Origin of the sequence: Nocardioides sp. NPDC058538 (assembly GCF_042719275.1) — a bacterium.
Taxonomy (GTDB): domain Bacteria; phylum Actinomycetota; class Actinomycetes; order Propionibacteriales; family Nocardioidaceae; genus Nocardioides.
Genome location: NZ_JBHXNY010000020.1, coordinates 63330 through 115566, shown reverse-complemented (window position 1 = coordinate 115566; position 52237 = coordinate 63330). Strand labels below are relative to the sequence as shown.

The following is a 52237-nucleotide window of genomic DNA, read 5'->3' as shown; positions in this document are numbered from 1 at the left end:
GCGACGTTCTTGATCGTGACCCATGACATCAACTCGACGCGTACGGTCCCGGACAACATCGGTCTGCTCTACCACAAGCACTTGGCCATGTACGGTCCCCGTGAGATGTTGTTGAGTTCTGAGGAGCCGGTGGTGCGGCAGTTCCTCAATGCTCAGACGATCGGCCCGATCGGTATGTCGGAGGAGAAGGACGCCGATGAGTTGGCTGCGGAGAAGGACATGGGTCTGCCGCCGTTGCCGCCGATTCCGATGCAGCTGGAGCCGTCCAACGGCATTCCGCGCAAGTACCAGCGTCCGCCGGGCGCCTGGTGCCGGGAGAACGGTGTCACCCCGCCGCCGGAATCCTTCCAGCCCGAGGTCGTGCACGCCGCATCTGGCGGCGGAACCACCCAACCGGAACCTTGAAGATTGACTCACCATCAACTCAAGGCCAGGGGTTCGAATCCCCTCAGGTTGACCACCTGAAAACCCGCTTCTGACCAGCCACAACACGGCTGGTGAGAGCCGGGTTTCCTGCTTGTCGTTCGCCGGTCTCCTCGTCATGCGCCCCCTGGTGCCCTCCGGAGCCTTGGTTCAGTACGATCCTGGCGATTCCCCTTCGCTCATTCGAGCGACACGTGGCAAGCAAAGGAGCGGGTGCGCAGATGATCAGTACGCCGGGAGACGTCGGTCGTGGACTCCAGCACCTGGGACACCCACGGGTTTGGGGTGCGGTGATCGGTGCGGTCGGCGGCAGCGTCTTCGTCCATGCGAACCGTGGCGAGCTGTCGGCCGCTGTGTCAGGCGGAGCGCTGGTTGTCTGGGCCGGTGCGCTCGCGGTCTTCGTGTGGGCGGTGCTCATCACGCCCCGCCTGTTCGCGCCGCTCGAGCCTTTGCCGCGCAGTGCGATCTGGGTGTACTTCTTCAGCGTCGCCGGCATGTTGGTGGGGATCCAGCTGGGGCGGTTTGCCCTGGATGCGGTGGGACGCGTCGACGTCTTTCCCGGCGTCATCGTGCTGTTCGTCGGGCTGCACTTCCTGCCGTTCGCGCGTGCCTTCGACACCCCGATGTTCACCCGGCTCGGCCTCCTGATGGCCGTGCTCGGCGTGGCCGGGCTTGTCCTCGGGCTGGCGTGGACGGCGACGGCCGCTGCTGCCGCGGCCGTGGCCGTGGTCACCGGAGTAGTGATGCTTCTCGTCATCTCGCAGGACGCTTGGAGTGGTTCGCCCGACCGGGTCCGTGCCTGAGCGGTAGCGCGCCAGCCCGCTCAGGTGCTCTCCGACGAGCACTGAGCTGGCGCACCTTTCGCACCCACCTGCCGGCCGAATCCTCCGAGCCGGGCCCGTGCCGGGCGTAGCATGGGCTTGCGCCGTGTGCGTCAACCGGGGGCGGCGCAGTCGTCGGCGATGACACCGGAGGGTCCTGTGAACAAGGCTTTGCTGAATTCCCTGACCGAGAAGGAAGCAGCTCTCGTCCGTGAGGCGGACCCTGCTGTCCTGCGCGAGCTCGACGAGGACCAGCTCCTCGAGCTTCATGAGCGGGTGAGACGCGAGCGCAGCAAGCACATGAAGGTTTACCGCCGCGGTGCCAGCGCCGCGGTGGAGAGCGTCGGCGGACGCGGTAAGGCCTACGACCAGAACCAGCGCGCTAGGGCCAAGGCGGAGGTCTTCGAGTCCGTGTTGGCGCAGGTCAGCCGAGAGGTCAGCACGGCGGCGAGGAAGGCCTCGCAGGAGCTGAGGGCCGAACGGATCGCCGCGGCGCGAGCCGCCACCAGCGCAGGGCCGTCTCGTGAAACTCCCATGAACGACGGGGCCACCCCTGTGCCCAGCGCGCGGCGGGACGCGACGCGGACGACCGGAGGCCTCAAGCGTGACGCGTCCTCTCGTGCGCAGGGTGCCCGTCGCCAAGGTGTGCGCGACGCGCGCTGAGCACGTCCCTGGGTCCGTCGCGGCGGTGAGCCGTCCAGACGGGGCGGACTCTAGGCTGTGGCCATGTCGGCACGTCAGTGGATGCTCGGGCTGGAGCGAGCGTGGGATGCGGCGAGATTCCGTCGGGCAGGATCGCAGGTGCCGGCGGACTTCCGGATCGAGTGCTATGGCGGGCACGGGAGTGCCGAGGGCGTCGTGGTACGCGGTCGGGTCGTCGACGATCCGCCGCCCTCGGAGGCCGTGGAGGGTGAGGGCGCGAGGGCCGCCGTACGCCGCATGATCCGCCACTTCGTGACCGACGAGCTACCGGGTGTGCCGCTGCGGGTCACCGTGGGTGATGCCGCCGTGGACGCGGTCACCGATGACGAGGGCTACTTCGTGGCACGGCTGCGGCCCGACCCGGAAACGCTGGAGGCTCCGTTGACGCGCGGCGCCGTCGAGCTGGCCGGCGAGTACCGCGGCCTGGCCGGCGACTACCGGGCCACGGTGGAGGTCCGCGTGCCCGTCGGTGAGGCGCAGTTCGGCGTGATCTCCGACATCGACGACACGATCCTCGAGACCGGGGTGCAGCGCGTCGGGCGGATGGTGCGTCAGACCCTCACCGGATCGGCGCTCACGCGTACGCCGTTCCCTGGCGCGCCCGAGCTCTACCGTGACCTGGCCGCCAGCGCGAACCCGGTGTTCTACATCTCCTCCAGCCCGTGGAACCTGCATGCGTTCCTGGACGCCTTCGTGCGCCACCGCGACTTCCCGCGTGGGCCGCTGCTGCTGCGCGACCTGCTCGGCAGCGCCGACGGCCGGGAGCCGAAGAGTGGGCGCATCGACGAGGTCCTCGCGCTCCACCCCAGCCTTCCGTTCGTCCTCCTGGGCGACTCCGGTGAGCACGATCCGGAGATCTACGCCGACGCCGTCCGCCGTCATCCTGGGCGGATCCTCGCGGTCTACATCCGCGAGGTGCGGCTCGATCCTCACGACGGCCGCGTCGAGCGCGTGTGGAGCTCCATGGGCGACGACGTACCGCTCGTGCTCGTCGCCGACAGCGAGGCGGTACGTCGCCACGCCACCGGTCTCGGCCTGCTCTGAGAACGACACGGCCTCTGGGTCGTACGTCCTGGACCCGCTAGCCCTGCGGCAGGCCGACGCTGTTCCTCTGGAAGTCGATCAGCCGTTCGTTCTCGTAGGTGATCCGATGGGCAGTGCCCTCGAGCTCGCGAAACATCTCCTTGAGGGTACGAATCCCGTCGGACGACTGACGCGCGATGAGTCCTGCCAGCTCGAGGGCCACCGCCTCGGCCTCGCCGGCCGGGACAGTGCGTAGGGTCAGGCCCAACGCGACAGCCTCATCCGCGCCGACGGGGCGCCCGGTGTAGATCAGCTCCTTGGCGCGTGAGAGGCCGACGAGCTGGGTCAGTCGGGCCGGGCCGACCGGAACGCCCAGCCGAGCGCCCGCCCAGGCGAGCTTCAGATTGTCGCCGGCCACGCGCAGGTCGCAGCCGGCGATGATCTCGGCGCCGGCGCCCACGCAGTTGCCGACACAGACAGCGATCGTCGGCACGGGCACCCCGTCGACGAGCCGATAGAGCTCCGCGAACGCTTCCATCCGGGCGACTCCGCCTGCTGCGTCCAGGGGTTCGGTGACGTCCGCGCCCGCGCAGAAGGCGTCGGGAGATGTCGTCGAGAGCACCACCGCGCGAATCTCGCCGTCATCGGACAGCTCTCTCAACGCGTCGTTGAGCAGGCGGAGCGTCGGGGTGTCGAGGGCGTTCCGCTTCTCGGGACGGTTGAGCCGGAGGATCTCGACGTCTCCGCGCCGCTCCCGCACGAGGCTGGTCATGGCCGGTCCACGAAGATGTCGTACTCCAGGTCGCCGGTCCCGCCGTACTTCGAGAAGTCCGTGACTCCGGCATCCCGAAGCACGTCCACATCCAGGAACGAGTTGCCGGTGCACTCGCGCGAGGGGCGTCCCAGGATCTCCACCGCGGCGTCGGCGACGATCTCGGGCGTACGCGACCTCTCCACCGCTGCGTCTCCGCCAAGGAGATTCTGCACAGCGGCGGTGGCGATGAGGGTCTCCGGCCACAGGCAGTTGGCGGCGATGCCGTGCTCGGCGTACTCCGCCGCCCAGCTGAGCGTCAGCAGACTCATTCCGTACTTCGCCAAGGTGTACGCCGGGTGCGCTCCGAGCCACTGCGGCGACAGGTTGATGGGCGGCGACAGCGACAGGATGTGCGGGTTGGCCGATGCGCGCAGGTGGGGAAGCGACTTGCTCGTGAGCAGGTACGTCCCGCGCAGCTGGATCTGGGTCATCAGGTCGAAGCGCTTCATCGGCAGGTCTTCGGTGCCGTCGAGCGCGATCGCGGAGGCGTTGTTGAGCACGATGTCGATGCCGCCGAACCGCTCGACGGTCTGTGCGACCGCGTTCTCTACCGAGGCTTCGTCGCGGACATCGCCGACCACTGCGAGCGCCTGACCGCCCGCTTCCTCGATCTCGGCGGCGGCGGTGTGAACCGTGCCGGGCAGGCGTGGGTCGGGCTTGTCCGTCTTCGCCAGCAGCGTGACGTTGGCTCCCAGCTTGGCCGCGGCGATGCCTACGGCCAGGCCGATGCCGCGGCTGCCGCCCGACATGATGATGGTGCGTCCAGTAAGGCTCATGCCTGGGGACGTTACAGATCGTCTGCGGCTGTGGCAATGATGTAAATAACACATCGTCTGCGGATGCGGGATGCATGTAAGATCCGCAGGGATGTCACCGACCGATGCCGAGGCGAGCGCCCTTCGCCCTGTGTCCGCCCGTTCTGCGCTCCTGGGTCTGCTCATGAGCGCCGAGGTGCCGACGCTGTCCGCTCGTGAGCTCGTCGCGGGAGGCCGTCTGGTCGGCTTCTCGGAGACGACGGTCCGGGTCGCGCTCTCGCGCATGGTCGCCGCCGATGATCTGGTCCGAACCGCGGACGGGAGATACCAGCTCTCCGAGAGGTTGGGCCACCGCCAGCGCCGTCAGGAGGCGGCGATCCACGTGCAGACCGGCGCCTGGGACGGGGGCTGGGACATGGTCGTGGTGACCGCTACCGGCCGCTCCGCCGCCGACCGGGCGAGCCTCCGTGCGACGCTCACGGACCTCCGTCTGGCAGAGCTGCGTGAGGGTGTCTGGGTACGCCCGGCGAACCTCGACCTCGAGTGGTCCGATGACCTCGCCGGTCTGTGCGAGCGGCTGACGATGCGGCCCACGACCGACCCCGTGGAACTTGCCGGCAGGCTGTGGGATCTGGCCGGCTGGGCCGATCGGGCGCGCGAGCTGCTGGCAGCCACCGACACCGACGACCCCGTGCTGCGGTTCACCGCCTGTGCGACGTCAGTACGCCATCTGCTCGCGGATCCCGTCCTGCCCGACGAGCTGCTTCCCGCAGACTGGCCAGGTGCCGCTCTGCGGAAGGCGCACCTCGACTACAAGGACTGGCTGATCGACACTCGCCGGGCGCTCACCAAGAGCCCGTCAGCCTGAGGGCCAGTGAGCGCTCGCGTGTGCGAGTGCGGGTTTCTCCAGCTCGTCGACCAGTTTCTCGAACAGCGCGACCGCGGCGGGGGCGCTCCAGTTCGGGGCGAGGACGTCGTGGGGCAGGCCCGGGTCGCGGAAGGGGAGCTTGCGCCACTGGCCGACGGCGCCGAGATAGGTCACGAACGCGTCCTGGCCCGATGGAGCGGTGTCCTCGAGCCGGTCGGCGAGAGCGCTGTGGGCAGTGGTGAAGTCGCGGTAGCTCTGGTTGATCGCGTCGAGGTCCCAGCTGCTGTAGAGCAGCTCGGTGAGGTCCTGGGTGCCGTGGTAGCCGCCGACGAAGATCGCGGCATAGGACTCGAGCCCGAGCTCGGTCACCGCCCGCTCGGCCGCGTCTCGCATCCGCGCGGGCGCGATCCACAGCGCGGTGCCGACGTTGCCGAAGCCCAGGTGGGAGAGGTGGGCACGCAGCTGGTGTCGCTTGGCGCGCATCGACTCGGGTACGCCGAAGTGCACGATGCACCAGCCGTCGGCCAGGTCGGCGGGTGTGCGGGCGTGCCAGATCACCTCGTCGCCGGCGGCGAGCGTGGAGCGGGCGATGGGCGTGAGCCCGTATCCGCGGGTGCCGTCGCGGGTCTCCGAGTCGAGCCAGCCGTTCCGTTTGAGGCGGTGTACGGCGGTGCGTACGGACGGCGCGTCGAGCCCGACCTGGGCGAGCAGGTCGATCGCGCCGGCGATCGGCATCCAGTCGCCGAGCGGTCGCACGACAGCGCCGAGGAATGTCACCACGGTGGTGCGCGATCGTCGGTTGACCTGTGCTGCCGGTGCAGACCCCGCCTTCGTCACCCGCGGCATTCTGCCGGATCCTCCGTCGGCTTCCCGCGAACCCACCGCAGGTGGACCTGGTCGGTCTTGCCGGTCCTGAGCAGCTGCAGGCGAGGGGGGATCTTGTCGCTGCGCGACGTCGGTGGCTTGCGCCGCCCGGCCGCCCACTGTACGGGCCAGCCGGCCGCGGCGCCGTCGTAGTCCTGCTCGACAGCAGCGTGCAGCGTCCAGTTCGGGTCGAACAGGTGCGTGCGGCCGAGCGCACAGATGTCGGCGCGGCCGGCGAGCAGGATCGAGTTGACGTCGTCGTAGGAGGAGATGGCGCCCACGGCGATCACCTTCACCCCGGCCGGCTCGGCGACAAGGTGGCGGATCTTGTCGGCGAACGGGGTCTGGTACGAGCGCCCGAAGGCGGGCTTCTCGTCCTTGCTCACCTGGCCGGAGGAGACGTCGATCGCGGCTGCGCCGTGCTCGACGAACGCGCGGGCGATCTCGACGGCGTCGTCCTCGGTGTTGCCGTCGGGCATCCAGTCGGTGGCAGAGATCCGCACCGTCACGGGGATCGGGGCCGGCACCGTGGCGCGTACCGCGTCGAAGACCTCGAGGGGGAAGCGGAGGCGGTTGGCCAGCGGTCCGCCGTACTCGTCGTCGCGATGGTTGGCGACGGGGGAGAGGAAGGAGCTGAGCAGGTAGCCGTGCGCGGCGTGGATCTCGACCAGGTCGAAGCCGGCGTCGACGGCGCGCCGAGCCGCCGAGACGAAGTCCGCGACCACCTTGTCCAGGTCGGCACGGCTCGCCTCGCGCGGGACGTGGCAACCCTCGCCGTAGGGAAGCGAGGAGGGGCCGATGACCTCCCAGTTGCCGTCATCGAGCGGCTCGTCCATGCCGTCCCACATCAGCTTCGTCGAGCCCTTGCGGCCCGAATGGCCCAGCTGCAGGCCGATCTTGGCGGTGGAGTGGTTGTGCACGAAGTCCGTCACTCGGCGCCAGTGGTCGCGCTGATCGTCGGTCCAGATTCCCGGGCAGCCGAGGGTGATCCGGCCCTCGGGTGACACGCACGTCATCTCGGTCATCACCAGCCCGGCCCCGCCGAGCGCCTTGGAGCCGAGGTGGACCAGGTGGAACTCCTCGGGGACGCCGTCGGTCGCGGAGTACATGTCCATCGGGGAGAGCATGACCCGGTTCTTCACCTCCAGCTCGCCGATCCGGACGGGCTGGAACATCGCCGGCGCCACCTCCTGGCCGCCTTGGTGCCGTACGAACTCCGCCTCCATCAGGCGCGCGAAGTCGGCGTCACGTTCCTCGAGGTTCGCAGATGTGATCCGGCGCGAGCGGGTCAGTAGGTTGAAGACGAACTGCGCGGGGTCCTGGTCGGCGTACATCTCGATGTTCTCGAACCACTCCAGCGACGCCTGGGCCGCGCGCTGGGTCGACTCCACCACCGGCTTCCGCTCGGTCTGGTACGCCTCGAGCGCCTCGTTGAGCGAGGCGTGCTCATGCAGGCAGGCCGCGAGGGCGAGGGCGTCCTCCATCGCCAGCTTGGTGCCCGAGCCGATCGAGAAGTGAGCGGTGTGGGCGGCATCGCCGAGGAGCACGACGTTGCCGTCGTACCAGCGCTCGTTGCGGACGGTCTGGAAGCTGATCCACCTGGAGTTGTTGGTCAGGATCGCGTGGCCGCGGAGCTCGTCGGCGAAGATCTCGGCGACGCGGCCGACGGCGTGCTCGTCGGAGGCGCCCGGGGCGAGGACCTGGTGCTCGGTGCTGTCCAGGCCGGCGCGGCGCCACACGTCCTCGTGCATCTCCACGATGAACGTGGAGCCGCGGTCGGAGAAGGGGTAGCCGTGGATCTGCATGGTGCCGAACTCGGTCTGCTTGACGAAGAACTGGAACGCCTCGAAGACCAGGTCGGTGCCGAACCAGATGTACTTGTTCCGGCGGCGGTCGAGGCTGGGCCCGAACCGGTCGGCGTACTTGGTCCGGACTGCCGAGCTGACGCCGTCCGCGGCCAGCACCAGGTCGTAGGAGGCCCGCAGCTCGTCGGGGTCCGGGGCCTCGGTCCGGAAGTGGACGGTCACCCCCAGCTCGACGACCCGCTCCTGGAGGATCTGGAGCAGGTCCTTGCGTGACATCGCGGCGAAACCCTGCCCGCCGACGGTGAACGAGTGGCGCGCGCCCTGCCGGTCGGTGAGTCCGACGTCGATGTCGGTCCAGCGCGCGAACAGCTCCTCCATCCGGTCGTGCACGACCTGGTCGGCGCCCTCGATGCTGCCGAGGGTCTCGTCGGAGAAGACGACGCCGAAGCCGAAGGTGTCGTCGGGGGCATTACGCTCCCAGACGGTGATCTCGTGGCTCGGGTCGAGGGTCTTCATCAGCGTGGCGAAATAGAGCCCACCGGGACCACCTCCGACGATCGCGATCCTCATGTCCCGCTCTCCGAGGCGATCAGCTGCCGCAGCTTGAAGTGCTGCAGCTTGCCGCTGGTGTTGCGCGGCAGGGACGCGACGAAACGCACGTCGCGCGGGTACTTGTAGGGAGCCAGCCGGCCCTTGACGTACTGCTGGATCTCCTCGGCCTTCGCGGGATCGCCGTCCACGCCCTCACGGAGCACGACGAAGGCGCAGACGACGGCACCGCGGTCAGCATCGGGCCCGCCGACCACGCCCGCCTCGACGACGTCCGGGTGGGTGCCCAGCGCCTCCTCGACCTCGGGTCCGGCGATGTTGTAGCCCGAGGACACGATCATGTTGTCGGTGCGTGAGCGGTACCAGTAGTAACCGTCCTCGTCGCGGACGAAGGTGTCACCGGTGACGTTCCAGCCGTTCACGATGTAGCCGCGCTGGCGCGCGTCGTCCAGGTAGCGACAGCCGACCGGGCCGATCACCGCGAGCCGCCCCTCGACGCCCGGCCCGACCTCGTTGCCCTCGGCGTCCAGGATGGCGGCGCGGTAGCCGGGCACCGGCTTGCCGGTCGCCCCGGGGCGGATGTCGTCGCCGGCCGCGGAGATGAAGATGTGCAGCATCTCGGTCGCGCCGATGCCGTCGATGGCCCGCAGCTCCAGCTCGCGCTCGAGCTCCTCCCAGGTCGCCCGGGGCATGTGCTCGCCCGCGGTGACGGCGACCCGCAGCCCCTTGAGCTGCTCGATCGCGCCGGACTTGAGGATCTGCTTGTACGCCGTCGGCGCGGTCGCGAGCGCGGTGACGCCGTGGGTCGCGATCAGGTCGGCGAGCTGAACCGGTGACGCGGCCTCGGTGAGCAGAGCACAGGCCCCGGCCCGCAGCGTGAAGACGACCAGCATGCCGAGTCCGAAGGTGAACGCGAACGGCGCCGTGCACGCCACGACGTCGCTCGGCTCCAGCCGCAGCGTCGCCCGGCCGAAGGTGTTGTCGATCGAGAGGATGTCGCGGTGGAAGTGGGTTGTGATCTTCGGGACCCCGGTCGTCCCCGAGGTCGGCCCGAACAGCGCGACGTCGTCGGCCGCGGTGTCGACCGCGGTGAAGTCGCCGGGCTTGGCCAGGATCCGACGGGTCAGGTCGTCCTCGGCGTCCCCGCCGTAGGCGACCACGGTCAGGTCGGGTGCGACGGTGTCCCGGACCGCGTGGACGTCCTCGACGAACCGATGGTCGACGAGCGCGACCGCGGGCCGGGTCTTCGCGACGATCGGCCCGAGCTCGGTCGCCCGGAGCGCAGCCATGGTTGTCACGACGATGCCCCCGGCCTTGAGCACGCCGAGCCAGGCCGCGACCGTCCACGGGTTGTTCGGGGAGCGTAGGAGCACCCGGTTGCCGCTGACGAGACCGAGGTCGTCGACCAGCACGTGGGCGATCTGGTTGGCGCGGGTGAGCAGCTCGCCGTAGGTCCACACCGTGCCGTCGGGGGTGCGGAGGGCAGGACGGTCCGGACCATGTTCCGCGGCGGTCGCGTCGATCAGCTCGGTCGCGGCGTTGAGGCGCTCGGGGTAGTCCAGGAGCGGCGTGGTGAACTCCAGCCTCGGCCACTGCTCCGCGGGCGGCAGGTGGTCGCGGGCGAATGTGTCGGCGTAGCCGGACGGGCTCGACGCGTTCATGACGAGGCCCCCGCGGCTCGGATCATGCCTTCCTGGACGACGGTCGCGACCAGCACGCCGTCGGTGGTGAAGAAGCGGCCCAGGCCGGTGCCGCGGCCGTCCTCGACGGAGACGGCCTCCTGCGCGTAGAGCAGCCAGTCGTCCATCGCGACCGGGCGGTGGAACCACATCGCGTGGTCGAGGCTGGCGGTCACCAGGCCCTCGTCGGCCCACGCCAGGCCGAGCACCCGCAGGGCCGGCTCCAGGATCGTGTAGTCGCAGACGTAGGCGAGGGCCGCGGCGTCGCGCTGCTGGTCGGTCAGCCCCTCGACCGGGCGGAGGGTGTCGTACGGCTTGACCCAGATGGCCTGGTGCGGCGACCGCTCGCCCTCGACGGTCAGATAGACCGGCCCCGGCACGTGTCGCATGTCGAAGCTGCGGCCGCCGGACCAGTACGCCTTGGAGGTCTCTGTCATGGTGCCGCCGGTGCGCTCGGCGAGGTAGTCCGCGGAGGTCGGCAACGTCTCGGGACCGGGGATGTCGGCCGGCCTCGTGGCCTGGAAGCTGCCGCTCGGCTCGCCGGCGGCGAAGCTCGCCATGCACACGTAGACGGGCTTGCCGTTCTGGAAGCCGCGCACCTGGCGAGTGCTGTAGCCGCGGCCGTCGCGCAGCACCTCGACCTCGTAGCGGACCTCGGCGCCGATGTCGACGGGCCGCATGAAGTAGGAGTGCATCGAGTGCATCGACTTGCCGTCGGTCACGGACCGGGAGGCGGCGACGAGCGCCTGGGCCACCATGTCGCCGCCGTACGCCTTCGGCCACGGACACGGCTGGGTGGTCGCGGTGAAGGCGAGGTCGAAGACCTCCGGCTCGCACTCCTTGAGGGTGACGGCGTCCGTGAACGTCTGGGAGCCGGCGGTCATGGCCGGTCAGTCCAGTCGCGGAGGTCGGCGTCGTCGACCTGGGGGAGGTTGACCACGATGTTGTCCGGGGTGCGGGTGGTCATCCAGGTCAGCGGGTGGTTGCGGTCGAGGTTGCACTCGACGTGCGGCAGGAACGGGGGCACGAAGACCCAGTCGCCCTCGGACATGTCGAGGTAGTCCTCGAACTTCTCGCCGAAGTAGATCCGGGCCCGCCCCGACAGCACGTAGCCGCCGGTCTCGGCCTCGCCGTGGTGATGGGGTACAGAGCGATAGCCGGCGAGGTTGTGCACCTTGCCGAACCAGAGCCTGGTCGCGGGCGTGTGCTGGATGCTGACGCCGCTGATCCGGGTGGCGCCCTCGCTCTGCCCGGTCAGGTCGGGCTCGAAGCCGGCGCGGGTTACGACCGGGACGCCGAGACCGGAGGTGTCGGAGGTGGGGTCCATGTGAGGTCCTGTCCGTTCGATTCAGGAAGTGTTTCATTTTCTGCACGAACGTTGTAGGCATGTCAATAGATGCCCTACGGTCGAATCATGAACACGGACCTCACGCCCGTACCGGTGAACCCCGCGGCTCTGCCCGCGCCGCGCGGCTACTCGCACGGCACGCTCAGTGGAAACACGCTCCATCTCGGTGGCCAGACGGCGCTGGACGAGAACATGCGGATCGTCCCCGGAGGCATCGTCGAGCAGTTCCGGCAGGCGTTCGGCAACGTACTGACCACGCTGCGGGAGGTGGGCGGTATCGCCGAGGATCTGGTGTCCATCACGATCTATCTGACCGACATCCCCGACTACCAGGCACACGGCAAGGAGATCGGCGCGGTCTGGCGCGAGCTGGCCGGCCCGGTCTACCCGGCGATGGCGGGGATCGGGACCACCGAGCTGTGGCAGCCAGAGGCGATGATCGAGATCCTCGGCGTCGCCGTCATCCCCGACGAGCGGCTGGTACGCCCCGTCGGTTGAGCGAGCGGCGTCGTTGTGAGGTCGTGAGACCTAGGAGCGCCGCATGTTTACGCCGCCGTGGTTGTAGGAGCGATCCGGCTCGCGAGTATTGACGGGCAAGAGGTCCGGCGCCTCCCGTTGCCCCGCTCGTGTCAGAGCCACCGACGGATGTGGCCCCCGCTTCGTAGGACCCCCCTCTCTTCGGTCGCAACGGCGCGATCCTGCTCTGGCAGATCGTGCGTCGGTGGACTGGTTCTGGGCGACGGACTACTGAGCGGACGGATGGACCTCGATCCAACATCGACTCTGGACCCCACGGAGGTGCCATGTTTGCCACGGACAGTGCCGAGATGCCGACGTCGAGCACGAAGCGGCGCGTTGTCGCCCACGTCGATCTGGTCGTCCTGTCGTTCGTATGGACCGCGCACCTGATGAGTCCATACGCGCTCGCCAGCGCAAACGGGCAGGGCGCCACGCCTTCCAGTCGAATCTCGGTGCCTGCGGCGGCGCCGCAGGCACCAGCGAGCTACTCCCTACCCGCGGTCGTCGGCGCTGGCGTGCCGCAGAGGCGTGTTGTGCAGGTTGCGTCGGCCGCGTCGGCGAGTGGAATCCCGAGAGCTGCGCTTGCCGCGTACCAGCGCGCTGAGACCGTCATCAACGCTGCCGACGAGACGTGCAACATCGACTGGCAGCTGCTTGGGGCCGTGGGCTACGTGGAGTCGGACCACGGCCGCTTCGGCGGCAGCACCCTGGGCGCCGACGGCGTCTCCAGTCCAGGCATCTATGGCGTCCCTCTTGACGGTACGAATGACACCCAGGCGATCGAAGACACCGACGGCGGGCAGTACGACCGAGACAAGATCTGGGATCGTGCTGTCGGTCCGATGCAGTTCATCCCCACCACGTGGTCGGCCGTCGGCGTGGACGCCGATGGCGACGGGCAGAGGAACCCGCAAGACATCAATGACGCTGTGCTGGCGGCAGCGGTGTACCTGTGCTCAGGGCCCTACGATCTCGGTAGCGAGGCCGGCCGCCACGAGGCGGTCCTCCGCTACAACCGGTCGCCGTCCTACGCCGACCAGGTGCTGCGGACTCGAGTGGCGTACCTGAAGGGTGACTACGCCGCCGTTCCCGACCATATGGTGCCGGCGACCTCCACGTCCGGCTCCGATCGGCGGGCTGACGCTGCCACGGTTCGCCCGACCTCCGCTCCGGACCCGGATCGTGGTGGTCAGGCAAGCACGGAAGACGAGCCTGAAACCGAGCCCGAGTCACCTGCTTCGGAGGCTCCGTCTTCGCCGCCGAAGCAGGGACAGGACGAGGCCGAGGGGACTCTCGAGAAGGTCACCGAGCCACTTCCGGCCCCTGTCCGCGAACCTGTCGACCAAGTCCTGACGCTGACCCAGGCGATCACGCGATGCACGGCGAACGGTGTGAATCGGCTCGACCTGGTGGCTTGGAACCGGTGCGTCAACGATCTGGTCCGCTGAGCCCACCTCTGGTTGCGATGTACGCAACCACCCCGCCGGCGCGGGGAGCTGTCGGCTGACCGTGTCAGGCACCGAACAGCAGGTAGAGGCCCAGGTAGGTGTAGAGCACCATCGCGATGAGTAGCGGCAGCTGACCGGCGACCAGGTGACGGCGTGGGAGGATCTCCAGGGCACGGTCGTGAGCTGCGATGACGCCCAAGACGTGCCCGGTCACGATGGAGACGACCTGGGTAGTGGCGAGGAAGGTCGGATGCTGGGAGAACCAGTAGCTGACCTCCCACTCCCCGGTCCCGAACAGATTCGACCCGGTTCCGATGGGGTCGCTGATCTGGATCAGAGTCTGTGAGCCGACCTGTACGAAGAAGCTCAGGTAGTGCGCCACCATGTAGCCGACGACGATCGGGACGATGGAGTGAGCGAGCTGACGCGGGATCTGCCGGCGATCGACGCTCTCATCGACCCCTGTTGCCATCGACGCGGCCATGAAGACGACTCCGACGACGGTGACCGCCGTCAGGAGCCCGGCCGTTCCCAGCACGGCCTGATCGATGACGCTGGACTGGACGAACCGGATCCAGGTCACACTCTCGCGCCAGCTGTCGTATGCGGTGCTTGCGAGGAGGACGGCGACCGTGGCGACCAGTCCAGCTTCGCCCGGCACCCGGGCAAGGTGGCGTAGCGGACTGATCCAGACGAGGTCGCCTTCGTCGTTGCGTCCCCAGGGTGAGAGGTGGGCCAAAAGGGTGGAGTAGACCTCGAAAGGGTCGGCCCGCTCGAGCCAGCGTTCGCCGAAGATCGCGCCGCCGAGCAACATCGCTGCCAGATAGCACGCGAACCACGCGCGGACCGAGCCCAGGTAGGTCGCTTGGGGTGAGACGAGCTCGAGCCAGACGAAGGCGAACAGACCGATTGCTGCGGGCCAGTACCCCAGGTGGGCCGGATATCGGCGTACGCCTTCGCCAGGTGGTCGCCCCGCGACCTTCGCGAGGATCAAGTGGAGTGTGCGGGCCGGGCTGACAGCACCGTAGAAGCGGCCGAACAGCAGCGAAGCCGGGACGATGCCGACCCAGAGCCAGACATAGACCACGCCGAAGGCGGGGTTGTTCAGCAGGTCCGGACCGAACAGCGCGGGCCAGAGCATGAAGCAGAAGAACGTCATCCCGAGCGCACGGATGCTCATGGTCCAGCCAGGACTGTCCAGGAACGCGGCGAGCCCGGCGGGGACGGCTCGTTCGCCGCCGGCGGTCGAGAACCGCGGCGTACGCCACGCCAGGAGCAGAACGACGAAGGACAGCGCGAGGGCGGCGGTGCCGCCCGCGATCGCGAAGGAGGCGGGAATGGGCAGGTCGGCGCCCCCGCCCAAGCCATGCATGGGCAGGATCAGGGGGAACAAAGTCAGTGCACCTCGATGAGGGCGACGACGGCGCTGGTGTCGTGGTCCTCGACCTCGACGGTGCCAGGAGTGTTCACGACGATCTCGCTGTCCGTGGTGCCCTCGGCGAACTGGACGAACTGTTCAGGGGCGGAGTGGATGTGCAGCTCGCCGGCCCGATCGGAGTCGATCTCCACGAGGAGCTTCTCTCCGGTGCCGAGATGGATCTCCTCCGCATTGGGTGACACATCCTCTCCGTCGATGATGATCGTGAGCAGCGGACCGAGATCGGTCGACTCGGTGCTGGGGCTGACCGGAGCTGCCGGCGATGAGGCAGCCGAGGGGGTCACGGAGGACGTCGCGTCGGTCGGCTCGGCCGGTGGGGCGGTGTCCTCGGCGCTTCCGCACGCGGCGGGCGCGAGGACGAGTGTGAACGTCGCAGCGATGGTGGTGCTGAATCGCCCGAGAAGGCGGAGGCGCGTAGGCATGGATACCTCTCGTGTGAGTTGTGTCTGATAGTTCGCCCGCACGTGCCACGACAGTGCGCCGAGCGGGCCCTAACCGGGGAGGGCCGAGCCGGGTAGCGCTGCGAGCGCCACGACGGTGACCGAGGCTGACACGGCGGCCACCTTCCGCAGCCGCCGGCGAGCGGGCTTGTCGCGCCGGCCTTCGCCTTCCTCCGGGTCGGATCTGCGCCGCCGCTCCCGGTGCAGGAGTGCCACCCCCGTGCCGAAGATCACCACCGCCAGCGCGTCGTACGCCGCCAGCTGCCAGCCGCCGGTCGTGGTCGCCGCGAGCAGCAGTGCCGCGCCGCCCACCGGCATGATCCGGGCAAGTAGCCGCGTGGCCTGCGCCGCCGGTCCACCGGCTCGACGCAGGATCGTCCACTGCATCACCGCGGCGCCGACGCCGACCGCGGCCGCGAGTAGGAGCGCGGTGTCCGCGGCCACGGTGAGCGGCGTCGGTCCCGCCGGTGCGTGCGGGCGGGCGAAGACCCAGGTGGCCGCCAACGCCGAGGCGGCACCGAGCACCGTCGCCGCGGCCGTGCAGCGCTCGGCCGAGGTCCGGGCGGGCTCGCTCCGCAGGAGCAGCCAGAAGCCGAGTGTGAGCGGCAGCAGGATGAGCAGCCTGGCCATGAGCGCCGCCCCGATGTCCGACTTGACCGTGCCGGCGAGGAGCGCCGGGTCGAACGCGTCACTGAGCGAGGTCCGGGCGGCGTAACCGCCGAACGAGAGCAGTGATACGAGCGTCGCCAGCACCATGGTCGCCCACGTGTACCGGAGCAGGCGGCGCGATCCCGGGCGGCGGGCGCCCGCAGGCCAGACGACCCCGAGCACGAACACGGTCCCGACACCGAGCACCAGGGCGGCTGTCGCGAGGATTCCCGCCACCGCGTACACCGTGACGACCACCGGGTCGCGGTCGACGACCAGCCCGGGGACCGCGGTGAGCCTCGCCGCGGAGAACACCGAGAAGGTCGACGACCCGACCATCGGTTCGAGGGCGCTGGACGGCACCGACCAGACGACCGAGTAGATCCCCTCGTAGCGGGTCTTCGGCATCGGCACGGCAATCGTGTCGTCGGCCCCCGGCGGGTTGTACGGCCGGGTCGACACGATGCGCTCGCCTGCAGGATCGGTCATCTGGACCGACGCGAGCTCGGCGGGGACAGGCCGGTCGAACGTGATCCGGACCTCGTCGGGGGACTTGACCGTCTCGCCGTCCGTCGGGCTCAACGAGACCAGCACCGGGTCACCGGATGGCGACGGCAGCACCGTGAGCAACACTCCCCAGCAGACTGCAACCAACACGATCAGCCCGATCACGCGCCGACGGAACCTGGGGCGGGGTGGGGTCGTGACAGCCTGTGGGCGAATCTCCTGCGCCGTCATCGGCCAGCCTCCTGCATGATTGGGAACTCTTGGGAAATGTCGGGTACGGCACGGCACGGTCCGGGGCTGGGCTGCGCTGCCCAGCCCCGGACCTTCGGTGGTGTCAGATGGTGATCAGCAGGCCGACTTGTCGATCGGGTTGATCTGCTCGCAGGTCAGGTCCTTTCGCCAGGCCTTCGGGATCTCCTGTGACCAGCCGTTGTAGACCAGCGGGAGGGCCAGGACGCCCTGTCCACCCACACCTGGGTGAGCGACGAGCTCGTCGTCCATCTTGGTGTCCGACGTCGGCCCCAGCGTCAGCTGGCCGGCGATGGCGGCATCGGAGATGTCACCATCGTTGTTCGGGTCGACGTCGATGACCTGCATGGCGTTGGAGAACTTGTTGGAGACGTAGGCGTAGTAGCCGCCACCCTCCTTGGCACCGAAGTTGGCGCCGTGGCAACCGGCGTTGCACGGCAGATCCTTGATCAACTTGTGTGTCTTCGGATCGATCACGTTGACCGTCTGAGACAGGGTGTTCACCGCCAGCAGCGCCTTACCGTCCGGGCTCACCGGGAGCTGGATGGTCAGACCGCCCCACGGCTTGCCCTTCTCAGGACCGGACTTCGCGTCGTAGTTCTGCCACAGGTCGATCGTGGAGTTCTTGGCCACACCGCCGTCGGGGGTCGCGCACGCGTCCTCCTTCAGCGACACGCAAGACACGCTCATGCCCAGGAAGTTGGACAGGTACGCCTTCTTCGAGTCCGGCGTCATCGACGTGGCGATCGGGAACGCACCGACGGGCTCGTGCCTGACGGTCCCCGAGTCCATGTCGGCGATGACGGCCTCCTCGGTCATCGTGTTCGGCGCGACGACCGTCTTGCCGTCGTGGCTGGTCCAGTGCGCGTGCGGGTGCGGAGTCATGCCGCTGTCCGGGTCGGCGTGGATGCGCTTGACGATCTTCGTGGCCCCGGGTGACGCCTCGACGATGTCCGTCCCGGCGTTGACGCCGATCGTGAGGTTGTCGTTGCCCGGACGGGTCATCACGTGCGCCGGGTTGGGCCCGACCTCGAGGCTCCGCACGAACTTGCCGGTCTCCCGATCGAAGACATCGGTCTCGTTGTCGAACCACTCGTTCCCGTACACGTACTTGTAGTTCTTGTCCGACCACATGTTGTGGACGTTGTTCATGTTGATCTCGGGGGCTGCGATCTTCCGATCGATCGTCCAGTCCTCGGCGTTGATCTTCGTGATGGAGCCGTGCTTCTCCTTCCCTGCGAAGTCCTCCATCTGAGTGGCCATCCAGACCTCACCCACACCAGGGGTGGTCGGCTTCTTCAACGCCGGCAGCTTCCTCGGGTACTCGAACTTCTGGTCGAAGTACGCGTCCAGGTTCGGGATCAGCACCGGCTTGCCGTCTGCGTCGTACTGCAGGATCGGGGCGGGCGGCTGGACCGGGTTCCAGGACACCTCCTTGGTGCTGCTGAACTGCTGCCAGTTGTTCGGGTTGGTGATGGTGAAGAAGGCGTTCACCAGCCGCTGGATGATGTCGGCGTTCGACGGAACGGCCTCGGGCTTGCCGTTGACCACCAGCTTCTCGCCGAAGTCGAGACCCAACGTGAGCGGGTCGTCGACCACGACCGCGCCGAGCATGTAGGGCGCGACCGAGTCGGTGAAGGCGTACAGGCCCGGCTCGGTGAGCTGGATCGTCTTCTCGCCGAAGAAGGCGCCCTTGGAATCCATGTACGGGAACCCGTCCGCCCCCTCCGGGGCGATCAGCCCGATCGGGTTGCGGATTCCCTCCGACTTGGCCGGGTCCACGTTGAACTTGACGGTGACCGGAGGCCCCTCGACCGCGAACTCCTGGAGAGAGTCCAGGACACCCATCAGGTCCACGCCGACCGGCAGCGAGTCCAAGTCGACCGGCTCGTCCGCCGGCATGTCGGCGACGGTCGCCTCGAGCTGGCCGATCAGATCGGCGGCCTCGGCGGCCTTGGAAGCCGCCTCCGGCGACGTTTTCGCGATGCCCTGCACGGTGGCCAGGGTCGAGCCGAGGGCCAGCGGATCGGTTGCGGCACTCGCCCCGCCGGTGGTGCCGAGCCCGCCGAGGAGGTTCTCCACCAACGACGCGTCAGTCGGCAGCAGCGGGCCACCGATAGAGGGCAGTCCGCCAGCAGGTACGCCGACCCGGGGGAGCACTCCGACCGCGAGGGACTTGCTGCCGAACAGGTTCAGACCGGAGTCGAACCATCCTCCGTTCTCGTCGGTCAGGTCGAAGGTGATGGGGAGGGGGCCCACCCCGACCGGCTGCTGGCCTGCCGCCGGCAGCGTGGTCAGACCCGCCGCTGTGATCGCGGAGACCGCTGCCACGGCCACTGCGCCGAGCCGTCGTCGTCGCTTCCTGGGCCCCAAGAAGTCTTGGGGAGCTGATTCAGACATAAGAATGCCTCTCCTTTTCGAGCATTGATTTCGAGCTCCAAGGGGAAAGTTTGGGGATTCCGAGGAGTGCAATCCACTTAATCCCGCGCTCATTAAGGGCCCAGAACCCTGGCGGAAATCTAATCGTTAATGGGACCTCACAACCTCACGAGGGCATTAAGAATGGGCGGCTGATTTTCTCGATAATACCCCGGGTGGCTTCACTCCAATAATACCCCCGGGTGCTTATGCGGGACCTCTGATGTGCGCCTGGAAACAGCCACCGAAAAGGCAAAATTGGGTACCGGTGGGGCTCTTTTACTGTCGCGTTACGTGACAGCGACGAATCAGACATACCTGGTCGGCCTACTGGCTATCGGGGACCGAATGGCGTTTCTGCGAAGCCCTGAAACATCCAAAACAAACCTCTGAAACATCCAAAACCAACTGGGTATAACGAGGGAAAAGTAAAGAAGGAGGGGCCATGCCCAGTCTTACCTACGTCGTACCGATGGAGTTGGCATGACCACGATCCCCACCGAACCCTCACAGCCCCGGGCTGGTGTCGGCACGCCCGATCGAAAGCGTTCCAGCGCCCTGCTGTGGTTGCTCGCTCGACGCGTGCACTTCATGGCAGGCCTTCTGGTCGCACCGTTCCTCGCGGTGTTGGCGTTGACCGGCCTGGCCTATGCCTTCACTCCCCAGATCAACGATGTGCTGTACGGCGACAAGCTGTACGTGGAGTCGCAGACAGGAAGCCCGCGACCGCTGTCGGAGCAGGTCGAGGCCGCTCTCGCCGTCCATCCGGACGCACACGTCACCACGGTCATTCCGGCGGATGACCCCGACAGGACCGCCCAGGTCGTGCTCGCGGGCATCGAAGGCCTCAAACAGACCGGGAGCCACTTCTCCTCGGAGTCGCTGACCGTGTACGTCGATCCGTACACCGGTGGCGTCAACGGTGAACTGGTCACCGTGGACAGCCGGCCACCCGCGCAGGTGTGGCTGCGCGAGTTGCACGGCAACCTGCACCTGGGTGACCTCGGTCGGCTCTATTCCGAGTTCGTTGCCAGCTGGCTGCCCTTCATCGTGCTCGGTGGCCTGGTGCTGTGGCTCAGCAAGCGCGCCCGTGGCCGATCCCTGCGGACCGTGCTGGTTCCGTCCTTCACCGCGAAGGGACGTGCACGCAATCGGTCCTGGCACGGGGTCCTGGGCCTCTGGCTGGCGGTTGGGCTGCTCGGCATCAGCATCACCGGCCTGACCTGGTCGAACTTTGCCGGTGCCCGCGTCGACGCCGCGATCACCGCCCTGAACGGCAAGACGCCTTCGCTTGCGACGCCGGATGTGGCGGCCGCGGACGGCGCTGAGCCGATCAGTTTCGACCGTGCCGTCGAGGTGGCAAGGTCGGAAGGCCTGCAGGGCGAGCTCACTCTCGCTCTGCCGCATGCCGGCGAAGGTCCCGTCACCGTCAAGGAGTCGTCCGAGGGGCTGCCGATCCGCAAGACCTCTGTCGTCATCGACCCCTACACGGAGCAGGTCACCGCCCGCCAGGGCTGGGAGGACTACCCGCTGATGGCCAAGCTCACCAGCATCGGTATCAGTGCTCACAGCGGCACCCTGTTCGGTCTGGCCAACCAGCTTGCGCTGGCCCTGCTGGCCGTGGGATCGCTCGCGCTCCTCGGGCTGGGGTACCGGATGTGGTGGCAGCGCCGGCCCATCCGGTCAGGGCGTACCTCTCCGGTGCCGGTGTGGCGCAACCTGTCGGCGCCGATGCTGGTCGTGGTGCTCCTCGCGGCGGGTGCCCTGGGCTGGGCGATGCCGGTCTTCGGTGTCACCCTCGTCGCCTTCGTCGTCCTCGACGGCGCCGTGAACACACTGCGGCGGCGCCGTACCCGCGTGGGCGCTGTCTGAGGCATCCCCGAAGCAGAGGCGCCGCCGAGAGCCGTCAAGGCCTCGGCGGCGCCTCAGTCCGCCCCTGACCAGCCCCGTCACCTGTCAGAGGGGACGCGCGAGCGCAGTGGCCAGCGAGACCGCGATCGCCATCACGGCGAGCTCGAGCCCGGCCCACACGGTGATCGGCGTGGGCTGCTGGCGCGCCACGCGGGCGACGATGACATTGCGGATGTACGCCCCCGAGCAGGCCAGCAGGCCCATGCAGGCGAGCTTGCCCATGACCAGCCAGCCGGCCCGGGTCTGCGTCAATGCGCCGACCACCTCTCCCAGGGACGGCGTCACCTCGCCGGTCAGCCGGCCCGCGGCCAACAACAGTCCGCTGAGCCCCACCAGAACGAAGCTCACCTCGGCGACCCGTGAGAACCGGGGAAGTACGATGGCCAGCGACTGCCGGTCGGCGCCGATGATCAGCGCAGTGATAGCCAGTCCGCCCACCCAGAGTGCCGCTCCGGTCACGTGGAAGGCGCTGGCAGTCATCAGCAGCAACGGCGGCTCACCCTGCGAAGGGTGCCCGCTCATCGACACGGCCGTCAGGCCCGCCAGCGCGATCAGAAAGCCCACGTCCGGCGGCAGCGACGGTCGCCGCAAGCGGGCGACCGAATAGGCGGTCAACGCTCCTGCCGACCCGGCGCTGATCAGCAGTGCGAGACCCAGGCTGACGCTTCCGCCGTAGCCGAGCACGCCGCTGACCGGCAGCCGTAGCTGGCGGAGCGAGATCTCCGCCGCGTTGAACCAGAGACCCAGCAGCGCGGCGACCGTCCAGACTGCTGCGGTCCACACCGCCGTCCTTGAAGTGACTCGGGCCAGGGCAGGCGCACGGTCGCGACCAGCCTCCCCCAGCAGCACCAGCACCAGCACGGAGCCCACAGCTCCGATCGCGCACACGTTGGCGATCCAGCGGAGCAGCGGGATCCCGGTGCGCACCACCACCGACGGCTCCGGAATGCCGACGACTGGCTGGGGCAGCGTGACCAGGATCCCGAAGGCAAGCACGACGAGGCTCGCGCCGACAAGCGCAGAGACCTGCAGGAGCCGCGTACGTTCGTTCATGTCGCATCCGTTCGGCGTGCGGTCTGGCGACCGACAGCCCCGACACACACCGCGATCGCGGCCAGCATCGCGATCCACAGCCACGTGGGCATCGCTGCCAAACCACGCGGTCGATCTACGTCGAACGCCGTCATCGCGGTGGCAGCGGACGCGGTGGAAGCGGTGGACGCCAACCGCCGGATGTTGATCGGCACTGACCCGGTGATCGGGTGCCCGTCCGCTCCGAGCACCCGGTAGTGGATCTGGTAGTGGCCAGGAGGCCCGACCTCACTCATCGAGGCGGTCAGGGTGTTCCCGTTGATGCGAGCACGACCACACGCCCAGTGGCTGCTCTGTGGTCCGGTCACCACTATTCCGTTAGCGCCGGGGAACGCTTGGATCGGCTGGTCGAAGGTGAGCACCACCTCCGACGGGCCGGCGGCGAGCACGGCGCCGGCACTCGGGAGGCTCTTGACCAAGTGGGCGTGCGCGGACGCTGGCGCCACTGCGAATAGTATGGGAATCAAGAACGAGAGCGCGAAGATCGTCGCTGCGAACGCCGTGGCGAGGCGCTGCGATCCGCGTGTTGAAGCATTCGACATTGCTTCCACCTAAGCGAGGTTTCGAGAGTTATCGAACTAGGGGTGGTCCATGTGCCCGTGATCCGGCCCGTGGTTCTTCCCGCCGTCCGTATCGGTGCCGACGCGAGAGCGGCTGCGATCACCGTGGTCGCCGATGGCGACGACGAATGGGATGGGGTGGCGGCAGTGCTGCGGGCGATAACCTTCTGCGAGGCGAATACCCATTTTGTGTTCGCGAACGTGCACGACGATGTGCATCGGTGGGTTCCGAAAGTTGGCACTTATAGTTGAACTCAGACCGGTTGCGGAGCAGTTACGCATGCGCATGTCGCCGGTAACAAAGAAAAGTGCTGAGTGAAGTGCTCTTAACGCTGGCGTTCAGGGAATTGGGGTGGCTGCAACACCCCCGTAACGCCGTGTTGTCGCTCACCCCATTTCTGTCGTTGGCGTGAGTTCATTGCGAAGTAATAATGCCCATACAGGCTGGGGTATCGACTTATCGAAGGAACACTTTTTGTCAATGCGCCTCGGGCGGCGGAGGAGCCTCTGACACCCTCCGCAAGGCGGAGATGGGTGACCTTTACGCGTCCGGCGCTCAGCTCAGGACGACCGTGCGGCGAGGGGGTCCGGGGCGTCTGCGGCCTCGATGGGGCGCCGCGACCAGTAGCTCGCCAGGATCGAGCCGGACACGTTGTGCCAGACCGAGAAGATCGCGGCAGGCAGCGCCGCGGCCGGTGAGAAGTGGACGGTGGCGAGTGCGGCGGCGAGCCCCGAGTTCTGCATGCCCACCTCGATGCTGATGGCGCGGCGGCTCGAGATCGGCATGCCGCAGACTCGCCCGACCGCGTACCCGAGGGTCAGGCCGGCGATGTTGTGCAGGACCACGGCGAGCACGACCAGGAGGCCGACCGAGAGCAGGGTGTCGGCGCTTCCGGCCACGACGGCGAGCACGACCCCGGTGATGCCGGCGACCGAGATCAGCGGAAGCACATCGATGACCTTCTCGATGAGACGCGGCAGCAGCAGTCGGAGCACCAGTCCGAGCAGGACCGGGACGAGCACGATCTCCACGATCGAGACGAACAGGTCGCTGGCGGAGACCGGCAGGTCCTCGCCGATCAGGAAGAGGACCAGAAGCGGCGTCAGCAGGGGCGCGAGCAGCGTTGACACGGACGTCATCGCCACCGACAGCGCGGTGTCGCCACGGGCCAGGAACACCATGACGTTGGAGGCGGTGCCGCCGGGTGCGCAGCCGACCAGGATCATGCCCGCGGTGAGCACCGCGGAGAGGCCGAGCGCGTTCGCGATGCCCCAGCCGAGCAGCGGCATCACGGTGAACTGGGTGGCGACACCCAGCAGCAGAGCCCACGGCCGCCGGCCGATGATCGCGAAGTCGGCGGGCCTGAGGGTCATGCCCATCCCCAGCATGATGATCTGGAGCAGCAACGGCACCTGGGCCGCCCACCCGTCGAAGGTGCTGGGGGTGGCCAGTGCGATGGCGCCGGCGATCAGGACGATCACGGCGAACCAACGCCCTACGAAGGCGCTGACCTGTCGGACTGTGTTCATGACTCTTCCTTCCGAGACGATGGGTGACGATGGGTGACGATGGGTGACGATGGGTACGGAGTCGACCGGATGACCCGCCCGCCGCGAGATCCTCGCAAAAGGCGCGCGGCGGGCGGGGCGGGGGACCGGTTCAGGAGAGCCAGTCGAGCTCGCCGTCGACGTACTGGTCACCGAACCGGACGTTGTCGAAGCGGAGGTCCTCGACGTTCTCCAGGACCATCGGCGTCTCGACCTCCTCGACCGTGACGTCACGCAGGGTGACATCGCGCAGTGGCGCGTCGGCAGGCCCGTGGATGTCGAGGCCGGTCTTGGCGGAGGCGACGGTGATGTCGGAGAAGACGATGTCGCGGTAGACCGGTGGGTAGTCGCCGCCGAGCTCGCCGGGGTAGTCGAGCTGGAACCAGATGAAGGTCTCGAAGTTGCCGATCTCCATGTTGCTCACCCGGATGTGCTCGACCGTGCCGCCGCGGTCGAGATTGCCCTTGAACCGGATCGCCGAGGCACCGTCGCGCAGCACGTTGTCGGTGAAGTAGACGCCCTTGATGCCACCGGACATCTCGCTGCCCAGGGCGATGCCGTCCTCGCCGCCCATGTCGTTGCGTCGGATCACGACGTCCTCGCTGGGGCGGGCGATGGTGCGTCCGTCGAGGTCACGTCCGGACTTCACGACCACGGAGTCGTCGCCGGTCCGGAAGCGGTTCTCCTCGATCAGCACGTTGGTGCTCGAGTCGACGTCGATGCCGTCGTTGTTGGCCCGGTGGCTGTCGACGTCGAGTCCGCGCACGGTCGCCTGGTCGGTGTAGACGAGGTGGTTGATCCAGAACGGTGAGTTGGTGACCCGGTAGTCCTCCAGCAGCACCCGCTCGGCGTGGAAGAACTGGATGGCGCTGGGCCGCAGGAACGTACCCTTCCCGAAGACGCGCTCCTCGACCGGTACGCCGTCGAAGCCCATCTGGCGCAGCCGCAGCTGGTCGGGCTTCTCGTCGGCCTTCCAGGCGTGGAACTCCGAGTCCTCGTTGCCGTCGATCGTGCCGGATCCGGTGATCGCGACGTCGTGCACGTCGTTGCCGTAGATCAGCGGCGAGTAGCCGTCGAGCTCGGTGCCCTCCCAGCGCGTACGCACCACGGGCAGGTAGTCGTCCGTGTCGGTACCGAACAGCAGCGTGGCCCCGTCGGAGACGTGGAGATCGATGTTGCTCGCCAGGTGCACCGGACCCTCGGAGAGCCAGGTGCCCTCGGGGAGTACGACGCGGCCGCCGCCGTCGGCCGACGCCTTCTCGATCGCGGCCCTGATCGCCGGCAGAGCGTCTGTCGTGCCGTCTCCGACAGCACCGAAGTCGGTGATCTCGTAGTCGCGGTCCGGGATCGAGGGCTCCTCGATGCGGTCGACGATCTTGGCGATCGCGGCAGCATCGGGGCCGCGTACGGCCGGGTCTGTCTTCTGGTCTGCGAGGGCGGGTGTGGTCGCGGTCAGCGAGCCGACCAGACCGAGGACGAGTAGGAGGGGTGTCGCGCGCTTTCGAATGTGACGCATGCATGCTCCTCGAGAGCTCCGACGGCGGCCCAGGGCCGCCGCGAGGGGGACGGTGACACTTGTCACACTAGTGACCAACTTGTCATACGTCTATGCCCTCGCGAGGGTGAAGCATGGAAGAAGCCAGGTCCCGGCCGGCTGCCGGAACCTGGCTTCCTTGCGTGGGTTCTGGGTGGTTCAGGCCTTCTTGGTCGCCCAGAAGATCTCGGCGATCTCGTCGATCTTGGCGAGGAGCTTGTCGGCGACCTCGAGGTCGAGGGTGCCCTTGGTGCCGGAGGCGCCGGCCAGCTTGGTGGCCTCGTTGACGAGGGTGTGGAGCTGGGGGTAGGCCTCGAAGTGCGGGGGCTTGAAGTAGTCGGTCCACAGCACCCAGAGGTGGTGCTTGACCAGCTCGGAGCGCTGCTCCTTGATGAGCACCGCGCGGGTGCGGAAGTCGGGGTCGTCGCTGTCCAGGGCCTTGGCGATGACGGCCTTGACGGACTCGGCCTCGATGCGGGCCTGGGCGGGGTCGTAGACGCCGCAGGGCAGGTCGCAGTGGGCCGAGACCTCGATGGTGGGAGCGAACAGACGCATGTTTGGTTCCTTCGGTGGTGTGGTGGAGTGACCGTCGAGGTCGACGGTCAGGAAGCCTTCTCGGGCAGGATGCGATCGAGGGTGCTGACCGACGGGCCTAGTGACCAGTAGTGCCGGTCGTGGTGCAGGAGCGGGTCGGCGGACTCGCCGAGGCTGACCGCGTCGACCTCGACCAGCACCAGCCATGCCTCGCCGGCGGGGATCACGCGGGCCACGCGCCCGGAGAAGCTGGCCGCGGCGTCGTCGAGGACCGGCGGCTCCCCGTGCGGGAGCGACCAGCCCTGCGCGCCCGTGAATCGTGGCGCGGTGCGGTCGGCGAAGGCCGCGGCCACATGGGCCTGGGACTCGGTCAGGACGTGCACCGCGAGACGGTCGCTCCCGGTGAGTGCCGGCCCGGACCGCCCGGACCGGGAGACCGAGAACGACAGCATCGGCGGGTTGGCGCTGACTGAGGCCACGCTCGACACCGTCGCCCCGACGGGTCCCGTCTCGGTCGAGGCGGCGACGATGGCCACGCCGGTGGGATATCGACGGAAGCCGGCCTTGAACTGGTCGGTGAGTGTGTCGCTCACACCCCCTCCTCTCTCTTTTGGCAGTGACGCTAAAACATCAAGTCCGGTTGAGGTCCAGTCATCCACGCTGTGATCGTCGACTCATCTGCTTGTCCATGGCTGGGATCATGGGGAGTGGAAGGAGTTCGGCTTGTTAGACTAGCTGCGCACCTGTCGTACAACTCGCGCTGGTGTGCCGACGTACGCCGATTCCGCTTCCGTCGCCGATGCCGTCGATGGACGCCGCGCCCGCTACGACTTCGAAGGTTTGACCTCGGTCGCCTAATCTTCCCAAAGAACCGCTCTGCCTCACGATCTAAGGAGTCCCTTCGTGGACGTCTCCCCTCTCATCTGGTGGTTGACCATCGGCATCGCCAGCGCTGTGCTGCTTTTCGATGTGCTCGTCATCGGCCGGCGACCGCACGAGCCTTCGCGTCGGGAGCTGATCGTCGCGCTGAGCGTCTACATCGGCCTGGCGATCCTGTTCGGCATCGGTGTCTTCGTGTTCTCCGGCCCGAAGTACGGCACGGAGTTCTTCGCGGGCTGGCTGACGGAGTACTCGCTCTCGGTCGACAACCTGTTCATCTTCATCATCATCATGTCGAAGTTCGCGGTGCCGAGGCAGTACCAGCAGAAGGCGCTGCTGATCGGGATCATCTTGGCGCTGGTCTTCCGAGGCATCTTCATCGCCGTGGGTGCGGCCGCGATCGAGAACTTCAGCTGGGTCTTCTACCTGTTCGGCGCGTTCCTGATCTACACCGCGGTCAAGCTGGCCATGGAGGGCGGCGAGGACGAGGACGAGTACGAGGAGCCCGCCGTGGTGAAGTTCCTCGAGCGCCACATCCCGCTCACCTCGAGCTGGGACAGCGCCAAGATGTTCGTCCGTGAGAACGGCAAGCGGATCGCGACCCCGATGTTCGTGGTCATCTGCGCCCTGGGAGTCACCGACCTGCTGTTCGCGCTCGACTCGATCCCGGCGATCTACGGTCTGACCAAGGAGCCCTACCTGGTCCTGACCGCCAACATCTTCGCGCTGATGGGTCTGCGTCAGCTCTACTTCCTCATCGGCGGCCTGCTCGAGCGGCTGGTCTACCTGTCCTACGGTCTGGCGATCCTGCTCGGCTTCATCGGCCTCAAGCTCGTCTTCCACGCGCTCCACGAGAACGAGCTGCCGTTCATCAACGGTGGCCAGCACGTCGAGTGGGCCCCGGAGGTCTCCATCGAGGTCTCCCTCAGCGTGATCATCGGCATCCTGGCCATCACGACCATCCTGAGTCTGCTGAAGTCGCGCAGCATGACCGAGAAGGAGCGCGACGACGCCACCGGTCCGCGCAGCATGTGACGCTTCGTCGACAGTCCCGCCGAGCCGGGACAGCCCGCAGGCCCTCTCCGATCGGAGAGGGCCTGCGGGCGTTCTCGGGCAGCACTAGGGTGGGCGCATGACCCTGGCAGCTGCCCCCGGACCCCGCTGGCTCGGGGACGCGGGCCAGGTCGCGTTGGCCGGGGCGCTGGCGCTGGTGCTGCTGCCGGTCGGGTGGACCTCGGTGGTCGACGGCGAGGTCAGCACGGCTTGGGAGATCGCGCTCCTGGTCGCGCTGGTGGCGCTGCACGCCGCCGTGGCCACCGCCCGGCGCTGGCCGTTGCCGTCCTACGCAGTCGGGGCACTGGCCGAGCTGGTGCTCGTGGCCGCGCCGGATCTGAGCGGACCGACGGCCGAGGCGGCAGGAAGCGCGTTCGGGCCGGTGCTGCTGCCCAGCAGCCTGTGCTTCTTCGTGCTGCTCTACGCGGTGAGTGCGCAGGACCGGCGCCCGTGGCCGGGGGTCGCGCTCGGTATCGGGCTGGTGGGATGTCTGATCACCGTCGTACGTCTGTCGGGGTTCGAGGGCACCGGACTGCAGGGGTGGACGTGGTGGCTGATGGTGGCCACCGCCACGGTGGCGGCCACGGTGGCGGCCTGGGCGCTCGGCCGGTTCCGGGCGACCCGGGCCGCGTGGATCGACCAGCTCGCCGACCGCGCCGCCGCTGAGGAGCGCCAGCGCATCGCGCGCGAGATGCACGACGTGGTCGCGCACTCGCTGGCGGTCGTGGTCAGCCATGCCGAGGCCGGCCGGATGGTCGTGGGGCAGCAGCCGGAGCGGGCCTCGGGGATCCTCGACACGATCGCGACCACGGGGCGGGAGGCCCTGATGGAGATGCGCGGGCTGCTCGGCGTGCTCGGCGGCGAGTCGTCGACCGAGCCGCAACCGGGGCTGGCCGACGTCGGCGACCTCGTCGAGCGGATGCGTGAGGCAGGGCTGACGGTCCGGCTCGAGGCGGACGAGCCCGGTCAGGTCGCTCCCGCCGTCGGGCTGACCGCCTACCGCGTCGTGCAGGAGGCGCTCACCAACGTCACTCGTCATGCCGGCCCGGGAGCCGCCGCGACCGTGTCGGTGACACGCACCGGACGTCAGCTCCGGGTCGAGGTCAGCGACGATGGCGTGGGGATCCAGCGCCCGCCCGGCCGCGGCCTCCGCGGGATGCGGGAACGGGTGGCGGCGGTCGGCGGCACCCTCGAGGCCGGGCCGAGCGACGGCGGCTGGCGCGTGCGCGCCATGATGCCGTTGTGACCAGCGTGAGCGAGCCAGAGATGCCGATCCGTGTCGCGATCGTCGACGACCAGGAGCTGATGCGCTCGGCGCTCCGGATGATGGTGGAGAGCCAGCCGGACCTCGAGCTCGCCGGGGAGGCGGCCGACGGTCACGAGGCGCTCGCCCTGGTGCGTACGAAGCGGGTCGACGTCGTCCTCATGGACCTGCGGATGCCCCGCCTCGACGGGATCCAGGCGACGGCCGCGATCACCGGCGAGCAGCCGGCGACGAGAGTGGTGGCACTGACCACCTTCGACCTCGACGACTATGCCTTCCCCGCGATCCGGGCCGGCGCCAGCGGCTTCCTTCTCAAGGACGCCCGCGCGGAGGAGATCGTCGAAGCGATCCGCACCGTCCACGCAGGTCACGCGGTGGTAGCGCCGTCGACGACGCGTCGTCTGCTCGAGCACGTCGCGGCCGCCCCGGCGACCGACAGCGGCCGCGCCGCCGACATTCGCGACACCCTGACCCCGCGCGAGCTCGACATGCTGCTCGAGCTCGCCACCGGCGACAGCAACGCCGAGATCGCCCGCCGCGTCCACCTCTCCGAGGCGACCGTGAAGACCCACGTCGGCCATGTGCTCGCCAAGCTCGGCCTCCGCGACCGGGTGCAGGCAGTCGTCCTGGCGTACGAGACGGGGCTGGTCGGCCCCCGGAGCTGAGTCTCATCCCAGAGGTTGAGAGGCCCGCGACCTGAGGGCGACGAACCCCCGGCGCTCGCGGACCAGTGTGGAGACATGACCACACACGCACCCATCAGACCCAGCCCGATCCGGACGGGCCCGATACCGTCGGGCGCCTACTCATGCCAGTTCTGGCGCATCCACGAGATCACCCACGACTTCGAGCTCGAGGACGTCTGGGCCCTCCCGGTCCAGGGCGGACCCGACGACTCCCGGGCCTTCGTCGAGGCGATGATGAGCAGCGAGGACCGCGACTTCCCGGCGGCGTACCGCCTCCTCTTCGCGGTCCGCAGGACGCTCGGCCGGATGCTCGGCGCCGACGAGGACGAGCACGGCCTCGGCAGCCGCGTCGCCTCGCTGCGCGACCGGCTGCCGGACGCGATGTATCGAGCTTGTCGAGATGACCTCCGCGACCACCCCGCGCCCGAGCGCCGGCGCTGGGACACGGCCAGGAGCGTGGCTTGATGTCCGCCCTGATGGAACGTACGCAGCACCGCTCCCTCGTGCTGCGCGCAGCGCCCTGGGTGGCCGGCGCCTGGGCCCTCGTCTTCGGCGCCCTGGTCGGGCTCGCCCTGCTGGGCAGGGCACCGGATCCGTGGGTCCCCGATGCCGCTTCGCCGCTCGGCGCTCTGAGCGGCACCCAGATGTCCTGGGTGATCGCGGTGCTCGCGCTCCTCGCCCTGGTTGCCGGGGGCGCGGTCGCGAACGTGCGGACGCCCGGTACGACGAGAGCGACAGGGTGGCTCCTGATCGTTCTCGGGCTCGTTGTCGCCGTGGTCGTCTCGGACGTCCGCGCGCTGATGTTCCTCGGCTATCTGCCTCAGGTCCTGCTTGCGATGTTCGGGCTCGGACCGGGCGCCGGACAGCTCGAGTGGGGTCTTTTCGTCGACTCGGGTGTCGCTCTGGCGCACGCTGTCGGCGGGCTGGCCATGGTCGTCGCCGGTGTCACCCTGCTCGGGAGGACAGTGCCCGGCAGGCGTCTGGACTGGGGCCGCTGGGCACGCTGGGGGCGTCCTGCGGTGGCGGTCGCTGTCGTCGTACCTCTTCTCTACGCCGCTACCCGGATCGCCTGGGCGCTGGACATCCCGCTCGGGATCAGTCGCGAGATGCTGGACGACCTCGGCGCGGGGAGGTGGGCCGGCTTCGGGCTTGGGGCCTTCGCCGTGGTCGGGGCGGTCCTGACCTGGGGGTTGGTGGCGCGCTGGGGCGAGGTGTTCTGGCGCTGGGTGCCCCGCATGGGTGGGCGTCCGGTCCCGGTCGCGATGGCCCTCGTGCCGGGGATCCTGGTCGCAGGCACGGTGACGTCCGCCGGGATCTCCTTCTGGCGGATGGCGATCGCGGACGACCTCTGGACGGTCCCCGGCGCCACCTCGGACTGGGGCGCATGGGCTCCGGAGATGCTCTGGCCGATCTGGGGCGTCGCGCTCGCCGTCGCCTGCCTCGCCTACCTGGGGCGGCGGACCGCGACGCGTGGATGACGCGACAGATCCCGCTCGACCTGGTTCAGGCCAGGTCGAGCGGGATCGCTGGGTTCAGTCAGGGACTGCGAGCTCGCCCAGGTCGGACCACTCCTGGCCAGGGATGTTGGTGTTGACGATCCGCGGCGTCTCGGCGAGATGGCGCGGGAGGTCGGCCTGGGCCTGCTTGAAGTGGGTCGAGGTGACGTGGGCAGCGCCGGCGTCCTCGTCGGCGAATGCCTCGAGCAGGAAGTACTCGTTCGGGTCGTCGAGGCCGCGGGCCCAGTCGAACCAGAGGTTGCCGGGCTCGGCCCGGGTGGCCTCGGTGAACGGGCCGGAGATGGCCGGCCAGTCCTCGGCGTACTCCGGCTTGATGCGGAAGCGGGCGGCGATGAAGATCATCGGGCTCTCCTTCGTCTGGATGGGATCGGTTCGTGCGGTGGGCGGTGGGCGGTGGGCGGTGGGCGGTGGTCAGGGCTGGGCGGCGCGGACCGGTTGCCCGGACCGTTCGACCGCGGCCTGGATCCGGCGCCCGGCGATGTCCGAGAGCCACCCGAGCCCGGCCCCGACCACCAGAGCGATGAGCGTGCCGCCGAGGTCGAAGGAGGTGCCGAAGATGACTGCCGTCCCGGCGAAGGCGCCGGGGATGAAGGACAGCAGATCCACGGCCGCCTGCAGGCAGAGGATGAACGCGAGGACCGTGACGACCAGGGCCACCGCGCCGGTGAAGGTGGCGTACGTCAGGACCAGGCTCGCTCCGTACCCCCACAGTGCGCCGGCGAGGTTGGCCGCGAGACCTTTCTGGAAGCCTTCGCGTCCACCCCCGGCGGCGAAGTAGCAGGCCCAGGCGACGAACCCGACCCAGGTGATGAGCGTGAGCTCGATGCTCACCTGGGTCCAGATGCCCGCGAGCACGCCGACCGAGATGCCGATCCCGAGGAGCTTCTTCATGTCGTCGCCTCCTCAGGGGACCAGGATCGCGCGGCCGCGGACCCGGCCGGCGTCGAGGTCGGAGATCGCGGTCTGGAAGTCGTCGAGGGCGTACTTCTGGGTGTGCAGCGTGACGGCCCCGCGGGCGGCGAGCGCCATCAGGTCGCACAGGTCGTTGTAGGACCCGACCAGGTTGCCGATGAAGTTGATCTCGGTCGAGATGATGTCGATGGTCGGCACATCGATGTTCTCGCCGTAGCCGACGACGTGGTAGTCGCCCGCCCGGCGGAGCATCTGGACCCCTTCGGAGGTCGCGCCGCCCTCGCCGACGAAGTCGACGAGGACCTCGCCGCCGTGGCCGTCGGTCAGCGCCAGCACCTGGTCGACCTGGGTGCCGTCGGCGACGACGCCGTGGTCGGCGCCGATGTCGAGGGCGAGCTTGACGGCGTCCGGGTTGCGGTCGACGACGATCAGCTCGGCGGGGCTGAGCGCCTTGAGGACCTGGATGCCGATGTGGCCGAGCCCGCCGGCGCCGATGACCACGCACCTGTCGCGCGGGGTCAGCCGCCGGGCGGCCTTGGCGGCCGCGTGGTAGGCGGTCAGGCCGGCGTCGGCCAGGGCGGCCACGTCGGCCGGCTCCAGGGAGTCGTCGATCTTCACCACCGAGCGCGCGGAGGTCTTCAGGTACTCCGCGTAGCCGCCGTCGGTGTCGATGCCGGGGAACTGGTTGAGCTCGCAGTGCACGTCGTCGCCCGAGCGGCAGGCCCGGCACAGCCCGCAGGTGATCAGCGGGTGCAGGATCACCTTGTCGCCCTCGGCGACGTGGGTGACGGCGGAACCCACGGCGTGCACCCAACCGGCGTTCTCGTGGCCGATCGTGTAGGGCAGCGTGACGCCGGACTTCTCCGCCCACTGCCCCTCCAGGATGTGCAGGTCGGTGCGGCACACCCCGGCACCGCCGATCCTGACGATCACGTCGAACGGGCCGGTCGGCTCGGGGACCGGGACCTCGGCCATCGCCAGCGGCTGGTGGTAGCCGACCACCTGGACGGCTCGCATGGTGCTCATGATGATGCTCCTTCTCGGTGCAGTTCGGTCAGAGGTACGAAGGCGGGCGAGGTGACCTCGTCGCCGTAGCGCGTCGCCAGCAGGCCGCGGCAGAAGTGCGCGTTCCCGTCGATCGAGATCCGGGTCGAGCGGGCCCTTCGCAACGCCAGCGGGATGTCGCCGGGTCGCTCACCGGTGTGGTCGACCAGGACGTACGCCTCCGGCAGGTCGGGCAGCCCGAGGACCGCCCGGCGCCGACGGAGCGAGGCGGTGAACTCGTCGTCGGGCAGGTCCCCGAGCCGGACATCACCCACGGCGTCCTCGCTCAGGTCCGGCTGCTGCCTGAGCAGCTGGGTCAGGCAGCGCTCGAGCGCCGCCGTGTGGGCCTTGCGGTGGAACGTGGTCCGCAGCTCGTCCAGGGACGACTCGGCCTCGTGGCGGAACGTGCCGAGATAGCCGGCATCTGCGGCCAACCCGGCGTTGATGAGGTCGGAGTCGTGGTGGTCGTCGAGCTCGACGACCACCTGGTCGGTCCACGACAACGCGGTCAGCGCGTCCTTGGCGTCGCTCGCCATCAGGTAGGCGAAGTTGGGCGAGCAGAACGACGTCGGCAGCCGTAGGTGGACCTCGACCCTGACGGGTGCGGTCGGCGAGACGGTCAGCGACCGGACGAAGCCCAGGTCGGTGATGGGCTCGTCGAGCTCTGGGTCGACCACGGCGTGGAGTGCGGCGTACGCCTGGGTGGCTCGGGTGCTCTCCTGGGTCAGCAGCGACATGTCACACCGCCGAGAGGTCGGCCCGCTCGGGCTCACGGGGACCCGTCGCGGTCTCGTCCGCCTCGGGCAGCCGCAGCTCGGCGGGCACCTCCAGGTCGTACATCTTGGCGGCGTTGAGACCCAGGATCTTCTTCTTCTGCGCCACGGTGATCGGGGCGTACTCGGTCATGTCCTCCGGGATCTGGAAGTCCACGAACCGCTCGATCAGCCACTTCGGCGTCCAGATCGCATAGTCGGAGGAGAACTGGATGCGGTCCTCGCCGATCCAGTAGATGAGCTCCCCGAGGATCTGCGCGAAGTAGCGCGGCCGGGTGTGCATGAACGGCATCGCGACCGCCAGGCCGCCGTGCACGTTGGGCTCCTGGGTGGCGATCCAGCAGAAGTCCTCCAGCCGTGGCAGGCCGACGTGCTCGACGACGAAGTTGAGGTCGGTGAAGTCGCTGGCGACGTGGTCGACGTCGGCGACGTCGAACGCGTCGCGGTCCAGCGGCCGGATCGTCGGGCCCTTGTGGATGTGGATGTTGGTGATCCCGAGCTCGCGGCAGGCCTCGAAGTAGCGGTAGGCCCACGGGTCGGTCAGCTTCCAGCCGCGCGACTCCCCGTGCCACTCGGCCGTGTAGAGCTTGACGCCCTTGAGCCCGAACCGCTCGGCGTCGGCGTGGAGCTGCTCGAGGCCGGCCTCACCGTTGCGGGGGTCGAAGTGGTGGTTGTACGTCAGCTTGTCGGGGTGCTTCGCGGCCAGCCGCGAGGCTTCCTCGGTCTGGCCGAAACCGTTCGTGTAGAACTCGCCCAGATGGGCCGGCTGGAAGACGGCGTGGTCGACGTAGCCGACCTCGAACAGGTCGTGCATCAGCCGGTCGCCACCCTGGTAGAGGTAGTCCTCGTAGGACCACTGCTCCGACTCGGGGGAGAGGTTGCGGTGGTAGTCGTAGAAGCAGTCGATGAACTGCTTGCCGTGGATGTTGCGCTGGTTCTCCGGACGGGCGTCCCAGAGAGCGACGTGGGCGTCGACGATGAAGAAAGACTCGTTGTCCTTGGTGTACATCGGTTCCTCCGAACTGTGGCTTTCGTCACAGGACGCTAGAGCGGCTGCGACGCGCAGATCAGGGGTGCGCCGTCTCAATATGAGACCTGGACCGTCTCAATCTGAGACGCTGCCGGGCTGCTGTCCTCGGCTGGCGGATGTAACGTCGGTCACATGACAGGCCGCCATCCTATCGCGCAGCGCACCGGGGCCGTCGACGCGTCGGCGCTCGCGCCACGGGTCCGCGCGTCCTGGCAGCGCAGCCAGGAGTACGGCGTCTCCGTCGAGGAGATCGACCCGGTCTTCTCCGGCACCTACGACCGGGAGTCGCTCTTCTTCCAGTGCGGCCAGGAGGTGCTCGACGACCTCCACCGGACGCTCATCGGCGAGCCGGTCAGCCTGATGCTCACCGACCCCGTCGGCCTGGTGCTCAACCGGCTCAGCGGCGACCAGCAGCTGCTCCGGGACCTCGACGCCGTCCACCTGGCACCGGGGTTCAGCTACGCCGAGCGCGCGGCGGGCACCAACGGGCTCGGGCTCGCGCTGGCCGACCGGACCCCGACCGTGGTCCGGGCCGAGGAGCACTACTCGCTCTCGCTGTGCAGCTACACCTGTGCCGCCGCGCCGGTGATCGACCCGATCAGCGGACGCCTGGAGGGCAGCGTCAACCTGACCACCTGGTCGGAGTCGTCCCACGACCTGCTGCTCGCCCTGGCCCAGTCGGCGGCCAGCAACACCGCCTCGCTCATGCTCGCCCGTGCCCACGGCCGGTTCCCGCGGCCGGCTCCGCGCGGCGAGGTGTTCCGGGTCGAGGCGCCCCGGCTGGAGCCGGGCGCCGGCAGCCTCCGCGACCTCTCCTCCGCCTGGCGCGAGGCCCTGGGGAGCGTGCGCGAAGCGCTCCGGGTCGGCCGGCGGGTCGCCGTGGTCGGCGAACCGGGGGTGGGGCGTACGACGCTGGTCGCCCAGGCGTTCCGCGACCTGAGGCCCCGCGACCGGATCCTGGCGGCCTCCGCCCCGGAGCCGGCCGACTCCGAGGCCTGGCTGTCGCTGTGGACCCCGGAGCTCGCCAAGCAGGACACCGCCGTGGTCGTCCGCGACGTGAACACGCTTCCGGCCTGGGTGGCCGAGCGGCTGCACGGCCTCCTCGTCGAGGCGGCACCCGGAGCCGTCGCCGCGGTGCCGTTCGCGATGACCGCGGACACCTTCGACGGCATCCCGGCGGCCCTGGCCGACCTCGTCGACACCGTGGTCGAGGTCCCGCCCCTGCGGGAGCGGCCCGAGGACGTACTTCCGCTGGCGCATCAGGTGGGCCTGCGGGTGCGGGGCCGGGAGATCGCGCTGACCCCGGCCGCGGAGCGGGCGCTGCACGACCACGGCTGGCCGGGCAATGTCACCGAGCTCGTCCATGTCGTCCAGCGGGCCGTGAGCGCCGGAGACCAGGTCGACCTACGACACCTTCCCGCCGACGTACTCTCCGACACCAGGCGGCCGTTGTCGCGCATCGATGCCTTCGAACGGGGCGAGATCGTCCGCGTCCTGACCCGTCCGGGAATCACCATGCAGGAAGCGGCCGCGGAGCTCGGGATGTCGCGCGCCACCGTCTACCGGAAGGTGCAGCAGTACGGGATCAGGCTTCGGCCGAGCTAGTGGCGAGGGGGAGTCGAACTCTTGGCCAAGTCCAGGAAAACTCTCGGCGGAGGCCGGGGCGTCAGGGGTGCTCACCAGGGACTATGGGCCCATGCGTATCCGTCCCCCACGCGCCGGTCGCCAGCATCTGAACCATCTGACCGGACAGGGCGGACCCGCTCTGAGCGGTCAGAAACTTGCCGACCGGCTTGTCCAGCAGCACCCGTTCACCCCTGATGAGGCCTCGAGCATCGTCGCGCAGGTCGCGAGGCTCCTCGCCTCGGGCCACGCCACCGGGCAGGTGCACGGAGACATTAGGCCGGCCACCATCGGGTACGCCCCCGACGGACGGATCGCACTGCTCGGTGCGCCCGCGCCCCGCGGCGGGGAGGGCCTGCCGTACATGTCCCCCGAGCAGATCGACCGCCGGCGGATCGGCCCGGCGAGCGACATCTACTCCCTCGGCGCGGTGTTCTTCGAGCTGCTCGCCGGCCGCCCGCCGTACGCCGGGCTCGAGCCCGAGCGGGTCGGCACGCTGGTGACCGTGCCCGGCCACTTCGATGGCATCACGACCGCCATGCTCTACCCGGACCCTGCCAGACGTCCCCGAGCAGACGAGGTGGCGACGGTGCTCGAGAGCGGCGTCGCTCCGCCGCCGAAACGGATCGTACGTCCGCCCGATATCAGGGGCCCGCGGCTCTCGCCCACGCTGCTGGGTGTGCTGATGGTCCTGGTCCTACCGGGGTTGGTCTTCGGTGGTTGGGGCGCGCTCCGGGCCGGTGACACGATGTCGAGCGTGGGCAGCGCCGCGCCGCTGGCCAACATCTTGCCGACCAGCTTCCAGCTCGCCTTCGACCTCTCGATCGAGCGCGACGCGCTCCGTACCGACGCGGCGCTGACCGAGGACTTCCTCCAGATCACCGACCGGTCCATCGAGGCCTGGACCGCCGAGGTCGCGAAGCTGGACACGGCCGGCGATCCGGGTCTGCGGCGGCGTACGGAGAGGTCCGCGGCCGCCCTCGAGCGGCTCTCGGACATCCGCGCGGCCGCCCGGGCGGGGAACAGGGCCGGCAAGCTGGTGGCCGTCGAGCTGTACACGAACGCGGTCAACGGGCTCTTCGACCTCGCCGCCGAGCTGCCTTCGTTCCGGGATGACGAGCTGGCGAGACAGGCCCGGAACCTGGAGCTGATCGGGTCCGTCTCGGAGGTGCTCGGATTCGAGCGGAGGATCATGGCGAACGCCTTGCGGAACGAGCGGATCAGCGACCAGGGCATCGCCGATCTCCATGTGGCCCAGGACTCCTGGGCGACCCACTCGGAGTCGATCTACGCCCGCGCCGATGCCTCGACGCGGCAGCGGCTCGACAGGATCTCAGGCCGGTCGTTCGAGTTCGGGTCCTACGCGGTCTCGTCCCAGCGTGCCGTCATCCGGGTGCTCAACGCTCGTGATGTCGAGGACGTCGTCAGGCAGCTGGAGGACAGCGCCGACGGCAGGCCCGTGGAACAGCTCTGGCTGGCCGATGCCGCCAGCTACGTCCAGGACCTCAAGGAGGTGGTCGTCGACGCGGCCAGCCGGCTCGCCGACGACATCGAGCGTGAGCACAGGGACGCCCAGAACCAGACGATCCTCTGGCGAGTCTTCACCGGCATCGTGCTGGCGGTGCTCGCCGGGCTCGGGGTCGCGCTGCTCCGCGCGCGAGGGCGAGCAGTTGATGCGTAAACCGGCGACAATAGCAAAGATCGACGGACTTCATCGGTGCGTACACGAGACGCACGGGGTGTGAGTCCGACAACATATGCGCATGCGAACGCGCCCCCCGATCGCAGGCCGATACCGCCTGCACCGACTGCTTGGCCGCGGCGGGATGGGCGAGGTCTGGCAGGCGGCCGACATCAGGCTCGAACGCTGGGTCGCGGTGAAGGTCGTGGAGACCTCTGCCGACCCGAAGGTGACCGAGCGCTTCCGGCGTGAGGCGCTCTCCACGACGGCGGCCAGCCACCCCGGCACGGTGCAGGTGCACGACGTCGGGGTCGAGCAGACCGAGTACGGCAGCATCGTCTACCTCGTCATGGAGCTGCTTCCCGGCCCGACGCTGGCCGACCGCCTGGAGAAGCAGGGGCGGTTCACCGTCGAAGAGGCGAGCGAGGCGATGGTCCAGGTCGCGCGTACGCTCACCGCGGTCCACTCCTCCGGCATCATCCATCGCGACATCAAGCCGTCCAACCTCGTCTACGACGGCGACGGCAGGATCCGGGTTCTCGACTTCGGCATCGCCCAGCTGGCCAGCCACCAGGCCGAGCGGCTCACCTCGACCCGTCATGTGATGGGCAGCCTGCCCTACATCTCGCCCGAGCAGGCCGCCGACAACGTGGTCGGTCCGCCGAGCGACATCTACGCGCTCGGCTGCGTGTACTTCGAGCTGCTCACCGGACGCGCCCCGTACGCCGGCTCCGAGCCGGTCTCGATGATCTACCAGCACGTGACCGCGCCCGTCCCGCACGTCAACGACGTGGTCACCGTGCCGTCCCATGTCGACGAGTTCGTCGCGTCGATGATGAACAAGGACCCCTCCCGGCGACCCACCGCCGGCGAGGTCGTCGGCTTCGCGCGCCGGCCCGAGGTCGTGCCCCCGGTTCCGGTCGGCAGCCGCGAGCTGCCCGCCGGGCTCAAGCCCCTGGCGCTCTCGTCGTCCTCGTCCTCGTCATCGCCGGCGCCGTCGACCTCGTCGGTCTCGTCCGTGACCTCGGTCGCCGGCGTGGTCGAGTCGGCGCAGCGTACGCCTCGGTCTCATGCCGCCCAGAAGCCGAGGTTCCTCCGCACCCGGGTGCTCGGCGTGCTGCTGGTCCCGGTGCTGATCGCCCTGGTTCTCGGCGGGCTGACCTTCGCCGACGCGCTCGACGAGCGTGCCGTCTCCAGTCGCGCGGTGATGATCGCCGGAGCGCTCCCGGAGAGCTACGAGCTCGGGATGGACCTCATCTTCGAGCGGGACGCGCTCGGCTCCGACCAGGTCCCGGACGCGGTCCGGCAGGCCTATCGCCAGGTGACCGACGACTCGATCGAGGCGTGGCACGACGACATCACCAAGGTCGACCTCGCCGACACCCCGAGCCTGCGGGAGCGCGTCGAGCGCACCTACACGGTCCTCAAGAGCATCGACGCCTACCGCACCGACCTCGAGGAAGGCGACAAGGCGAGCACGGAGGCGGCGGTCGCCGCCTACACCGACACCGCCTACGAGCTGCTCGACTTCGCGACCGAGATGCCCAACATCCCCAACGAGAAGATCTACAAGCAGGTCACCAACCTCAAGTACGTCAGGTCGGCGTCCGAGTCGCTGGGGATCGAGCGCACGGTGATGGTGCCCGCGCTCATGACCGGGAAGATCGACGAGGAGTCGATGGAGGCGATGAGCGAGGCGCGTACGTCCTGGCAGCTCACCTCGCGCTCGTTCTACGGCGACGCCCCTAAGGCCACCCAGAAGGCGCTGGACAAGATCTCGGACGGCACCTTCGCCGACGGATCTCGGGGCCTGGTGTCGCAGAACGCGGTCGTCCAGGTCATCAACGACGGCTCTCTCGCGGGCGCGGTCCGGGACCTGGAGTCCTACGCTCCGGGGCGGCCCGCTGCGCAGGTCTGGTCCGAGGACATGACCCGCTTCATCCAGCTCCTCAAGGACACCATCGTGTCGATGACGCTGATCGTCTCCGACGATGTCGGCGAGGAGCACCGCGGCATCCAGACGAAGGTCGGCCTGAGCGGCGTGCTCGCCGTCGCCGCGCTCCTCGCCGCGATCGCGCTGCTGGCCGGGATGTTCCTCGTCCGCCCGCTCCGCGGACGTCGACGGTCCGTCGAGAGCTGAGCGGCGAGACGTCGTCAGATGAGGGTGCTGAGGCTCGAGACCAGGGCTTCCCAGCGGCTGTCGACGTCGAAGCCCATCTGGCTCAGCAGCGCCCAGCCGAAGCCGACGACGGCGTAGAGGCTGATCGGGGTCATCACGACCCACTCCCGGATGGAGCCGGCGTCGCCGAGGATCGGGAGGGCGAAGTGGCCGCCCCGGGTCCACATGTTGTCGAACGGCAGCCACTTGTTGCGCCGGACCCACCTCGGCGGTTTCGGCGCGATCGGCCAGAACAACGGGATCCCCATGGTGGTCACGAAGTCGCCGAGCAGGTGCACGATGCAGCCGAGGGCAACGGAGAAGGGCATCCACCACCACTCCTCGGGGGCGAAGACGGCGATCACCGCCGCCAGAGCCACCGCCGGGATCCATGGCCAGTGGACGCCCTTGCGGGTGAGCTTCAGTGCGTCCATGGCGAAGGCGACCAGCAGGACGCACATGATGCCCGGGCCGATCAGGACGCTGCCGAAACGTTCGGTCTCGAGCGAGAGCTTCCCCGCGCCCCAGGCGAGTCCGGTGAAGGCGAGTACGCCAAGGATCGAGTGGGTGCCGTTGCGGTGGCCGCCGGAGACCTGTCCGACGATCTTGGTCAAGCCTTCGGAGACCGGTGGCAGCGAGTGGGCGATCGTGCCGTTGTGGTGGTCCGCGTCCGGAAGCAGCGCGGCGCCGGCGCACACCAGGGTGCCGGTCATCACGCCTATGTCCGAGACGCCCGGATACCACCCGAACGCGATCGGTGCCGACGATGTCACTGCGATCCACGCGGCAGCTCCAGAGGCCGCGTGATGCCCGCCCATCATGTGAAGTTGTGTCCCTCTCCAGTGTTCCCCCGCTGAATGACCGCGGACGAACGTACCGGTCCTCGGGCCGCTTCGTGTGCGTCGGGGTGGTGTGTCTGGTGACGAGATTCGAATCACTGTTCGAGGGCTGATCCGAGGCGTGAAAGGGGTGCGGTCGGGGCGGCAACCTGAATAGGATGCCCGGTCATGACGACTCCCGGCACCCACGGCAGTGCCCGCCGTGCGCCGTGGACGTTCGAGACCAGCCGGTGCGCCGCGACGGTGACCCCCGAGGCGATCGAGTTCCGGTTCATGGTCACTGCGCCCGACGGCTCGCTCAGCGAGATGCTCCTCTCGGTGGGCCGGCACGACATGCCGACGCTGCTGGAGGAGATCGCCTTCGAGATGCCCGAGGCGCTGGAATGGATGTCGGCCGCGATCATGACGGTCGCGCGTGACCGGCGCCTGGCCGAGGAGGCCTCGTCGGTTCCGCACCAGCGCGGGGCATAACCTCGGGCCGAGCAAGGTTGTCCCCCTGCACCGCAACTCGATCGAGGAGAGACCTGTGACCACCACGTACGACTTCAAAGCGACCGCCGCGGATGGCAGCCCCGTCTCGCTCAGCGATTACAAGGGCAAGCTGCTGCTGATCGTCAACGTAGCCAGCAAGTGCGGTCTGACGTCGCAGTACGAGGGCCTGGAGGTGCTCTATCGGGCCACCAAGGACTCCGGCGTCGAGGTCATCGGGTTCCCGACCAACCAGTTCCTCGGTCAGGAGCCCGGCACCGACGACGAGATCCAGGAGTTCTGCAAGACGACGTACGACGTGACCTTCCCGGTCCTCTCCAAGGTGGACGTCAACGGAGAGAACGCCGAGCCGCTCTACGACTTCCTGCGTGCCGAGGCGCCCGGCGACTGGGGCCCGCACCTCGGGCCGTTCTACGACGCGGTCAAGGACCTGACGCCCGCGACCGAGCCCGGTGACGTCAAGTGGAACTTCACCAAGTTCCTCATCGGGCGTGAGGGCGAGGTCATCAAGCGCTACGAGCCGCCGGTGACGCCCGAGGAGATCCAGGCGGACCTCGCGCAGTATCTCTGAATCTCTGAGGCGATGCCGGACGGCGCTCGATCCCGATGACCGCGGGGTCGGGCGCCGTTTGGATTAGATAGTTGGGCAGAAGATAGTTCGGTATCGGATGGTTCGTTAAGATCTAGTTCATGACCGGACCGCGTATTGACCTGCTGTTCCTGCTCAACCAGTCCGCGCACGCCTTCGCGGCCCAGGTCGGCGAGGCGCTGGCCGACCTGGAGCTCTCGGTGCGGGAGTACTGCGTGCTGATGAAGGCCGCCGAGGGCGAGTACACCCAGAACGCCGTGGCCGAGATGGCGATGCTGGACAAGACCACGATGGTCACCACTCTCGACAACCTCGAGCGCCGCGGCTTGGCCGAGCGACGGGTCTCGGCCGCCGACCGCCGTGCCCGCATCGTCGCGCTCACGGCGGCCGGCGTGAGCGCGCTCGAGGAGGCCTCGAAGGCCTACAACGCGACCGTCGCCAAGGCGCTCGAGGGGCTGGCGCCGAGTGAGGGCGAGGCGTTCATCGAGGCGCTGCAGCACCTCGTCGAGGGGCCGTGGGCGACGCCGTCGCACACGATGACGCTGCGGCGTCGCGCGCCTGCCTCGTCCCGCTAGGGATGGGTTCACAACTGAATATCCCGAAATAGATTGTTTCATAACAAACAATCTTCTATGGTCGTATCTATGACGACCAAGACAGTCGCGCTAGCGACCCTCGCAGCCACTCAGCTGATGGTGATCCTCGACGGCACGGTCGTGACCGTCGCCCTTCCCGCAATCCGCGACGACCTGGGCTTCGGCGACGCCTCGCTGTCCTGGGTCGTCAACGGCTTCCTGCTCGCCTTCGCGCTCGTCCTGCTCCCGGCGGGCCGGGCCGGTGACGCGTTCGGCACCCGCCCGGTCTTCCTCGCCGGGCTCAGCATCTTCACCCTTGCCTCGGCATGGTGCGGCATCGCCTGGGACCCGATCTCCCTGGTCCTCGCGCGATTCGTCCAAGGCCTCGGCGGCGGCATCGCCTCGGCAGTGGTGCTCGGCATGATCGCCGGCCTCTACGCCGAGCCCCGCGAGCGCCTCCGCGCCTTCGCGGTGCTCGCCTTCGTCGGCTCGATCGGAGCCTCGGTGGGGACGGTCCTGGGCGGCGTACTCACCGACGTCGCGTCCTGGCGCTGGGCCTTCCTGATCAACGTGCCGTTCGGGATCATCGCCCTGATCGTCGCGCTCCGCGCGGTGAAGGGTACGCCGCCGACCGGCGTCAAGGGTGGCCTGCTCCCGCGCGGCCTGTTCGCTCAGCGCGGGTTCGTGCTCGGGAACCTGATCCTGCTGACCCTCACCTTCGGCGGGTTCACCTTCCAGTTCGTCACGACGCTCTACCTGCAGGACGTCCTCGGCTTCGGAGCACTCGCGACCGGCCTGGCGTTCCTTCCGGTCACCGTGGTGATCGCCATCGCCACTCTCGGCTTCAGCGCCACGCTCGCCGAACGGTTCGGGTCCGAGCGCGTCCTGCTCGTCGGTGTGCTCGCCTTCGTCGCCGGCATGGTCTACCTGGTCCGCCTCCCCGGAGCCGGCGGCTTTCCCCTCGACGTTCTTCCCGGCGCGGTCGTGATGGCTCTCGGCTTCGGGCTCGCGATGCCGCAGGTGACGGCGTTGGCGATGGGCGCGCTGGCGCCGGAGCACGCCGGGATCGGCTCGGGCCTGACCACGACCACCCAGCAGGTCGGCGGGTTCCTCGGCACCCTGATCGCGGCTGGCCTGGTCACGAACGTCGGCTACGGTGCCGCCTACGCGTCGGCCGCGATCGCGTTGGCAACCGGAGCCGTGGTCGCGGCATACCTGCTCGTGGACGCGGCACGCGCCCGGGACCCGAAGGTCTCCGAGCGCGTGCCGGACGAAGCTGCCAGATTCTGACGTCTCGACGTCAGAATCTGACCCCTCGGCGCTACCTCCGGACCGGGAGGATCAGCGTCGAGGGGTTCGTCTTTGTGTGGTGGACCGTCACTACGCCGGCGATGCCGCGGACCAGCTGCTTCACGTTGGGCAGCAGATGGGGGACGTCGTAGGAGTGGACGGTGACCCGGAGGCGGTGCCCCTTCTCGATCACCGCGCCGGTCGGGAAGACCTCGACGGGAACGCGGTAGACCTGACCCGGCGTGACCGGCTGTTCGGCCTCACGGGTGAAGGGATGCCACGGCTGGACGACCTGACCGTTCAGCGTCCGCGACTTCGACGCGGTGACGGCACGGTGACGCAGCGTCTGCCAGCCGCCGGTGATGCGGTCGACGGACCCGTCGGGCGCGACGTCCTCGACCGAGACCGAGATCAGGCCGTCGGTGCCGGTCGTGGAGACGGACAGGTCGGCGTTGAGCGGGCCTGAGAAGGCCAGGTCCGACGTCGCCGGCGTGGTCTCGTAGGAGACCCCGAGCGCGTCGTTGATCCGGTTGTCGGTCTCGCAGCCGGGGATCGCGAGGGCGCCGGCGGTCCACTGCGCGGTGCTGCGCGAGCAAAGTCCCTGCACCGGCAGCGGCACGATGGTGTCGCCGCGGACGGGCTTCAGGGCCGACCCGAGGGCGTACGACTTCGCACGGACCTCGCTCCCGAGCCACGACTTCATCGTGCGCCACTTCCCGGAGCCGATCTCGTGGTAGGTCACCGGCGCGACGTCACGGTCGAGGGTGGTGTCGGGCAGTCCCTTGAGGTGCGTGTCGAACCACCGCAGGGCCATCTCGGCCATGCTGTTGATCCCGCTGCCCTCCAGGCCGGCGCCTGTGGCGGCCTCGGCGTGCGTCCACGGTCCGACGAGCAGCTTGGTGTCCACGCCGTTCTTCTGCATCCGGTCGAAGAGCATGGGCGTGCCGCGCTGGAAGATGTCGTACTGCCCGGCCGTGACGAACGTCGGTACGTCGATCTCGTCGACCACGCTCAGCGGCGACCGCTTCCGGTAGAAGGGTCCGTCGTAGCCGGCGTCGCTGCCCAGCACCGCGCTGACGAGCATCGGCACCTGGAACCCGAGCGCACCGCTGACGTGCTGCAGCAGGGTGGTCAAGGTGGCGTCGGGACGGGCCTGGTTGACGGCGGGCGGCACCAGCCCGGCGCCCGTGACCAGCCCGAACCACAGCGGGATGAACCCGGCGTCGATCTGGCCGCCGGAGGCGACGACGTCGCGGTAGACGTCGCCGGCCGGCACGATCGGGAACATCGCCTTCAGCCCGCGCGGGTGCTGAGCGGCGGTGAAGAACTGGTTGATCGCCATGTAGGACGGGCCCCACAGGCCGAGCTCGCCGTTGCTCCACGGGCGCTTCTTCGAGGTCGCCCAGTTGGCGACCTCGAGGCCGTCCCTCTGCTCACGGTCGCCGAACGCGTCCCACTGGCCGGCTGAGGAGCCGGTGCCGCGTACGTCGGTCTGGACGAAGACGTAGCCCCGCTGCACGAAGTAGTCCCCGCCGCTCCCGCCGGAGACGTTCTTGTTGTACGGGTTCTGGGTCAGGATCACCGGGAACCGGCCCGGCGCCGCGGTCCCGTCCGCCTTCGCGGGACGGTGGACGTCGGCTCGCAGCACCACCCCGTCGGACATCGTCAGCTGGATGTCCTTCTCGACCACCACGCCGTACGTCGCCGGGCGAGGCTTCCATTCCCCGGCCCGCGCCTGGAGCGCCTGCGCCGCGGTGGTTCCGACAGAAGCCGTCGCAGGGGCGGCGGTCGCGGAGTGCGCCGGTGGCAGGAAGGTCGCGACGAGAGCCAGGAACGGTACGAGGAATGCCAGTCTGCCGAGTTTCACGACTCACTCCAGGGGTGTGTTGGATGTCACACCTCGAACGACGGAGTGCAAACGCGAGTTACGTAACCGGTTCCGGGTTTTGAATAGTGAGACTAAGCAGTCACGGCGACGGTCTTGTCGACGACCGGTGCGCCCGTGGCCGCCACGACCTCGTCGTACGTCACCCCGGGAGCGAGCTCGACGAGCTCGAACGCGTCGCCCGCCACATCCAGAACACCGAGGTCGGTGACGACCCGCTTCACGATCCCGCGGCCGGTCAGCGGCAGGTCGCAGGACGAGAGCAGCTTGGGAGCACCCTTCTTGGTGACGTGCTCCATCAGCACGATCACCCGCCCGGCACCGGAGACGAGGTCCATCGCGCCGCCCATGCCCTTGACCATCTGGCCGGGGACCATCCAGTTGGCGATGTCACCGTTGGTCGAGACCTGCATCGCGCCCAGCACGGCGACGTCGATGTGGCCGCCGCGGATCATCGCGAACGAGGTCGCCGAGTCGAAGTAGGAGGCCCCCGCGAGCACGGTCACGGTCTGCTTGCCGGCGTTGATCAGGTCGGGGTCGACCTCGTCCTCGTAGGGGAACGGGCCGACGCCGAGGATGCCGTTCTCGGCGTGCAGCACGACCGTCGAGGACTCCGGGATGTAGTCCGGGATCAGCGTCGGCAGGCCGATCCCGAGGTTGACGTAGTCGCCGTCCTGCAGCTCCTGCGCGGCGCGCGCCGCCATCTGGTTGCGGTCCCAAGCCATGACTCAGGCCTCCTGGTTCGTGGTCGGGCGCTCGCCGCGCGTCGTACGCTTCTCGATGTCCTTGCGCGCTGCCTGCTCGGGCGTCAGCGCGACGATCCGCTTCACGAAGATCCCCGGAAGGTGGACGTCGGCCGGGGCGATCTCACCGACCTCGACGACCTCCTCGGCCTCGACGACGGTCACCCGGCCGGCCATCGCGGCCGGCACGTTGAAGTTGCGCGTGGATGCGTTGAACTGGGCATTGCCGGCCCGGTCGACGCGGGTCGCGCGGCCCAGCGCGAAGTCGGTGATGATGCCCTCCTCGAGCACCATCTGCTTGCCGTGGAACTCGCGGACCTCCTTCGGCTCGGAGGCATCGGCGATCGTTCCGTCGGGGTTGTAGCGGTAGGGCAGGCCGCCGTCGGAGACCATCGTGCCGACGCCGGTCGGGGTGTAGAAGGCGCCGATCCCGCTGCCGCCCGCGCGCATCCGCTCCGCGAGCGTGCCCTGGGGGGTGAGCTCGAGCGTGATCTCGCCGGCCAGGTACTGCCGCCCGAACTCCTTGTTCTCGCCGATGTAGCTCGCGATCACCCGGGAGATGCGGTGGTCGTCGAGCAGCAGCCCGAGCCCGGCGCCGTCGACGCCGCAGTTGTTGGAGACGACCATCAGGTCGTCCGCACCCTGCTCGCGCAGCGCCTCGATCAGGAACCACGGGATTCCCACCAGCCCGAAGCCGCCGACGGCCAGGCTGGCCCCGCTGTGAATGTCGGCAACCGCCTCCGCTGCCGACCCGACCACCTTGTCCAGACCCATGTCTTCTCTGCTCTCTTGAAAGATTTCGTACGTCGCTTTGCTGACTGCTTCAGCGGACCGACTCGAACACCGCCGCGAGCCCCTGCCCGCCACCGATGCACATCGTCTCCAGGACGTAGCGGGCCTCGCGTCGCTGCGCCTCGTAGGCGGCGGTGGCGAGGATGCGGGCGCCGGTGGCGCCGATCGGGTGGCCGAGCGAGATGCCCGAGCCGTTGGGGTTGAGCCGCTCGTCGGTGGCGTCGATCTTCCACTCGCGCAGGACGGCGAGGACCTGGGCGGCGAAGGCCTCGTTGAGCTCGATCAGGTCGATCTCGTCGAGGGTGAGGCCGGCCCGGGACAGCGCCGCCTTGCTGGAGAGGACGGGGCCGATGCCCATCCGCTCGGGTTCGCAGCCGGTGACGGCCCACGACTTGAGCGCCAGCAGAGGAGTCAGGCCGCGCCTCTCGGCCTCGGCGCGCGTGGTCACGACGCACATCGCGGCGCCGTCGTTCTGGCCGGACGCATTGCCGGCGGTGACCGTCGACTCCTCGTCGACCTTCAGCCGGATCGGGCGGAGCGAGGCGAGCTTCTCCAAGGAGATGTCGGCACGCGGGTGCTCGTCGCGGTCGACGACGACATCGGGATTGCGACGGCCGCCGGGGACGGTCACCGGAACGAGCTCGTCGGCGAACTTGCCGGCGTCGTGGGCGGCGACGGCCCGCTGGTTGGAGCGCAGCGCGAACTCGTCCTGCTCCTCGCGCCCGATGCCGTACTCGCGACGCAGGTTCTCGGCGGTCTCGATCATGCCGCCGGGGATCGGGTGGTCCTTGCCACCCGCGGTCTCACGAGCTCGGTCGAGGCGGTCGAGCAGCTCGATGCCGCCCTGCTTCACACCGCCGCGCAGCCCGAGCGCGTAGTGCTCGACGTTGGACATCGACTCCGCACCGCCGGCCACGACGAGGTTCGCGGCACCGGTGGCGACCGAGCCCGCGGCGTACAGGATCGCCTGAAGGCCCGAACCGCAGCGACGGTCGATCTGGAGGCCGGGGACGCCGTTGCCGAGCCCGGCGTCGAGGGCTGCGATGCGGCCGATCGCGGGGTTCTCGCCGTTCGCGTAGCCGTTGCCGAGGATGACGTCGTCGACGTCGCCCTCTTGGAGGCCGGTGCGCTCGACCAGCTCGCGCAGGACCGTCGTGGCGAGGTCGGTAGCGGTCAGCGGCGCCAGGGCGCCGAGGAACCGGCCGACCGGGGTGCGGAGGGGCTCACAGATGACGATGTCGTTGGCGGAGCTGCTCATGCCACCGACGGTACGCGCGCAGTCATGACTTGAGAAGTACTCATTTGGCGTCGATTGACACCTTTGAAGTCTTGATCACCTGTCTGACCGGACAGTGCGCGGGGGAGGCTATTGCGATAAGTTCGCGTTAGCAGTTCTCTCTCGGGTGATACGTCGACCGACCCCCACGCAGATCAAAGAGGTGACCATGCACGTCCCCGACGGCTTCCTCGACGCTCCTACGTCGATCGCCACCGGTGCAGTCGCTGTCGTCGCGGTAGGCGTCGCGCTGCGCGGCGCACGCCGCGAGCTCGACGACAAGACCGCCCCGCTGGCCGGCCTCGTGGCCGCGTTCGTCTTCGCGACCCAGATGCTCAACTTTCCGGTGGGGGCGGGCACGAGCGGCCACCTGATGGGCGGCGCGCTGGCCGCGGTGCTGGTGGGGCCGTGGACCGGCGTGCTGTGCGTCTCGGTCGTGCTGATCGTGCAGTCCCTGCTCTTCGCCGACGGCGGCATCACCGCTCTCGGCACCAACATCCTCCTCATGGCCGTCACCACCGTGCTCGTCGGCTGGTTCGTGAGCCGGGTGCTGATCAAGGTGCTGCCGAAGCGGGTCGGCCTGGTCGCCCCCGCTGCCGCGATCGGCGCCTTCCTCTCCGTCCCCGCTGCGGCGGCCGTCTTCACCGCGCTCTACGCGGTCGGCGGCACCGCCGACATCTCGCTGACCACGCTGGCCACCGCGATGCTCGGCTGGCACACGGTGATCGGTCTGGGCGAGGGCGCGATCACGTTCCTCGCGGTCGGCGCGATCCTGTCCGTACGCCCCGACCTCGTCTACGCCGCGCGAGGCGTGATCGCCGAGCGTGACCTGGTGATCAAGCCCAAGGAGTCGGTGGCATGAGCACCGCCGAGAAGAAGCGCGTCCGGTTCAGGTGGGTCGCCGTCGGCATCGCTGTCGTCGCGCTGCTCCTGGCCGGGGTGGTCTCCTACTACGCCTCCGCCAACCCCGACGGCCTCGAGTACGTCGCCGGCGAGACCGGCTTCCTCGACAGTGCCTCGGAGCACGGCGCGGCAGACGGGCCGCTGGCCGACTACGGCACCAAGGGCGTCGACGACGAGCGGCTCTCCGGTGGACTCGCCGGCGTGATCGGCACCGTGGTGGTGCTCGTCGTCGCCGGCGGCCTGGCCCTGGTCGTCCGCCGCCGGCCCAAGTCCGACGAGGCCTGATGTGCCCGCGCATCTGAAGGTGCTGGCCTTGGTCGGCTTCATGCTCGTGGTGGTGGCGACCCCGCGCGAGTGGTTCGCTGCGTACGCCTTCTTCCTCGCCGTCCTGGTGACGGTCGGCGCGGTGGCGCGGGTGCGGCCGGGGTGGGTGCTGAAGCGGATGGTCGTCGAGACGCCGTTCGTGGTCTTCGCCCTGCTGATGCCGTTCATCGCGCACGGGCCGAGGGTCGAGGTGCTCGGGCTGAGCCTGAGCGAGTCGGGCCTGCTCTCCGCGTGGGGGCTGCTGGCCAAGGGCACGCTCGGCGTGATCGCCGGGCTGATGCTGGCCGCGACGACGACGCCCCAGGAGCTGGTCCACGGCCTGGAGCGGCTGCGGCTGCCTCAACAGCTCGTGCAGATCATGGCGTTCATGGTGCGCTACCTCGAGGTGGTGACCGACGAGATGCGCCGGATGGCGGTCGCGCGCGCCTCACGAGGCTTCGAGGCGCGCAACCCGCTCCACTGGCCGGTGCTCGCCCGTTCGGTCGGCGCGCTGTTCATCCGCTCCTTCGAGCGCGGCGAGCGGGTGCACCTGGCCATGGTCTCGCGGGGCTACACAGGGAGAATGCCCCGGTGACGACACCTGTCCTCGACGTACGCGGCTTGGCTTTCGCCTATCCTGACGGCCATCAGGCGCTCTTCGGCGTCGATCTGCACGTCCATCGTGGCGAGCGGGTCGCGCTGCTGGGTCCCAACGGCGCCGGCAAGACGACGCTGGTCCTGCACCTCAACGGCATCCACCTCGCCGGAGCCGGATCCGTCTCGGTGAGCGGGCTCCCCGTGACCAAGGCCAACATCAAGGAGATCCGCCGCCGCGTCGGCATCGTCTTCCAGGACCCCGACGACCAGCTCTTCATGGGCACCGTCCGCGAGGACGTCGCCTTCGGCCCCGCCAACCTCGGCCTGCGCGGCGAGGCCCTGGACGCGAAGGTGACCGAGGCGCTCGCGAAGGTCGGCATGGAGGAGTACGCCGACCGGCCCCCGCACCACCTCTCCTTCGGTCAGCGCCGCCGGGTCGCGGTGGCCACCGTGCTGGCGATGGACCCCGAGATCCTGGTCCTGGACGAGCCCTCCTCCAACCTCGACCCGGCCTCCCGCCGCGAGCTCGCCGACATCCTCCGCGACCTCGACGTCACCGTCCTGATGGTCACCCACGACCTCCCGTACGCCCTCGAGCTCTGCGAGCGCTCGATCATCCTCGACGGCGGCATCGTCGCCGCCGAGGGCCGCACCGTCGACGTACTCTCCAACGCCGACCTGATGCGCGCCCACCGCCTCGAGCTCCCCTTCGGCTTCGACCCGGTCGCGGCAGCCGCCACCCTCTAGCCGAGACGTCACGTACGTCGGCCGAGACGTCACCCGCGTCGGCCGAGTTGGCACAGCGTTGCCAGCTCGGCCGACCTGCGTGACGCCTCGGC

51 protein-coding genes and 1 pseudogene are annotated in these 52237 nt (G+C 68.9%); 25 read left to right on the top strand and 27 right to left on the bottom strand.

What is annotated here, in order from left to right:
* The 4 genes and pseudogenes from ACFWQC_RS18385 to ACFWQC_RS18370 all read left to right on the top strand — a co-directional run.
* Nucleotides 1-405, top strand: a pseudogene (locus ACFWQC_RS18385) (ABC transporter ATP-binding protein); the annotation flags it as partial.
* A gap of 239 nt (nucleotides 406-644) precedes the next feature.
* The gene (locus ACFWQC_RS18380) at nucleotides 645-1226 is read left to right on the top strand and encodes a hypothetical protein (protein ID WP_378680900.1); all 582 of its coding nucleotides are present in this window, start codon (nucleotides 645-647) and stop codon (nucleotides 1224-1226) included.
* Between the two features lie 177 nt (nucleotides 1227-1403).
* Complete coding sequence (locus tag ACFWQC_RS18375; protein ID WP_378680897.1) at nucleotides 1404-1907, top strand: hypothetical protein; 504 nt, start codon at nucleotides 1404-1406, stop codon at nucleotides 1905-1907.
* A 63-nt stretch (nucleotides 1908-1970) separates the two neighbouring features.
* Nucleotides 1971-2990 (top strand): phosphatase domain-containing protein, encoded by a 1020-nt coding sequence (locus ACFWQC_RS18370; RefSeq protein WP_378680894.1) that lies wholly within the window; start codon nucleotides 1971-1973, stop codon nucleotides 2988-2990.
* 37 nt (nucleotides 2991-3027) lie between these two features.
* On the opposite strand, the gene ACFWQC_RS18365 is transcribed toward ACFWQC_RS18370, so the two are convergent.
* Nucleotides 3028-3741: an enoyl-CoA hydratase/isomerase family protein gene (locus ACFWQC_RS18365; RefSeq protein ID WP_378680891.1), complete on the bottom strand. Its 714-nt coding sequence runs from the start codon at nucleotides 3739-3741 to the stop codon at nucleotides 3028-3030.
* A complete protein-coding gene (locus ACFWQC_RS18360; protein ID WP_355020879.1) occupies nucleotides 3738-4559 on the bottom strand; it encodes an NAD(P)-dependent oxidoreductase in 822 nt (273 codons plus the stop codon). Before ACFWQC_RS18360 ends, ACFWQC_RS18365 begins: the two co-directional genes overlap by 4 nt.
* 91 nt (nucleotides 4560-4650) lie before the next feature.
* On the opposite strand from ACFWQC_RS18360, the gene ACFWQC_RS18355 reads away from it, so the two are divergent.
* Complete coding sequence (locus ACFWQC_RS18355; RefSeq protein WP_378680887.1) at nucleotides 4651-5406, top strand: PaaX family transcriptional regulator C-terminal domain-containing protein; 756 nt, start codon at nucleotides 4651-4653, stop codon at nucleotides 5404-5406.
* On the opposite strand, the gene ACFWQC_RS18350 is transcribed toward ACFWQC_RS18355, so the two are convergent.
* The 5 genes from ACFWQC_RS18350 to ACFWQC_RS18330 are packed head-to-tail and all read right to left on the bottom strand — an operon-like array spanning nucleotide 5398 to nucleotide 11630.
* Nucleotides 5398-6243, bottom strand: a complete 846-nt coding sequence (locus ACFWQC_RS18350; protein WP_378680884.1) for a PaaX family transcriptional regulator C-terminal domain-containing protein — start codon at nucleotides 6241-6243, stop codon at nucleotides 5398-5400. The genes ACFWQC_RS18355 and ACFWQC_RS18350 overlap by 9 nt on opposite strands.
* Nucleotides 6240-8645: a bifunctional salicylyl-CoA 5-hydroxylase/oxidoreductase gene (locus ACFWQC_RS18345; protein WP_378680881.1), complete on the bottom strand. Its 2406-nt coding sequence runs from the start codon at nucleotides 8643-8645 to the stop codon at nucleotides 6240-6242. The genes ACFWQC_RS18350 and ACFWQC_RS18345 overlap by 4 nt, the downstream gene beginning before the upstream one ends.
* A complete protein-coding gene (locus ACFWQC_RS18340; protein ID WP_378680878.1) occupies nucleotides 8642-10285 on the bottom strand; it encodes an AMP-binding protein in 1644 nt (547 codons plus the stop codon). The genes ACFWQC_RS18345 and ACFWQC_RS18340 overlap by 4 nt, the downstream gene beginning before the upstream one ends.
* A complete protein-coding gene (locus ACFWQC_RS18335) occupies nucleotides 10282-11187 on the bottom strand; it encodes an acyl-CoA thioesterase (protein ID WP_378680875.1) in 906 nt (301 codons plus the stop codon). Before ACFWQC_RS18335 ends, ACFWQC_RS18340 begins: the two co-directional genes overlap by 4 nt.
* Nucleotides 11184-11630, bottom strand: coding sequence for a cupin domain-containing protein (locus ACFWQC_RS18330; protein ID WP_378680872.1), 447 nt, complete (start codon nucleotides 11628-11630; stop codon nucleotides 11184-11186). Before ACFWQC_RS18330 ends, ACFWQC_RS18335 begins: the two co-directional genes overlap by 4 nt.
* Before the next feature lie 87 nt (nucleotides 11631-11717).
* Between ACFWQC_RS18330 and ACFWQC_RS18325 the strand changes: the two genes are divergently transcribed.
* Nucleotides 11718-12149 carry a RidA family protein gene (locus ACFWQC_RS18325; RefSeq protein ID WP_378680869.1) on the top strand — a complete coding sequence of 144 codons (432 nt, stop codon included), beginning with the start codon at nucleotides 11718-11720 and terminating at the stop codon, nucleotides 12147-12149.
* 305 nt (nucleotides 12150-12454) lie between these two features.
* Nucleotides 12455-13618 carry a lytic transglycosylase domain-containing protein gene (locus tag ACFWQC_RS18320; RefSeq protein ID WP_378680866.1) on the top strand — a complete coding sequence of 388 codons (1164 nt, stop codon included), beginning with the start codon at nucleotides 12455-12457 and terminating at the stop codon, nucleotides 13616-13618.
* A gap of 64 nt (nucleotides 13619-13682) precedes the next feature.
* Here the strand turns inward: ACFWQC_RS18320 and ACFWQC_RS18315 are convergent, their stop codons facing one another.
* The 4 genes from ACFWQC_RS18315 to ACFWQC_RS18300 form a co-directional block, all read right to left on the bottom strand.
* Nucleotides 13683-14990 (bottom strand): hypothetical protein, encoded by a 1308-nt coding sequence (locus ACFWQC_RS18315; RefSeq protein WP_378680863.1) that lies wholly within the window; start codon nucleotides 14988-14990, stop codon nucleotides 13683-13685.
* Between the two features lie 23 nt (nucleotides 14991-15013).
* A complete protein-coding gene (locus ACFWQC_RS18310) occupies nucleotides 15014-15478 on the bottom strand; it encodes a hypothetical protein (RefSeq protein WP_378680860.1) in 465 nt (154 codons plus the stop codon).
* A gap of 69 nt (nucleotides 15479-15547) precedes the next feature.
* Nucleotides 15548-16816, bottom strand: a complete 1269-nt coding sequence (locus ACFWQC_RS18305) for a copper resistance protein CopC (protein WP_378680858.1) — start codon at nucleotides 16814-16816, stop codon at nucleotides 15548-15550.
* Nucleotides 16817-16996: 180 nt separating this feature from the next.
* The gene (locus tag ACFWQC_RS18300; RefSeq protein WP_378680856.1) at nucleotides 16997-19300 is read right to left on the bottom strand and encodes a YncE family protein; all 2304 of its coding nucleotides are present in this window, start codon (nucleotides 19298-19300) and stop codon (nucleotides 16997-16999) included.
* A 501-nt stretch (nucleotides 19301-19801) separates the two neighbouring features.
* Between ACFWQC_RS18300 and ACFWQC_RS18295 the strand changes: the two genes are divergently transcribed.
* Nucleotides 19802-21190: a PepSY-associated TM helix domain-containing protein gene (locus ACFWQC_RS18295; protein ID WP_378680854.1), complete on the top strand. Its 1389-nt coding sequence runs from the start codon at nucleotides 19802-19804 to the stop codon at nucleotides 21188-21190.
* 84 nt (nucleotides 21191-21274) lie between these two features.
* Here the strand turns inward: ACFWQC_RS18295 and ACFWQC_RS18290 are convergent, their stop codons facing one another.
* Together ACFWQC_RS18290 and ACFWQC_RS18285 are read right to left on the bottom strand one after the other, a co-directional pair.
* Complete coding sequence (locus tag ACFWQC_RS18290) at nucleotides 21275-22282, bottom strand: CopD family protein (protein ID WP_378680851.1); 1008 nt, start codon at nucleotides 22280-22282, stop codon at nucleotides 21275-21277.
* On the bottom strand, nucleotides 22279-22767 hold the full coding sequence (locus ACFWQC_RS18285) for a copper resistance protein CopC (RefSeq protein WP_378680849.1): 489 nt from the start codon (nucleotides 22765-22767) through the stop codon (nucleotides 22279-22281). The genes ACFWQC_RS18290 and ACFWQC_RS18285 overlap by 4 nt, the downstream gene beginning before the upstream one ends.
* A gap of 147 nt (nucleotides 22768-22914) precedes the next feature.
* Between ACFWQC_RS18285 and ACFWQC_RS18280 the strand changes: the two genes are divergently transcribed.
* On the top strand, nucleotides 22915-23133 hold the full coding sequence (locus ACFWQC_RS18280) for a hypothetical protein (RefSeq protein WP_378680847.1): 219 nt from the start codon (nucleotides 22915-22917) through the stop codon (nucleotides 23131-23133).
* Between the two features lie 309 nt (nucleotides 23134-23442).
* On the opposite strand, the gene ACFWQC_RS18275 is transcribed toward ACFWQC_RS18280, so the two are convergent.
* From ACFWQC_RS18275 to ACFWQC_RS18260, 4 genes are all read right to left on the bottom strand, one after another.
* The gene (locus ACFWQC_RS18275; RefSeq protein ID WP_378680845.1) at nucleotides 23443-24411 is read right to left on the bottom strand and encodes a bile acid:sodium symporter family protein; all 969 of its coding nucleotides are present in this window, start codon (nucleotides 24409-24411) and stop codon (nucleotides 23443-23445) included.
* Between the two features lie 130 nt (nucleotides 24412-24541).
* Entirely contained in the window at nucleotides 24542-25945 is a 1404-nt protein-coding gene (locus tag ACFWQC_RS18270; RefSeq protein WP_378680843.1) for a glycoside hydrolase family 28 protein, read from the bottom strand.
* A gap of 177 nt (nucleotides 25946-26122) precedes the next feature.
* Nucleotides 26123-26518: a superoxide dismutase, Ni gene (sodN, locus tag ACFWQC_RS18265; protein ID WP_355227413.1), complete on the bottom strand. Its 396-nt coding sequence runs from the start codon at nucleotides 26516-26518 to the stop codon at nucleotides 26123-26125.
* 47 nt (nucleotides 26519-26565) lie between these two features.
* Nucleotides 26566-27090: a flavin reductase family protein gene (locus ACFWQC_RS18260; RefSeq protein ID WP_378680840.1), complete on the bottom strand. Its 525-nt coding sequence runs from the start codon at nucleotides 27088-27090 to the stop codon at nucleotides 26566-26568.
* A 310-nt stretch (nucleotides 27091-27400) separates the two neighbouring features.
* Between ACFWQC_RS18260 and ACFWQC_RS18255 the strand changes: the two genes are divergently transcribed.
* From ACFWQC_RS18255 to ACFWQC_RS18235, 5 genes are all read left to right on the top strand, one after another.
* The gene (locus ACFWQC_RS18255) at nucleotides 27401-28411 is read left to right on the top strand and encodes a TerC family protein (protein WP_378680837.1); all 1011 of its coding nucleotides are present in this window, start codon (nucleotides 27401-27403) and stop codon (nucleotides 28409-28411) included.
* Between the two features lie 97 nt (nucleotides 28412-28508).
* Nucleotides 28509-29675 carry a sensor histidine kinase gene (locus tag ACFWQC_RS18250; protein ID WP_378680835.1) on the top strand — a complete coding sequence of 389 codons (1167 nt, stop codon included), beginning with the start codon at nucleotides 28509-28511 and terminating at the stop codon, nucleotides 29673-29675.
* Nucleotides 29676-29680: 5 nt separating this feature from the next.
* Nucleotides 29681-30358: a response regulator gene (locus ACFWQC_RS18245; RefSeq protein ID WP_378680832.1), complete on the top strand. Its 678-nt coding sequence runs from the start codon at nucleotides 29681-29683 to the stop codon at nucleotides 30356-30358.
* 75 nt (nucleotides 30359-30433) lie between these two features.
* On the top strand, nucleotides 30434-30844 hold the full coding sequence (locus tag ACFWQC_RS18240) for a DUF2867 domain-containing protein (protein ID WP_378680829.1): 411 nt from the start codon (nucleotides 30434-30436) through the stop codon (nucleotides 30842-30844).
* Nucleotides 30844-31857 (top strand): hypothetical protein, encoded by a 1014-nt coding sequence (locus ACFWQC_RS18235; RefSeq protein ID WP_378680827.1) that lies wholly within the window; start codon nucleotides 30844-30846, stop codon nucleotides 31855-31857. Before ACFWQC_RS18240 ends, ACFWQC_RS18235 begins: the two co-directional genes overlap by 1 nt.
* A 54-nt stretch (nucleotides 31858-31911) precedes the next feature.
* On the opposite strand, the gene ACFWQC_RS18230 is transcribed toward ACFWQC_RS18235, so the two are convergent.
* The 5 genes from ACFWQC_RS18230 to ACFWQC_RS18210 all read right to left on the bottom strand — a co-directional run bounded on the left by ACFWQC_RS18230 (nucleotide 31912) and on the right by ACFWQC_RS18210 (nucleotide 35634).
* Complete coding sequence (locus tag ACFWQC_RS18230) at nucleotides 31912-32238, bottom strand: putative quinol monooxygenase (protein WP_378680825.1); 327 nt, start codon at nucleotides 32236-32238, stop codon at nucleotides 31912-31914.
* Between the two features lie 69 nt (nucleotides 32239-32307).
* A complete protein-coding gene (locus tag ACFWQC_RS18225; RefSeq protein ID WP_378680823.1) occupies nucleotides 32308-32787 on the bottom strand; it encodes a DUF1097 domain-containing protein in 480 nt (159 codons plus the stop codon).
* A 12-nt stretch (nucleotides 32788-32799) separates the two neighbouring features.
* Nucleotides 32800-33834 (bottom strand): NAD(P)-dependent alcohol dehydrogenase, encoded by a 1035-nt coding sequence (locus ACFWQC_RS18220; RefSeq protein ID WP_378680821.1) that lies wholly within the window; start codon nucleotides 33832-33834, stop codon nucleotides 32800-32802.
* A complete protein-coding gene (locus tag ACFWQC_RS18215; protein WP_378680818.1) occupies nucleotides 33831-34589 on the bottom strand; it encodes an iron-sulfur cluster assembly protein in 759 nt (252 codons plus the stop codon). The genes ACFWQC_RS18220 and ACFWQC_RS18215 overlap by 4 nt, the downstream gene beginning before the upstream one ends.
* Nucleotide 34590: 1 nt before the next feature.
* Nucleotides 34591-35634, bottom strand: a complete 1044-nt coding sequence (locus tag ACFWQC_RS18210) for an amidohydrolase family protein (RefSeq protein WP_378680816.1) — start codon at nucleotides 35632-35634, stop codon at nucleotides 34591-34593.
* 153 nt (nucleotides 35635-35787) lie between these two features.
* Here ACFWQC_RS18210 and ACFWQC_RS18205 point away from each other — a divergent pair, with 153 nt between their 5' ends.
* From ACFWQC_RS18205 to ACFWQC_RS18195, 3 genes are all read left to right on the top strand, one after another.
* Nucleotides 35788-37260: a GAF domain-containing protein gene (locus tag ACFWQC_RS18205; RefSeq protein ID WP_378680813.1), complete on the top strand. Its 1473-nt coding sequence runs from the start codon at nucleotides 35788-35790 to the stop codon at nucleotides 37258-37260.
* Nucleotides 37261-37351: 91 nt separating this feature from the next.
* Nucleotides 37352-38959, top strand: coding sequence for a serine/threonine-protein kinase (locus tag ACFWQC_RS18200; RefSeq protein WP_378680810.1), 1608 nt, complete (start codon nucleotides 37352-37354; stop codon nucleotides 38957-38959).
* A gap of 82 nt (nucleotides 38960-39041) precedes the next feature.
* Nucleotides 39042-41099, top strand: coding sequence for a protein kinase (locus tag ACFWQC_RS18195; protein ID WP_378680807.1), 2058 nt, complete (start codon nucleotides 39042-39044; stop codon nucleotides 41097-41099).
* Between the two features lie 14 nt (nucleotides 41100-41113).
* On the opposite strand, the gene ACFWQC_RS18190 is transcribed toward ACFWQC_RS18195, so the two are convergent.
* Nucleotides 41114-41935: a metal-dependent hydrolase gene (locus ACFWQC_RS18190; RefSeq protein ID WP_378680804.1), complete on the bottom strand. Its 822-nt coding sequence runs from the start codon at nucleotides 41933-41935 to the stop codon at nucleotides 41114-41116.
* 189 nt (nucleotides 41936-42124) lie between these two features.
* On the opposite strand from ACFWQC_RS18190, the gene ACFWQC_RS18185 reads away from it, so the two are divergent.
* The 4 genes from ACFWQC_RS18185 to ACFWQC_RS18170 all read left to right on the top strand — a co-directional run bounded on the left by ACFWQC_RS18185 (nucleotide 42125) and on the right by ACFWQC_RS18170 (nucleotide 44899).
* Nucleotides 42125-42427: a hypothetical protein gene (locus ACFWQC_RS18185; protein ID WP_355021735.1), complete on the top strand. Its 303-nt coding sequence runs from the start codon at nucleotides 42125-42127 to the stop codon at nucleotides 42425-42427.
* A gap of 55 nt (nucleotides 42428-42482) precedes the next feature.
* Complete coding sequence (locus ACFWQC_RS18180) at nucleotides 42483-43016, top strand: glutathione peroxidase (protein ID WP_378680800.1); 534 nt, start codon at nucleotides 42483-42485, stop codon at nucleotides 43014-43016.
* 119 nt (nucleotides 43017-43135) lie between these two features.
* Nucleotides 43136-43609 (top strand): MarR family winged helix-turn-helix transcriptional regulator, encoded by a 474-nt coding sequence (locus ACFWQC_RS18175; RefSeq protein WP_378680798.1) that lies wholly within the window; start codon nucleotides 43136-43138, stop codon nucleotides 43607-43609.
* Nucleotides 43610-43678: 69 nt separating this feature from the next.
* Nucleotides 43679-44899 carry an MFS transporter gene (locus tag ACFWQC_RS18170; protein ID WP_378680796.1) on the top strand — a complete coding sequence of 407 codons (1221 nt, stop codon included), beginning with the start codon at nucleotides 43679-43681 and terminating at the stop codon, nucleotides 44897-44899.
* 31 nt (nucleotides 44900-44930) lie between these two features.
* Here ACFWQC_RS18170 and ACFWQC_RS18165 read toward each other — a convergent pair whose 3' ends face one another.
* From ACFWQC_RS18165 to ACFWQC_RS18150, 4 genes are all read right to left on the bottom strand, one after another.
* Nucleotides 44931-46766, bottom strand: a complete 1836-nt coding sequence (locus tag ACFWQC_RS18165) for a CocE/NonD family hydrolase (RefSeq protein WP_378680793.1) — start codon at nucleotides 46764-46766, stop codon at nucleotides 44931-44933.
* Between the two features lie 92 nt (nucleotides 46767-46858).
* Complete coding sequence (locus ACFWQC_RS18160; RefSeq protein WP_378680791.1) at nucleotides 46859-47509, bottom strand: CoA transferase subunit B; 651 nt, start codon at nucleotides 47507-47509, stop codon at nucleotides 46859-46861.
* 3 nt (nucleotides 47510-47512) lie between these two features.
* Nucleotides 47513-48301, bottom strand: a complete 789-nt coding sequence (locus tag ACFWQC_RS18155; RefSeq protein ID WP_378680789.1) for a CoA transferase subunit A — start codon at nucleotides 48299-48301, stop codon at nucleotides 47513-47515.
* A gap of 49 nt (nucleotides 48302-48350) precedes the next feature.
* Nucleotides 48351-49577, bottom strand: a complete 1227-nt coding sequence (locus tag ACFWQC_RS18150; RefSeq protein WP_378680786.1) for an acetyl-CoA C-acetyltransferase — start codon at nucleotides 49575-49577, stop codon at nucleotides 48351-48353.
* A 187-nt stretch (nucleotides 49578-49764) separates the two neighbouring features.
* Between ACFWQC_RS18150 and ACFWQC_RS18145 the strand changes: the two genes are divergently transcribed.
* Genes ACFWQC_RS18145 through ACFWQC_RS18130 form a run of 4 tightly spaced genes read left to right on the top strand, consistent with a single transcriptional unit; the run spans nucleotide 49765 to nucleotide 52145 of the window.
* Nucleotides 49765-50457, top strand: a complete 693-nt coding sequence (locus ACFWQC_RS18145; protein WP_160025460.1) for an energy-coupling factor ABC transporter permease — start codon at nucleotides 49765-49767, stop codon at nucleotides 50455-50457.
* Nucleotides 50454-50783, top strand: coding sequence for a PDGLE domain-containing protein (locus ACFWQC_RS18140; RefSeq protein ID WP_378680783.1), 330 nt, complete (start codon nucleotides 50454-50456; stop codon nucleotides 50781-50783). Before ACFWQC_RS18145 ends, ACFWQC_RS18140 begins: the two co-directional genes overlap by 4 nt.
* 1 nt (nucleotide 50784) lies before the next feature.
* Nucleotides 50785-51396: a cobalt ECF transporter T component CbiQ gene (gene cbiQ / locus ACFWQC_RS18135; RefSeq protein WP_378680781.1), complete on the top strand. Its 612-nt coding sequence runs from the start codon at nucleotides 50785-50787 to the stop codon at nucleotides 51394-51396.
* On the top strand, nucleotides 51393-52145 hold the full coding sequence (locus ACFWQC_RS18130; RefSeq protein WP_378680778.1) for an energy-coupling factor ABC transporter ATP-binding protein: 753 nt from the start codon (nucleotides 51393-51395) through the stop codon (nucleotides 52143-52145). The genes cbiQ and ACFWQC_RS18130 overlap by 4 nt, the downstream gene beginning before the upstream one ends.
* Nucleotides 52146-52237: the final 92 nt, after the last annotated feature.

Coding starts and splice junctions, on each gene's coding strand:
- ACFWQC_RS18380 (WP_378680900.1), top strand. CDS start 645: ATGATCAGTACGCCGGGAGACGTCGGTCGTGGACTCCAGCACCTGGGA.
- ACFWQC_RS18220 (WP_378680821.1), bottom strand. CDS start 33,834: ATGAGCACCATGCGAGCCGTCCAGGTGGTCGGCTACCACCAGCCGCTG.
- ACFWQC_RS18170 (WP_378680796.1), top strand. CDS start 43,679: ATGACGACCAAGACAGTCGCGCTAGCGACCCTCGCAGCCACTCAGCTG.
- ACFWQC_RS18290 (WP_378680851.1), bottom strand. CDS start 22,282: ATGAACGAACGTACGCGGCTCCTGCAGGTCTCTGCGCTTGTCGGCGCG.
- ACFWQC_RS18190 (WP_378680804.1), bottom strand. CDS start 41,935: ATGGGCGGGCATCACGCGGCCTCTGGAGCTGCCGCGTGGATCGCAGTG.
- ACFWQC_RS18370 (WP_378680894.1), top strand. CDS start 1,971: ATGTCGGCACGTCAGTGGATGCTCGGGCTGGAGCGAGCGTGGGATGCG.
- ACFWQC_RS18365 (WP_378680891.1), bottom strand. CDS start 3,741: ATGACCAGCCTCGTGCGGGAGCGGCGCGGAGACGTCGAGATCCTCCGG.
- ACFWQC_RS18345 (WP_378680881.1), bottom strand. CDS start 8,645: ATGAGGATCGCGATCGTCGGAGGTGGTCCCGGTGGGCTCTATTTCGCC.
- ACFWQC_RS18330 (WP_378680872.1), bottom strand. CDS start 11,630: ATGGACCCCACCTCCGACACCTCCGGTCTCGGCGTCCCGGTCGTAACC.
- ACFWQC_RS18200 (WP_378680810.1), top strand. CDS start 37,352: ATGCGTATCCGTCCCCCACGCGCCGGTCGCCAGCATCTGAACCATCTG.
- ACFWQC_RS18270 (WP_378680843.1), bottom strand. CDS start 25,945: ATGCGTCACATTCGAAAGCGCGCGACACCCCTCCTACTCGTCCTCGGT.
- ACFWQC_RS18175 (WP_378680798.1), top strand. CDS start 43,136: ATGACCGGACCGCGTATTGACCTGCTGTTCCTGCTCAACCAGTCCGCG.
- ACFWQC_RS18300 (WP_378680856.1), bottom strand. CDS start 19,300: ATGTCTGAATCAGCTCCCCAAGACTTCTTGGGGCCCAGGAAGCGACGA.
- ACFWQC_RS18240 (WP_378680829.1), top strand. CDS start 30,434: ATGACCACACACGCACCCATCAGACCCAGCCCGATCCGGACGGGCCCG.
- ACFWQC_RS18275 (WP_378680845.1), bottom strand. CDS start 24,411: ATGAACACAGTCCGACAGGTCAGCGCCTTCGTAGGGCGTTGGTTCGCC.
- ACFWQC_RS18340 (WP_378680878.1), bottom strand. CDS start 10,285: ATGAACGCGTCGAGCCCGTCCGGCTACGCCGACACATTCGCCCGCGAC.
- ACFWQC_RS18215 (WP_378680818.1), bottom strand. CDS start 34,589: ATGTCGCTGCTGACCCAGGAGAGCACCCGAGCCACCCAGGCGTACGCC.
- ACFWQC_RS18150 (WP_378680786.1), bottom strand. CDS start 49,577: ATGAGCAGCTCCGCCAACGACATCGTCATCTGTGAGCCCCTCCGCACC.
- ACFWQC_RS18195 (WP_378680807.1), top strand. CDS start 39,042: ATGCGAACGCGCCCCCCGATCGCAGGCCGATACCGCCTGCACCGACTG.
- ACFWQC_RS18310 (WP_378680860.1), bottom strand. CDS start 15,478: ATGCCTACGCGCCTCCGCCTTCTCGGGCGATTCAGCACCACCATCGCT.
- ACFWQC_RS18145 (WP_160025460.1), top strand. CDS start 49,765: ATGCACGTCCCCGACGGCTTCCTCGACGCTCCTACGTCGATCGCCACC.
- ACFWQC_RS18320 (WP_378680866.1), top strand. CDS start 12,455: ATGTTTGCCACGGACAGTGCCGAGATGCCGACGTCGAGCACGAAGCGG.
- ACFWQC_RS18325 (WP_378680869.1), top strand. CDS start 11,718: ATGAACACGGACCTCACGCCCGTACCGGTGAACCCCGCGGCTCTGCCC.
- ACFWQC_RS18315 (WP_378680863.1), bottom strand. CDS start 14,990: ATGCATGGCTTGGGCGGGGGCGCCGACCTGCCCATTCCCGCCTCCTTC.
- ACFWQC_RS18295 (WP_378680854.1), top strand. CDS start 19,802: ATGACCACGATCCCCACCGAACCCTCACAGCCCCGGGCTGGTGTCGGC.
- ACFWQC_RS18140 (WP_378680783.1), top strand. CDS start 50,454: ATGAGCACCGCCGAGAAGAAGCGCGTCCGGTTCAGGTGGGTCGCCGTC.
- ACFWQC_RS18155 (WP_378680789.1), bottom strand. CDS start 48,301: ATGGGTCTGGACAAGGTGGTCGGGTCGGCAGCGGAGGCGGTTGCCGAC.
- ACFWQC_RS18225 (WP_378680823.1), bottom strand. CDS start 32,787: ATGAAGAAGCTCCTCGGGATCGGCATCTCGGTCGGCGTGCTCGCGGGC.
- ACFWQC_RS18235 (WP_378680827.1), top strand. CDS start 30,844: ATGTCCGCCCTGATGGAACGTACGCAGCACCGCTCCCTCGTGCTGCGC.
- ACFWQC_RS18250 (WP_378680835.1), top strand. CDS start 28,509: ATGACCCTGGCAGCTGCCCCCGGACCCCGCTGGCTCGGGGACGCGGGC.
- ACFWQC_RS18355 (WP_378680887.1), top strand. CDS start 4,651: ATGTCACCGACCGATGCCGAGGCGAGCGCCCTTCGCCCTGTGTCCGCC.
- ACFWQC_RS18210 (WP_378680816.1), bottom strand. CDS start 35,634: ATGTACACCAAGGACAACGAGTCTTTCTTCATCGTCGACGCCCACGTC.
- ACFWQC_RS18205 (WP_378680813.1), top strand. CDS start 35,788: ATGACAGGCCGCCATCCTATCGCGCAGCGCACCGGGGCCGTCGACGCG.
- ACFWQC_RS18360 (WP_355020879.1), bottom strand. CDS start 4,559: ATGAGCCTTACTGGACGCACCATCATCATGTCGGGCGGCAGCCGCGGC.
- ACFWQC_RS18335 (WP_378680875.1), bottom strand. CDS start 11,187: ATGACCGCCGGCTCCCAGACGTTCACGGACGCCGTCACCCTCAAGGAG.
- sodN (WP_355227413.1), bottom strand. CDS start 26,518: ATGCGTCTGTTCGCTCCCACCATCGAGGTCTCGGCCCACTGCGACCTG.
- ACFWQC_RS18230 (WP_378680825.1), bottom strand. CDS start 32,238: ATGATCTTCATCGCCGCCCGCTTCCGCATCAAGCCGGAGTACGCCGAG.
- ACFWQC_RS18160 (WP_378680791.1), bottom strand. CDS start 47,509: ATGGCTTGGGACCGCAACCAGATGGCGGCGCGCGCCGCGCAGGAGCTG.
- ACFWQC_RS18185 (WP_355021735.1), top strand. CDS start 42,125: ATGACGACTCCCGGCACCCACGGCAGTGCCCGCCGTGCGCCGTGGACG.